We start from the raw sequence: 57,671 nt of genomic DNA on the forward strand, positions 1-57,671 counted from the left end.
ACCCCAGTTGGTAACATAAGCCTTGTTCTGTTTAAGAACTACTGAGTAAGGTGCAATCCCGACTGGAATTTTCCTTTCAAGTTTCCCCGTCTTTAAATTAACTATGCCTATTTCGTTATTTCGATTCAGGGCCACATAAATGATCTCATTCTTATTGTCAATCGCAAACCCTCCGGGATATGACCCTTTTTGTACCCGGTCAAAAAATGCCTCTTCCTTAAAGGCGATAGCGGGAAGTTCTATTGCATCATCCCAATTAAATGAACTTCCATTTTTTTGACTTGCAGAACGGAGAAAACCTTTGGAATCGGTAGTCCAGACTTTCTTATCGCCCGCCCCCCAGCCTATTCCATTATAAGAATTGCCTACACCTTTCGGTAGTTCAAGCGTCTGTATTATTGAACGCGTTTTTACGTTGAAGAATACTATACCTGACATGTTTTTCACGGCCATTATCGTTCCTTCAGAATTTAATGCAATATCCACAGGTCGTCCGGGGAAAGTCTGCGTATACCCAACCGGATCGATTATTTGTGATGTACCGACAATATAGCTGCCATCTTCCTGGGGCCCCACAACAGCCTGCCCGTGAAAAGAATCCCTGCTTTTTTCTGGCGGAGTTCCAAATTTCGGTTTCTCATTTCCGGTAGTTTGCCCCAGGCACAATAACGAGACCAGAACGGAGAGAATAGTTAAATATGAATATTTCATTTTGATTTTCAGTTTTTACTTGTAGCCCTGGTTCTGAATAATTTTGCCGGCGCTTGCATCAACTTGTTCCAACGGGATCGGGAACAATAAATGATGCGGCTTGATATCCAGGACAAATGCAGAGCCTCCTACGGCTGTGGACATTACTTCAAGAGCCCTTCCGGTCCTTAGCAGGTCGAACCACCTGTGATTTTCAAATGTTAGTTCCAGTCTTCTTTCAAGTTCAATTGCAGTGCGGAAACTTTTCTGATCGGGTAAAGTAGACTGATCATAAACGGATGCACCTGCCCTTTGCCTTACCTGATTCAGGTAATTAAATGCATTGCCATTGTTATAACCGATCTCATTAAGGGCTTCGGCTGCCATCAGCAAAACATCAGCATACCTGAGTACAACAACATTAGAACCGAAAGATCCATCAGCGCCCCTGACGGCTTTTTGTTTTGCAAACTTTGGAGAATTGAAAGTTGTATCTACTGATGCATCAAATCTTTTGTCACTATTGTTGACAAATAATTTCAGCATATTAGCTGATGGCCAGTTATTACCGTCCCCTGAAGAAAACAGACCACCATCTCCTCCTCCCTCTCCAAACGCATCACTTTTATACTGGATCTCGAAAATCGATTCAATATTATTTTCATTTTCCACACCAAACACCTTTGCAAAATCAGGCACCAGCTTATATGTTCCTGAACTGATGATATTTGCCAATTCTGCATTGGCTTTTACAAAATCTTTTCTTGTTAAATACACTTTTCCAAGAAGCGTTCTGGCGGAACCTTTGGTAGCACGTCCTATATCGTTTGCCCCGCTCCATTTAACAGGAAGCGCTGCAATCGCGTCTTCAAGATCAGTAATGATCTGGGTGTACACCTTATCAACGGGATCTCTCTGATGAACAAAGGCTTCGAACGGATCATCGATCTCATCAACGATCAATGGAACATCTCCCCATATTCTTACCATGTTGAAATACAATAACGCCCTGATGAATTTAACTTCACCCTTCCTGTTCTCTTTGATGCCATCGTTCATCGTAACTGCATCAATTCTGTTCAGAATAATATTGCATCGCTGGATATCCCTGTAGCAACCATTCCAGGTATCGTTCAAAATAAAATTACTGGAGGCGAGCGTAAAATTATCAAAATCAGCATTGGCTCCCCCGTTGCCGGTAGTGTTGCTATTATAAGAATTATCTGATGGAACTTCCATGAAATAAGCGAAGTTTCCCGAATACAAACCCTGAAGCCCATCGTAAGTGCCGATCACTGCCTGCGCAATGTCCGTTTCTGTTTTATAGAATGCTTCAATGCTTTGATCCGAAATTGGCACCAGGTTTATAAAGTCTTTACTGCAGCCTGTGCATGCTGCTATGATTATAAGAGTATATAGCTTTTTCATTATTTAATTCTTTGAATAAATCAAAATGATATATTAATCCCTGCTATGAAGGACCTGGCAACGGGGTAATTTCCGAACTCCTCTCCTGCTCTTATAGCATCACCGAAATTGCTTGATACTTCAGGGTTATATCCTGAATAACTGGTCCATGTAAATGGGTTTAGCGCTGATAAGTATATCCGGGCAGAGGCACCGTGCACGCTCTTTAATAACCTGGATGGGAAAGAATACCCAAGAGAAAGATTCCTTACCCTTACGAATGATCCGTCTTCTACATGCCAACTTGATGGTCTTGTATGGCTTTGTGAACCTACTCCCCAAACAGGGCGGGGTGCATCTTCGTTCAGATAGACGGCTAAATTGTTGCCCCATGTTTCAGCAAGATACCTGTGCATTGCATTGAACATTTCATTGCCCTGTTTAGCCTGGATATTGAAACCAAGATCAAAGCTCCTGAACCTGAGGGTACTATTGAACCCCCAGGTAAAATCGGGATTGTTGTCACCAAGAATCACCCTATCATCAGCATTCACCACTTTATCATTATTAACATCGGCATATATAAAATCGCCTACGTCCTGGTTCACTCCCTGCAGATGTGGTGTGTTATCAAATTGTTCACGTGTTTGAAATGTTCCCAATACCTTGTATCCAAAATACGAACCGATGGGTTCACCTACACGAACAATGAATGCAGGTTCCGTTAATCCACCGCTTGCAAGGAATTGTTCCTGGCCAGGGCCTAATGAGATAACCTTGTTCCTGTTCGTGGAAAAATTAAAATTGCCTGACCAGGTCAGGTTGGAGGTTATGCGCTGATCCGTCGAAATCATAAATTCAAATCCCTTATTTTCAATTTCTCCGATATTGCGTAAAGAATTGCTGAAACCGGAAGAGCCCGGCACTTTTACATCCAATAAAAGGTCGTTGGTGTTCGACTTATAATAATCAGCTGTAAAATTTACCTTGCCTCCAAAAAGTCCAATGTCGAGCCCTACATCTATTGTCCTGGTGGTTTCCCACGACAGGTCAGCATTGGGTGAGGTGACGGGCGACAGGCCGTTCTGGCCATTATTTCCTAAAGGATAATTGGTAGCTCCCAACAAAGCTGTGCCTCCGTAATAAGGAATATCAGTATTGCCTGTAAGGCCATAACTCGCTCTCAGCTTCAGATCGCTTACAGCAGAAAGCTTCGGAAAAAACGGTTCTGAAGAAATTCTCCAGCCGCCTGAGAATGACGGAAACCATCCCCACTTGCTGTTCTTGCCAAACCTTGATGAGCCGTCTCTTCTTACAGATGTTGTAAACAGGTATTTATCATCGAAGGAATAAGACAAGCGCCCGAAATAGGAAAGAAGCGACCATTCTCTTTTTTCCGAATACCCATTCGTGCTGCTTGCTCCGTTCAAAGTGGTCACATTATCATTAGGAAAATTGCGTCCTTCCAGGTACTGACGCGAGTTGACCTCTTTCTGACTGGTAAATCCCAATAAGCCATTGAATTTATGATCGTTGATGGACTTATCATAAACCAGCGTGTTTTCCGACAATATGTTAAATGTTGAAGAATTATTTGTGAACGCATAGTTCATTGTCGAAGTTGGTGCAGGCTCAGCGGCAGAGTTCAAAACCTTGGGCCGGTAAAAGAAGCGGTCCATATAATTGATATCTAATCCCAAAGAAGTTTTAAATGTGAGGTTCTTTAAAATGTCCACCTCGAGAAATGTATTTCCCAACAACCTTGAATGCGCAAGAGTGTTATCAATCATTTCGGCCAGCGCTACGGGATTTTCTATGGTTGCAACATTTGATTCTCCTGATCGTTGTGTGTTCAGCATTCCACCGAGCGCCAAACTGCCATCAGCATTTCTTACAGGAAGGTTTGGATGATACATAAGACCTATGATGATCACACCTTCCTTACCATGATTTTTTTCTGTTTGCACTATTTTATGCGATGAATAGGATGGATTCAAATTTGCGCCGATCCTTACGGAATTGGTCAGATTGGTTTCGAAATTTATTCTTCCGCTATATCGTTTCATCCCGGAATTCACAACTATTCCCTGCTGGTTCATGTAATTCCCCGAAACGTAATACCTGGTTTTGCCTGTTCCTCCGCCGGCTGATATTTCGTAATTCTGCGTAGGTGCATTCCTGAATATCTCATCCTGCCAGTCGGTATCCGTCAACCCTGTTTCACCGTTCAGATATGGAAGCAAATAACTTGGATATCTTTCCTGCGGCCCCCTGATATTTAATGGGTCGTCTGGTGAATTGTTTGCCGGATCCTTAAATACCCAGGCCAGATCTCTTGTACGTTTGGTATACTCGGCAAACTGCTGTGCGTTCATCACATCAATTTTTTTAGTGACCTGCTGAACCCCTGCGTAAGCACTGAAATTAATTTGCGCCTTCTCACCTTTTTTGCCTTTTTTGGTCGTGATAAGGACCACGCCATTCGATCCCCTTGAGCCATATATGGCTGCGGAAGCGGCGTCTTTAAGTACTTCTACCGACTCAATATCATCGGGATTGATCGTGCTTAACGGGTTAACAACATAAGGAGCGTCGAAGGTTGAGTTTGATGATTGTCCTTGTGAAAAGCGATCACCGAGGCTGGAGGAGATCGGTACGCCATCCACAACTATCAGCGGACCATTTCCGCCACTAATTGAAGATATTCCCCTGATGTTAATTGAAACTGCTCCTCCCGGTGCACCGTTGGATTGTGAGATATCCACCCCAGGTATCCGGCCCGCGAGACCCTGGTCAAAACTGGCTATTGGTTGGCCCCTCAATGCTTCCCCTTTAACCTGTCCTATGGAAGAGGTTAGGTCTCTCTTACTTCTTGTTCCGTAACCGACTACTACTACTTTGTCGAGATCTGAAGTAGCTTCCACTAATTGAACATTAATAATAGTACTGCCGTTGATTTGAATGTCCTGACTTGCAAAACCAACAGCAGAGACCTGCAAGATGCTATTGTCTTCAGCATTGATTAAAAAATTTCCGTTTGCGTCAGTTGAAGTTATTTTATTAGTTCCCTTAACTGCGACGGTAGCACCATCCAACGGCTCATTTTTGCTATTCATTACGCGTCCCCTGATACTGATGGGAAGTACTGCAGGAATAGATTTGACAAGTCTGCCGGTGTCCTGTTTCTGCCCGATGACGACGGTATTCTCTATGATTTTCCAGGCAAGCGGTTGATTAACAAAACACATATCCAGGACTGCTTCAATGGAGGCATTTTTCACGTCAACGGTTACGGGCAATGTATTTTTCATCAACTGCTTGTCATACAGGAATTGCAAATTTGATTGAACTTTGATTTGCTTTAAGACATTTTCAAGAGAAGCATTTTTTACTTTCATTGAAATTTGCTGCGCCAACGTTCCCGCACTGACATGTAGAAAGCCCACGATAAGCAATAACCCCGTCATTTTCATAATCAGCAATGTTTTTGTAGATAACCGGTACTTGAAAGTCGGAGGTTGGCGATTAATAGCCTTTAATTCCATAATTTTGAAGAGGTTTGGGTTAAACGATAATTGTACATTTCGCAAAAAATTACTGATTCGGTGATCCTAAACTCTTCCGCTGCGGGGCGCAATCCTGTAGCGGTTTTTTATTTAGACATCACTATGATCTTCTTGTTTTCAATCCGGAATCGAACGCCGGTAAAGGCCAGCATCTTTAACACCCCGGATGCATTTATATTTCTTGAAATATTTCCTACAAGCTCTATATCGGGCACATCGCCTTCGAAAATAACTTCGGTATCATACCACCTCGACAATTGTCTCATTACAACTTCCAGGCTTGTGCCTTCGAAGTGAAAAAAACCATTTTTCCAGGCCAGCACTTCTTCAATATTCGCGTCATTGATGATCTTAATCTTGCTGTTAGCACTGATGGAGGCCTGTTGGCCGGCAACCAAAATTTCAGATGACCTGGCATGAATTATCCGGATACTTCCTTCTATCAATGTGGTATTGATAAGGGGTTCATCCTTGTAGGAGCTGATATTGAAATGAGTTCCCAAAACCCTGACCTCGGTTTGATCATTAATGGCAACAATAAATGGTTTTGATATATCCCTTGCAACTTCAAAATAGGCTTCTCCTGTAATCGATACTCTTCGGGTATCGTTAGAAAAACTAACAGGGAATGTGATGGATGACGCGGCGTTCAGCCAAACCAGTGTACCATCGGGTAGCTGAAGACGATACTGGCCTCCTCTCGGAGTTGTCATAGTGTTGTATTCGTTCACATCGTCCCTGGCACCATGGTTGGTGTAACTGACCTGTCCCTCAGCAACCTTAATTATTTTTGAATTTCCCTGCGTGCCCAAGCTACCGTTCTTTGCATCGTCGAGATCTATCGTTAAGCCATTAGACAGGGTGAGTACCGCTTTATTACTACCGGGTGGCACGTCAGTCAGGCTGATCGCAGTCTTATCCGGAATTTTTTCCGAAGGCTTCTTGTTATTTATAAATATAAAAGCGCCGACGGTAAACAATATTAACAGTGTTGCGGCATATTCAAGCCAGCGCGTTTTGCGAACAGGTATTTGATGGACAGTTTCTTTTTGTTTGTTTCTCTCAATGATACGGTCCAGCAGCTTTTTACGCAATTCCGCCTCCGAAGTAGCTAACGCCTGGGGTATTTGTACAGGTAGTTCCGGAAGACTATTATACCAATCAGCATACTCCTGTGCTTCGTCTACATTTATCGTTCCGTTTAGCCACTTTTCAGCTAGTTCCTGGTGTCGCTTTGTATTTTCCTGGTCGTTGATAATTTATCCTTTGCTACTATAGTCAATCAAATAAACCAAATCCCCCTTTATTTTAAAAAAAAAATAAAGCGTCAAGAGCATAAGGGATATGAAGGGAAACCGTGAGTATGCCTATTAAACCTGTAGCCAACGTTTGAACGGCACGAGCTATATTGCGTTCTACTGCCTTGGAAGAAATATTCATTACTGAAGCTATTTCCTTATGAGAGCAACCCTCGTCTTTGTTTAGCCTGAATGCCAAACGTGCTTTTTCGGGAAGTTGTTCTATTAATATTGCAAGTCTGTCCTTCAATTCTTCGAAGCTTAACCACTCTTCAGTTGAATTTACTCCTTGGGGAAGCGTGGCAAGCATTTGCTTCTCATATTCTGTTGCACGCTTTCTCCTTGCCAGTATATTTATTACTTTATATTTGATGGCTACTGCTAAATAAGCGCTTATCTCGCCTTTCAGCTCCAGACTTAAGCGGCGCTCCCACAGATCGCAGAAAATATCCTGTACTGATTCTTCAACCGCGGTCAGGTCATTTAATTTATTTGCTCCTATGAAGTATATCTTCTTCCAATAACGGTCATACAATTCAGTAAACGCCGATTCATCACTATTTTTAAGCATTCTCACTAATTCCCGGTCACTGTATTGTGAATATCTGGTCAAAGTTTTGGTTTGTATTGTTATATAGGCAGGTGAGGCAACCCTTGATTTGATAAACTGGAACAGAAGTATTTGAAAAAGCAAAAGTAGGTGGTGAGCGATATTAAATGGCAAAGGCAATTATTACCAAATTGATAAGTCTTTAATTGGCTTGAAGAGACCTGAGCAATGGCCTTCTGTTGAAGCAATGAACATTATTACTATGTGATGCTTTTTCAAAATAATGCCTGGCGACAATGACAGTACTCCTCTTCGTAAAATAAAAATAAACAGTTGAACCTTTTTATTTCAATCAATGCTGGTTACCGACGATAAAGTAAATGACTGGATAGAATCCAGGCCCGAGTTACTTTCCGAAGCTACCAGGAAGGCATTTACCAATGATTTTCTGCTGAATGCGGGCTTGATAGATAAATTTGAATGCTGGAAATATTTGAAGAATAAACTTTATTTCAATAAAATTTGAAGTTTAAATCTTTTTAAACAATCCCACAAATTCTCCATTCCTTATTTCCAACTGCACATCTGTACCATCCCTGAATAAAGTACAATTGAACTGCATCCTGACCTTTACACAATAAGTACCAATCACATCATAGTTATCTTCAACACTTATGAACTTAAAACTGCTTGTTGCAGGTTGCCTGGCAGAATCGTGTGTACTGCGCCAACTACGGCCCATCTTATCTCTCCAGCCAATATCAATGCCATTTTTATTATCAGGCCTGGTATATGGATATGTTCCCGGGGTAAAAAATGCCTTGAATTGAGCATCAGTGGACTTCAGATATCCAGGCATCATTCCCTTTGTAACGCCGAAAGCGGTTACTCCTAAAGGCATCGGGTCCGCAGTATGATAGATTGCAGCGTTAATGGAGACCTCATCATCTCCGGCAAGTCCCGAACCAGCTTCGAAATCACCCGGATCAGTCACGGCTTCAAAATAATTCTCACCACCTATCGTTGCTTTATAATAGTATACACCCACAGCGCCTGGACCTGACTCATCCGCAGCTTTTACTGCGACTTTAAAAGTACAGTTTGCAGTACCGATCGACAATGGGAACTCAGCAATACCATTTGAATTTGGAGTTCCGGTTGCAATAAGAATAACCTGTTGCTTGCCGGTGGTGGTAAAATTACCTGAGTTACCAAATTTAAAACTTTTTACCGTGCTGGTATTGCAGGTCCAGGTCCCGGGCAGCGTAACTTCTACTGTTAATACCACAAAGCTCGTTAGCGCAAGGGCCTTTCGTGCTATATAACTGCCATGTGTAACCGCATCTGAACAATGTCCGCCGGCGGGTACAAGAATAATTTAGATGTTCCGGATACTGAACCGGTAGCGGTTACATTTACAATCCCGGCTCCGCTTTTATTTACGGATAGATTACTATTTCCTGCAGCAGTTGTTTCAAAAGATCTTTCTCTCTGGCATCCTGTAACCACTAATAGAATTAAGAAAAACAATATTGCAATCACGCGATTAAGAACACACCCAGGGTATAACATATAAACTTATTTGTTTTTTAAAACTCAGGTGTGCGACCAGGGCTTTCGGTTAGCTGTTTTAGTAAACGGCAGAACCCTGAATCAAAAATTCAATATTTCTTGCTTAACTCAAAAAATTCACGTGAAAGCAGCAACGATTTATATAATTTTTATGAAATGCGGATTGGCAAATTTTTTTGCTATGATGTTTATTTGCTTCTTTGAATCCAAAATAAAAGAGCAATCAGCATCAGCAATGGCTTCTGCTCTCCTGTTTTAATAGAGCACTCATTGATGCAGGAAACATTGTTGTAAACTCACTGATAATTCAATATCATTACACAATGCGGGAAATAATACTTGAACAATTATTAAAAATCGAAACCGACTGCCGGGTAAAGATTTTATATGCCTGCGAATCGGGCTCAAGAGCCTGGGGCTTCGCATCTCCTGACAGCGATTTTGATGTTCGGTTTATATACAGCAGAAACCCCAGGGAATACCTCAGGATAAATGATGCACATTCTGTGATCGATCTACCTATAAACGAATTGCTGGATATCGGAGGATGGGACCTTAGGAAAGCACTCAGACTTTATCTGAAATCAAATGGTCCATTTTACGAATGGCTACAATCACCTATCGTATATATGGACACCCATGGATTAAAACAGGAACTTTTAAGCCTGAAAAATAAATATTTTTCACCAAGAGCCGGGTCACATCACTATCTATCAATGGCAACCAATGTTATTGAAAATGACATGAATTCAGAACAGGTAAAATTAAAGAAATATTTTTATGCACTCAGATCGTTACTGGCGGCTCAATGGATTATACAAAATAAGGAAACGCCGCCAATGGAGTTTGGTCAATTGAGAACCTTAGTAACAGATAGTAAATTCCATACTGAGGTTGATAAACTGCTGGAACTTAAAAAAGCATCCACTGAAAAAGAAATGATAAATCATGTGAGTATCCTGCAAAATTGGATGACCGAAAAGCTGTCAGAATTGAAAGTGTTATCTGGCATTTTTTTACCACTCAGGAATGAAACCGAAGAGCTCGATGGCATCTTCACGAAACATATCGGATATGACTTATGAACGTCTTCAAAACGAGCCGCAACATCTGCTACTTAAATGTATCAGCGGAAGCAAAGCTTATAATTTAGATCAGCCGGGTTCGGACACTGATTATAAAGGGATATATGTGCTGCCACAACATGAGTTATATGGCTTAAGATATACGGAACAGGTGGCAAATGAAACAAACGATGAAGTCTTTTATGAAGTAGGCAGGTTTGTTGAACTTTTGTGTAAGAACAATCCAAATATTCTTGAGTTGTTAGCATCTCCTTCCGATACTATTGTATACAGGCATCCATTAATTAGTTTAATCCATCCCGATAGATTTCTTTCAAAGCTTTGTAAAGACAGTTTTGCCGGTTATGCACAAACGCAGATAAAAAAGGCGAAGGGCTTAAATAAGAAAATTAATCGCCCAATAGAACTGGAGCGGAAATCAGTGCTTGATTTCTGCTGGATCTATAATGATGCCAGATATGAGGATGCTGGATATAAAGATGCTAAAACGATGCCTTTAGCGGACTGGTTAAGGTTTCAGCAGATAAACCAGCAAGATTGCGGTCTTTCAAAACTTCCACATTTCAGGGACAGCTATTTGATTTTTATCAACGATCAGTTTCCCGAACCGGTTTTACTAAGAGGTATTATCTCCGGTCCCGAATCAAACGATGTTCAGTTAAGCAGTATTCCGGAAGATCTCATACCAACTGGTATTCTTCATTTCAATAAAGATGCATATTCTGTTCACTGCCGGGAATACCGGGAATACCAGGAATGGCTGGCAAACCGGAATGACACCAGGTTCGTGGAGACCCAAAAACATGGCCAGAACTATGATGCCAAACATATGATGCATACTTTTCGTTTATTAGCAATGGCAGGGGAAATTGCGCAGTTCAAGGAAATCAGGGTTCATCGGCACGACCGTGAATTTTTGTTGAAAATCAGGAGCGGAGCATTTCAATTTGAAGAATTAATGGAAATGGTAGAAGCAAAGATCAGGCACATTGAGCAACTTTATAATGAAAGTGACTTGCCCGAGCTACCTGATGAAAATGAAGGTGAGCGCGTTTTGATAGCGATCCGGGAAGCGTTTTACTCAAGCCCTGCCCTGCAACAATAAGCGCTATCCCTACCCTGTAACAATCACCGTAATCCCACCCTTAACAATACCTGTGCTGGTATTTGTATTCACAATATTAACTGCAATGGCTTCGCCGGGCTTAAGACCAAATTGCGGAACCTGGATACTCAATTTAGTTTGCTGCATAAACGCACTCATTTTTCGCTTCTGCGCAAACAATTCTTTGAATTTTGAGGGTCTTGCTTTACCGGCACCTATCTCAGCAATAGCATTTGTGTAAGCCCTTGTAATTTTTGCTTGTTCGTGAATGTCTGGCCCCTCTCCCTTCGAAATTACTGCAAAACCGACCCGCCCCCTTTTCATAGTAAGCTCGCGTTTTTCAGTCAATACTTTTATCTCGCCACGGGTAAATAATGCGGCTGAAGCATCTTCTTTGAAAGTGAATTTGCCCAATGCCTGTTCACCAAGCCCAATAATATCTTTCATGGCTACCGGTAAAAACTGAATTACCTCGTCGGTGTTTGGCATATGGACCAGGTTGAAATTATAGTTTGCGGCCTGGCCTACGATGTTCAGATTTTTCTGACCTGTATGCCGGTCAGTTACAGGATCAAGAGCAAAAATATCATGTGGTTTATCGAGCGGACTAAAAGAAAATGTCCTGGCGAAAAAGCATTTATGACCAGCTTCTTCCGGTGGCACGCGGTAGATGAAATCTGCTTCACCGATGCCATTAGCAAGTAGCAAACCATCCATCTGGGTAACCCCTATAGCAGTTGCAAACCGGGTGTCAAATCCAAGGCTTGGATCGGTGAGATAAAACTCAACCTTCGGATAAGGCACTGTTACATCACCGCGGTTATACAATTTACATCTCACCCGGTAGGTAGCACCGGCCTGGAGTTGGTTTGTTACTATTGGGGTTGTACCAGTAATCGGGGTAAAGCTGATATCAGGTGTGTTCCAGAAATTCATAGAGGGCAAAGGCCGGTTCCCCAGATCCCCGTCATAAGTCCGGATGAAAAGAAATGAGCTATCGTTAAATATTTGAGGACGACGCTGCTTACGGGAAACAGATTTGTACAATTCGCCTATGGCTGTTACTCCACCAGGAGTATAGGCGTCGCGACGTTTATTGAGTTCGGCTATGAGGGCCTGGAGCTTTTTACTATTTTCGGACATGATAATATTTGTATAGGTAATTATATCGGTGACTATATGGACGGTTTGTCCTGGAATTTATAATGATGATTTTCAGTTGTATACTATGGAGCTATAAACTGCAACTCCACCGGTGTGATGGGCTGGCCGCTTTCCTGTTGACGATGCTGTTCTAGTTCTTTCGGTTCTTCACGATCGTTAGAGCGTTGTGTCCAGCATGTATAGGCATAGCCGCGGTCGGCATCAAGGTTGAAGTCGGGAATTTTTGAGCCGTTTTTCCAGCGATCATAAATTTCTTCCGTAAGCATAAGGGCATTCCCAAGAGTAGGTGATTTTTTTGCAGCAATTTGTTTTCGAATAATCGCCCTGAATTCATCTTCATTGCCCGAAAGGGTAGCCAGCTCGTCTATAAATTGTTGGTTCAATGGTATGTCCCCGAACGCATACCATAAAGAAGTTTTATCAAAATACGAATCAGGGGCTCCCATCACGGAACCTGGTTCGCTTGGTGTTGCTCCGGGTGGATAAGCCAGGTGTTTCTCGCGATGGTAAAGGTCTGCAAGGAAGCCGCCGGATGGCAGAATCACATTCATTTTTGGCAACATATTTTTCAGATCACCTGCCACAACTCCATTTGGATCAGGGAATGATGTATTCTTAAACTGGCCGAATCTGGGTTCATCCAGGTGCTCCTGCATTGGGTACGCAAGACCGTTTAATGAAACAGCCAGCCGGAAGTTTTGGAAAGCATTATACAGCTGCTCATAAATCAGGCAGGCCGCAGCGCGTATACCCGCTACCGTGAGAGTTGTAATTGCGCCAAGTACTGCATCAATAAGCGCAGCAGCCGCGGCCACAGCGGCAGCCACGAGGGCGGCAAGTGCCAACAAAATATCCAGGAAACTAAAACTGCCGGCGTTATCAATAGCATCTTCGAGCCAGTCTCCTATGTCACCCAGGTTATCCATGGCAGTATCCCACACTTCTTCTAATTCAGCCGACAACGAATAGGGCACCGGCTTTGGCAGGGTACCTGTATCGGTGGAACTTCTAAACCATTTGTAATATAGCCGGTAAGCATTATTTACATCAGTGGTGGTGATGTTCTTTCCATATTCGTTGTCATCAGCATCCCCGTTTTTATAGATTTTATTGATAGTATCTACTATAAGTTGGGCCAGATCGGCCGGCATATGCGAATTGGCATTGGGTATTTCATCCTCATCGCCGGGATCAGATACAGTTCCGTCAAAATTAAAATTATAATTCACATGCGTCTTCGAACGGTTCCAGTCTTCTGTAGTATGATTCAGGTGATTAAAAACATCCTGGTAATTCTCTCCCGTTTTATGACGTGCAGACTGATTACGATAAGGGCCACCATCATTGATATTTACATAGGCATGACCAACAGTATCTGCCGTTACATGGGTAAGATAACCCGTGGCATATAAATGAAGCGGGGAATCAGCAGGCGCGGCATCAAGCAGGGCTTTTGCAAAACGGGCTGTTTTACGATAATGCATCACATCGAACCACCACCAGGCATTCTTCGCTTGTCCATCCCTGTAAGGATGTTCGAGTACACTGTAAACATCAAAGTCAGACACAAACTTCTTTATCCATTCAGTAACATTCGCCATCAATCCATCAACAACTGCCTGCATATCACCAAACAGTTGCTGTAACTCAGTGAGGGTTGACGAATTCTGAACTACTTCGTCGGCAGCAGCACCTACCGCCTCAAGGGCATCAAGAACAGGTTGCGGTACCAGGTCAAGTAATGCCTTTTTAAAATCTTCAAAGGCATCATATACTTCGTAATATAATTCCACAGCATCACCAATTCCGGCGGGCCAGTCCTTAGTATTAAAGAAAAGAAAATCCGGTCCCTGGCAACCCAGGAACAGGTAGGGATGATTCTTTTTGTCCTGGAGTAATTTTTGAAGATTAAGATAATCGGCCATGGGACCAAGTCCTGTGCCGTTATTGATGTTTTGTCTCAGCCTGTTGGCAATCATGTGATGTAATGCGGGTCCTGGCATAGCAACTACTTTTATAGATTTGATTGATTTAAGAAATGTGACGCTGGCCTCTGCAATCGCAGTGCCTCCTGCAATCACAGTGTATACGATGGTCGGTGGCTGGTTACTACGGATTTATTTATGGAAGAGGTTTCGTTTTGTAAGGGGCAGATAAAGCTAGAACTTATTAAAAGATCGCCAATACCCTTTAAGTTGTATTTATTAATCTTATAGAAAGTTTGCTATTAGTGTACAAACGCCGGCCTCCTTGTGATTATTATGAAAACAGTTTAACTCTACTTTGTCAAATTAGTTCTTTGATTTTTTTTAGGGACGAAACGCTTATCACAAAAGGAATTCGCGTAAATTAGCGGTAAGAAAAAAGCAACACCCCACGAGTAGAATCCCACGGGGTGTAAATAAAAAAAATTATGGGACGAAAATATATAATTTTCGGCTCGTAGAGAGCCGTTTATTGAGTTTTCTTTCCGGCTTTGAAAGTTTGTTTAAGACACTTACCCGCAACGTTTCCTTCAATGCGCTGATTTATCTCAAAGGATTATTACTCTGTCGTCGACGCAATTGTCAGATGATGGCCGAAGAACTGCAGCAATCGAACTCTCAAAATCTTCATCATTTCATCACAGCTTCCAGGTGGAACTGTGAGCGTGTAATGGACGTCGTAACCGTCAGTTTTGCGCAGCAGTTGAACACCCTTAATCTGGCTGACGATACTTGTCTGATTATTGATGAATCGGGTAATCCAAAAAAGGGCAAACATTCAGCGGCGGTAAAGCGTCAATACTGTGGCCAAAGCGGTAAAATCGATAATTGCCAGGTTGGCGTTTTTGGAGCTTTATGTGGAGGCTCGCTGGTAAATTTAGTACAGGCCAAATTATCGGGAACAAGTGATAGTGGCAGCAAAATTGACCAGGCAAAACAAATCATTACTCATGTCACTAAACAGTTAGATGTAAAAGTTAGGTGGGTATGTTTTGATGCTTTTTATGGAAGGGATGCAGCGCTGCTGGCCGACTTGATACAGGAGCTGGATTTTGTAGCCGATGTTCCGGATAATTTGAGTATTTGGTTAGAGGCATTTCAAATGAGAGTCCCAAAGAATGAACCAGGAAAGCGAGGTAGAAAACATGTGTTTGCAAAACCCAATAAAGCGTCGGTAAGCATAAAACAATATAGCAGTATGCTTAAAGACAACGATTGGAAATATCTGGTAATAAGACATCAGAGCGGATTAAGAAAATTGAAAGCATGGTTTCATGCCAGACCTGTTTATATATTAAATCCACTCACTGGCCGAAGACAACAACTTACTTTATTAATACGAGCCGATAAAGACGGCACCATTAAATATAGTTTATGTCACTGTTCGCATTGCGACATCCGGGAACTTGCTTATCGCCAAAGCAAAAGGTACTTTGTAGAGAAAGCGTTTCGTGAAGGAAAAAAAGAATTAGGACTGAACGAATACCAAACCCGCAGCGAAGAAAGCTGGCATAAACATATGGCAATGATCATGCTTGGACAGCTGTTCCTAAACCAGGAAAAACATATCATTACCAACAATCAAATCTGTGGCTGACATCACAAGATGTGCTCAAAAGTTTAAAAAATGTACTCGGTTTTGTGAAAACCACTCTGGAAGACTTTCTGAATGAAATCATTACCAAGCAACCGCCAGGTAAGGGTTTGCTAAAGAAGCAACTATATTTAAGAATTTGACAAAGTAGAATTAACTTAAAATCATAAAGTGATGAAAGAATTTGTTTTATTTTTCAGACAACCATATTATCATTAGAAAAAAACCACCCTTGCACTGTTATCTCTTTCAGGTATATATAAGAAGAAATAAAACTATTATTTCAACGCATTTATGCAGCCCACGCATTATGACCCAGCGATAATTAACGAGCTCATAAGCAATACGCGAAAAGCGACCGCGAAGACAGAAGCGTTTTATTGAAAATAAGGAGCGGAATTTTGCTTTTAGAAGGACTAATAGAAATGGTAAATTAAAAAAATTGAAAGGGAGCGGGTGTCGATAGCGATTCGGAAAAAGTTCAACCGCGGCAATCCGTTGAAGAAACCCACGGCCTTGAGGGAGTCAACGACCCGAGTGAATTTCCTGTTGGGCCAGCGTCTATGCGAGCCTGCTTGTGGATCCGCCGCAATCATTGTAATTAACCCTCCATTCAGACTATCCGCCGCTAATTGACCAAATGCATATTTAGTTATTGAGGCTTCTGGCTCTTTTGCTACAATCGAATTAATTCCATCTTGAGCATTGGTTAATATCTCCATAGGTACCGGTCTAAGCCATCGACCCTGCTCCCTTGCTTTATGCATTCATATTTAATAATTTTCATAACGGTTCTTCTCTGATAGGAATGATAACATCTGCTTCTACCTCAATACGATTAGAAATTTCAATCAACTCGTAAATCTCATTTTCTTTGCTGATTGCTTCTAAGCTGATAACGAGTGCGAATGGCAATTCCTGAACCGTATCTTTATCCCATCCTTTATGGCCCACCACAGCGAAGGATAATTCTTCAGGTAAAATGTTTGATTTTAAAATTGTCCAATCTTTTTGAGTTGCACTATCCTGTCGTTTAAAATTAGCAACTCGCCCGTAAGCTGGAGAAGTAGATATTGTCCACCGTATAGATTTTGGATCAATTGGTTCTTCGTCAGGGTCGTTCATGTTCTTAAGCACCCTGCTAGAAAAGATTTGAAAATTTTCTCCAAGCTTGGAAGTCTCCCAAGTTAACCAAGATCCAAAATAAGACTTTAGCCGTCTTCTTGTTCGACGGGGTGTAGCTGTATAAGATAATGTAACTTCAACCAGAATGTCGAAGTCTTTACCAGCACGTCTGAGCTCCTTCGGTATGTTTACCGAGTACAAATTGGCCTGTTGTGCTGATACAACACCCTCTGTAACAAAAGTTATCCTGTATGGGTTGCTTTCCAAAGCCCTGCCTATATCGGGTATGCCATATCCTAAAACACGCAATGCTGCATCGTTAGGATTATGAAATACGTGTTCCGGCAACCTTGCAGACTGAATGACAAGCGCCTTATATAAAAGTGTGCTGTCATTAGGAAATTTTTTGGCTAATTGAGCAATAATGTGTCCAACTTTTGGAGCCGCAAAGGATGTGCCTACCGCAAATCCAGTCCTGTTAGCCCCTGTTTTGACAACGTGTGCAGACGTCGTGTTGTGCTGGGTAATTAAAAATCCGTTTTTTTCCCGAAGAAAGTCTCCGCCGTATTCAACCACATCCGGTTTTATACAACCCCACATGCCGGGTCCGCTCCGGGAGAATGAAGAGACATAGCCGCGTTTTCCAAAAGATGCCCGGTCGACGTCTTCAAATTCATTAACGCAAACAGATCCCACCGTTAGCCCTAGAAAGCTTTGAGCAGGATTGGCAACCCTTGAAGACGGCTCCAATAAATAATCAGGATATTGTCTCCCTGCCAGCAAGTGATCAGCAACTCCAGGTCTTTGGTGCTGGCCAGTACTACTTCTTATATTTCCACACGCAAGTAAAAATAAAATCTTCCGCTCATGAATTAATTTATCAATCGTGGCGGCCCATGCAGACATATGAATTGTGCGGCAAGCCCCTCTTGATGCGATCGACATATTAAAAATCCGTACGCTGCTAAATTCATCAGCAATCTGTTCCATCAATTCAGGCGGATACAAGCTAGGGGGAAGAAAGTTTCCTGTATCAAGGATTCTTGCATTCACCAAAAAGCAGGGCGGCTGAAAGCTTCCACTTCCAGGAATATCATTGCCAAATAGAATAGCGCCTGCCACTTTTGTGCCATGCCCTCCATCAGTTACTTGGTCCGATGTCGTGTTTTCATATGGAACATAGTTCCTGGAATATGCGCTTAGCACCGCAGGCGCTAATAGGATATGTTGCTCCTGTAAACCACTATCAATGACACAAATAGTGGGAGAATTATCTTCCGGGCGGAGAATCTCTATATCCTCCGGATTATCAAATTCACTCACCGGTTCGCCTCCATCTACCTGGTCACTTTCACTGATTTCAAAAATATAAGCATATCCCCTAATCAGATCTTTTAAAGCCTGGCCAGACATGCGTGCTCGGAACCCGAAGCTGTCCCTTAGATCGATAAAGCTGCTAAGCAACAGACCACCATAAATATTGACAATGAAATTCGAAAGATAATCCTGCCTTGAACTAGCTATTTCATCCCTTTCCAATTCCGCACTTTGGAGATTGCTTCGCCAACGGTCAAGACGTACCTCGTACTGGCTATCTGTCTCGGCTACACGTTGATGCCGGAAAGGTTTTTGTTTAATTCCAGGGGGGGTCTTTTGTTGGTATTTGGATCGCGCTAGTTTGAAGTTTTCATCCGATTCAGCCTCAACTCTAACTGGACGCTCAGGTGCTTTTAAGTAACAGGCAATTGAAATGTCAACATCAAATTGATCATTGTCGCGAATTCCGGCAATATATTTTTCTCTTAAGCTTTCTGATAAAATATAGTCTACCCGCCATTGGATACCATGAACAATTTGCCAAAGTTTTGCGGCTTGGTCTTTAGACCTACCTTGTTCATTTATAAACTGTTCTATTTTTTCACCTAGTGAATGAAAGTTATCTGTATTTGCGCCAATAATAAATCCATTCTCCTCTTCTGAGATGATTTCAATACCAAAACCCTTTAATGCTTCAATATCAAAATCTTTGGGATCTACCTGCAGAAGCAATGACACGATATTAGCTTCAAAAACTGGTTGCAATCCCAACTGTTCCCTTTCTTTCAAAAAAACAGCATGATTTTGCAGTAGTGCTTTGGACTCAATAGCCAATTGGGTGCCATGATTCGTACGGTTATTTAGATTAGCTTCAGTTTGCGGCTCAATTGTATTTTCAAATGCCCGGCCAGCAAATTTATAACGGCCATCAAGTTTCTGTCTAAGATTTAAATGCGGAAAATCAGGCATTAATTATTTATTGTACAGCTGGTTTTCAGAAAACGATTGATCAAAGAATTCATTTCTGATTACTCCATCACCCTGGATTACAGAAAACTTTGCAGCGTCTGTTGCAACTTTAACAACCAATGCCGAAGAAAACCCTACCAACCGTTCTGCCACAATGCTCCAAGTCACATTTTTATCGCATTTCATTGATGCCAAAGTCGACTTTAAGAGACGTTGTATTTCTGGCTTTCCGGGTTTGGGTAGTTCAATAATATCATCAAACCTTCTGAAAATTGCTTTGTCGATGGTACCTTCGAGATTGGTCGTGGCGATAATCAATCCGGGTCCGGAAAAATCCTCCAAAACATTCAATAAAATATTAACAACACGGTGCATTTCACCAACATCGTGTTTACCATCCCTTGACTTTGCAATGAAATCGAATTCGTCCAGTAATAATACGCAGGCAAAAGTCTTAATAGACTCAAAAAGTTTTGACAAATTACTGGCGGATTCTCCCAAATAAGAAGATACAATCGCTTCAAACTTTACTTTCAAAAATGGTAAGCCAATATTCCAGGCTATGCGTTCTGCACTCATACTTTTGCCGCAGCCAGGATAACCATGAAACAGAATGCGCCTTCTAGGTTGAAGTCCAAAATGTGCCAATCTTTCCCGAGCCAAAAATTCCTTTTCAATCCGTGCTATCTTTTCCTCAGTATCTTTTGACAAGATCATTTCGTGACGCAAAGAATCCCTTTGCACCTGAATAGCCAAGGGAATATTACTTCTTTTGTCCGTAGGAATCAAAACCGAATTGCCGAAAATATTCCTTAATTCCCCTTTAATAGATTGATTTGCCTTAATGTTCTTTGATAGAATACCTTTTAAACGCTCAGCCAGCCGACCATGTCCCTTTCTTCGTTCATCCTCAATAATTGATTCTGCCACCAAAACGATGTCATCGTCAGGGTCTCCATCAATAGATCGAAAAAGACGTAACAGCAAATCCTGATTCATAGACTTTAGGTAATTCTGCGAAACAAATATATCAATATTAAAAGCTATTTCAGGCTAAAAAAAACCAATACTTGAAATCACAATTGCCTTACTTCCAAAAAGATAGAATATTCTCCTGCGAACTATATTTATTGAAAGGTTAAAAGTGTTATTCTCACGGATTAAATCTAAAGTCAGTCAAGGGAATAAATAGATCCCTTTCCCTGACAACCGGAAATGTATGGCAATCATAGAGAATAGGGATTTTGAATTTCTGTGCAAACTCTTTGATGCAATCGAAATCTGGTTTTGCAGTAAATTCAAATATCATGTTATAGCTTTCTCCATTATTAGGGCAGTTTTTGGCAGTCAACCTTTAGCGTTTCAAAAGCTGACCATTTAGCCATTGCTCAAAAAGGCATAGCCCAGATTATTCATATCGTTTTTCATGAAGCTAAAATAAAATTTAAATATTAACAGCCTAACGCCGTCGGGCCGGGTTTGAATAACGCCAGGTTTACCAAAGCTATCAAAATAAGGAATTGATCTGACTTGCAACTTTTCCGCAAATATTTCAATGCCATAATCACTTAACTCGTCCCGCAGGCCTTCGGTGAAGGCTTCAACACCAAATTTCGAAGCCAGGTAAGGAACCATGGCATTTTACAATCAATCAATAAACCGTTTTAACTGTTTTGGACGAGTTTTTTAGGTAGTGTATTAAGTCTACACATCTACCAATTTCCAGCTCATTAAAAATCTTGGTCATGCTTGAGTGGATTAGCCCTTGCCAGGCGCAGTAGAAGTACGATCTCGAGTAAAGTTTATGTTTATCATAGTTATTGCAGGCAATTATGAGACCCACAAGAACACCTTATGCAGAATTAATTTAACAGCAATTCAAAAGATATAGGCGCATGGTCTGAAATCATATGCGCTTCTTTCAATGTGGAAAATGACTGATAGAATGGGATCATCTTTGCATCCCTGGTTATAACCTTCGATTTATTAAAGAAAGCATTGTCGAATTCAGAAGCAAGACACTCGCCCTTGAAATATTCCCTTTTGATTGTGGTTTTCTGGTTTCGCAGAATAGGTGAATATCCCATTCCCTTCAAAGGATTGAACACGGTATGGCTTTGAGGGAGGTTGAAGTCACCGCAAAATATGAGGTTGAGATCAGGATACCTGGCAGGCAAAAACCTGAAATATCTTACCTCTGTTTCCGGTTGTTTTGATTTAGTGATAGCGTGAAAATTTACAAGGGTAAACTCCTTACCGCTTTTATTGAAGGTGGCATAATATGGCTCCCTGTCTATCTCCAACTTGTAATGTTGTTCCAGCCATGCGGATCCGACTTTCTTTATTTTAGAAGGTTTCCATAAATATGCATAGCGTTCTGTTTTATAAGAATCACCATAAGTAGGGTCGCTGACACTGTAATCCCATTTTGCTCCCTTCCGGTTTAGTTCATCATTTAAACGGGCGACTGCTTGTGCTCCTCCAAAACCAGCAACAACTTCCTGCAGCAAAATGATATCATAATCTCTAAGTGTATTGGCTATAAATGCAATCTCCTGGTCACTCTTAGTCTTGCCAAAATCACGGATGTTCCATGAACATACTTTTACCGGTTCTCCATTATCAAAAGAAACAAATGAAAATATAACTGAGGATATAAGGAAACCAGAAAGAAAGATTATAAATTTTTTCACATTAAAGCGCTTAGGCTTCAAACGCTTCAACCTTTGTTTGATTGTGATTACTAAATTATTTTAATATCCTGCGGGTTGTATTTTACCTTGAATTGACTATGTTAACGTGCTTATTTTCTTTTGCAGACTTATAGATAGCTTCGACTATTTCAATGGCTTTCCTGGCTTCTGTTCCATCAATTTCGAAAGTCCTGCCTTGTTCGATGGCCTCAATGAAGGCACCGATATTTCTTGCATGTGGTTCAAAGGGTATGGCTTTAGGATCTGAAGCGCCACCGCCGCCCTCAACGTTTGCAAATTGTTTTCGTATTGCGGCATCATCTTCCTGCTCCTCTGCAAATTGCCAGTTTTCAAAACTGTTGTCCAACATAGTTACAGTTCCCTTTGTGCCGGTAATAAATAACCGGCGGAACTGGCCTGGGAAAGAAGCAGTGGATCCATAGATATTACCTAAAGCATTATTTTTAAATCGCAAGGTAGCGGTGGCAGTATCTTCTACTTCTATATCATGTCCCAAAGTAGCTATATATGCATGCAAAGATTCAACAGGTCCCATAAGGTACTGAAGTAAATCAACCATATGAACGGCTTGGTTCATCAAAGCACCTCCACCGTCCAGTTTCCAGGTACCATGCCAACTTCCTTTGTAGTAGTCTTCGTTTCGCCACCAGGGAACCTGGATGGATGCATGCGTAATTGTGCCAAAGCGGCCTGAGTCTACGGCTCTCTTTAGATGACGTACGCTGTCATGGTACCGGTAATTAAAAATGCCACCAAGATAAGTGCCCGCTTCTGCATGAGCGGCAATCATTTTATCAATCCTTTCCAGTGTTATTTCTATTGGTTTCTCACATAATACATGTTTACCATTCCGGGCAGCTTCAATAGCGGGAGCCAAATGTGCGCCACTGGGCGTAGCAATGGTCACGATATCTATATCCGGGCTTGATAGCAGTTCCGCACTGGTTAAAAACTGCGGACACCTGTATTTATTCGCCAATGCCCGGGTCTTCTCAGCATTCGTACCATAAACCCCGGCAATTGTGGCATTTGCCAGGCTCGAGATTGCTTTCGCATGAAAATCAGCAATCATACCTGAGCCTATAATACCGAATTTCCATTTTGTCATAAAGCAAATCTACAAAAACGTACTGCTTTCCTTATCTAAAAATAATATCGCACCCATATGGTTCCGGATAATGGTCGAAGGATGTATTTCACTAATCTCTTTTCTTAAAGTATTGAAAACGGCATTTGCTTTCGCTTTCCCGGGAACGATACAGTAAACAAAACGGGCTTTCATTAAAGCAGGAATAGTTAAGGTAATTGCACTGGGTGGTACATGCGATAGAAATTCAAAACATTTATCATTCACCTGTTGCATTCTGCTGGCCATATCCAAATCAACAAGCTTAACCAATGCGTCGTCTTCAAAATCAGCTACATGTGGATCATTAAAAGCTATATGGCCATTTTCACCGATCCCCATACAAACTATATCAACCGGGTAGCGTTTAAGCAGCCCTGTGTAACGTGAAATTTCATCCTGTATGTCTTTTGCGTTACCATCTATATAATTCACTGAATGAAAAGGAAGTTTGGAAAAAAGGCTCAACTTAAGAAAATTACCAAAATTCTGCGGAGCATTCCCTGGCAATCCCAGGTATTCATCCATATGAAACGCATTCACCCTTTGCCATTCGATATCTCTTTTAGTTGCGAGTGTGGCGAGAAATTCATTTTGTGAAGGTGCAGATGCAAATATTATATTTACATAATCCTGCACTTCAAGTATTTCCCGTATTTTTTCGCTTACCAGCTCCGCTGCGGCCTCGCCCATAATCTGTCTATTATTATAGATCCTTACGTCAAGACCCGGTGCTTCTATAACTTCACTCATTTTTTTTGTTTTTATTATGCTCCTATTTTGCTTCTTATTCCAATTCCGACTTTACTCTAATTTTATTTTTGATTTAATCTTATTAACTAAGATAGAACCTCGAATTCTGTTTAGTAATTATATCTATTGGCATAAAATATATATTATCAACAACTGCATCAAACACTAAAGTCTGGTATAGTGCCATGATGCCCCTATAACCCTGTTCTTTCGGTTTGTCGCAAATAAGAAAGTCGATGCTCCCGTTCTCTAAATAATATATATTTTGCTTAATAAAATCATACCCGATTAAAAGAATATGCGGCAACTCCAGTTTTACTAAATAGCGTGCTACTGTAGAAACCCTGGAATTGGTGACAAACATTAATTTAATATCCGGATCAGTTTCCATTATTTTTGAAAGGGTTTTTGCTACGGAATCATAGTCCGTATTCTTGATATCCGTTTTTAATATTTTGATCTTTTTAGCGCTGTTTTCAAAATAATCATATACCCCTTTTTCCTTTCTAAGTAATTCATGATCCTTTTCAATTTCTTTGGAAATATTTACAATTAATATTTTATCGCCTTCCGCTAGTAAATAATTTGCCAGATGAGCAGCTACCGATCCACTCTGAAACAAATCCGGACCTATATAGCATAAGGAGTTTTGTTTTGGTAGGTCAGAGTTTATCAGGACATAAGGAATTTTTAATTCATCACAGGACTTTAAAAACGCTATTGATTCTTCAATAAATGAAGGAGCCAGTAATATTCCATCAGGATGGCTGTCAAGAACCAGACGGGTGGCTTCTAAAAAAGAATCTTTCTTATTGAGATTAAAGAAGTATTTGCTGATATTAATACCGTTTTGTTTTATTTCTAACTCAGCCTGCTCAACACCTCTAAGCGGTGCCTCCCAGAAATCTGTTTCTTCTGAAACTTCCGGGATCAACACAGCAAAATTTAATATTTTGCGGGAGGCAAGACGCCGCGCAAAAACGTTTGGTGTATAGCCAAGTTCATCGATAATACGATCAATATTTTCTTTTGTTTTTTTGGAAACACCCGGTCGATTATGAATAACCCGGTCAACCGTGGCAATAGAAACCTTCGCTAATCGCGCAATTTCTTTGATACCAAAATTGTCGGAATCATTATTTGTTTTCATTGGTACTTAAAATTGTTGCAAATATAAATTTTGATATTCATTGCCCATAATTAAGATATTCGTGACAAGGATGAAACTCAATTTTTCAGGGCCTTCTCAAGGGCCTGTGTTGTGGTGTAATATTTTGTTATCATACTGGATACCTCCCATTCAGGCATAGAGCCTTGCTGAAGATATTGCAGATACTTGTTGGTAACGAACTCATAGTTCATTTCACGAAGTTTAAGATACTTCTCAGGAACAATCACTTCCCATCCTTTATTTGTTTCTTTTAAGGTTATTCCAGGAAATTTTCTCTCTATTTTTAGTAATGTATTAGGAAGGGATTGTTGAATTTTTCTTTTTGCCTCGGGGCTAATTGCTTCAATAAATAAAGTAAGATTATACTGTTGCTCCTTTCCCTGCCTTGTAACTAAATTCGCCAAAGTACCGTGAAAAATGGAATTGTGAGTGTCACTATTTCCGTCAGTGGCCTTTACATCCCATTGCATTATAATTTTTGCATGAACTCCTTTTAAGGTATAGTTCATCTCACCATTTGCATACACATTTAAAATACTGTCTTCTATATCCTTTTCAAGAAAGCTGGGGTAGTGATCACTGTTAGTAATAGCCTTAAATTGGGTAGGGTTGATCCTGGTGGCCCATCTTTTTGCAGAAATCATTTTTACATCTTGCTTGTACTTGAAAATTGTCTCGGGAAAGCAGGCAGATTGAATCAGGTCCACCATATGAGTAGTTACATCGACGATGCCATTTCCTTCCTGTTCTATGTCAAAATACCATACGGGACGAATCAGCGGGGCACCCGCCACATATTTCAGAAAATAATGCACCCGTTTCATTTCCACAGCAGGTTGTTCCAGGGTACCTTGTTTTAACTTACCAAACAGTTCCGGCATTTGCATAAATTCCTTTTGCAGCATGTTGGTAATTTCATAACGGCTGGTCATGATATCATATAATAATACCTTTTTTTTCGCTGCCTCCGAAAAGGCATTTCTCAGCACTTCAAAATCGGTGGTTTTGATGGCCATTGGTTTATCGGCAAGTACGTTCAGTCCTGCATCAACTGACCTTTTTATGTACTCCGTTTTCTTCCTGTTGTTTCCAGCTATCACAACAACGCCTCCGGGTTTTTCTGCTTTAAGCATTTTGTCAAGGTAGTCCGGACCTGTATATAATTTTTCTTTCCAGGCTGTAGGATCCTGGGAACGCGTATTGAACTTGTTTATAACTTCCAAATGAGCTTTAACATCAGGTCCATCCGGCGCATATACATCCACGGTACTATCAATTTGTGGAAACATTGATTTCTGCAATAGGGCTGCATGGTAATGCCCGGGATCTAAAGTGATCAATCGTGTCAGACCAGCTTTCGTTGACGGTTTCTTAGAAGTCGGTTCTTTAAAACTGGTTTGCGCCTGCAGGCAGCCAGCTATGCAGAAAATTAAAAAAAATAAGCTTTTTATCCTAAGAACCGGCTCTCGCCACGCAACTGCCTGTGAAAAATTAAAATCATTCATGTAAATAAGTTTTCTATTCCTTTATCAATTCTAAATCGCCAAACCTATATGGGGAGCGGAACGGCGAGGCATTAACCCAGTCAAATAGTTTTCCGTTATCTCCATTTGCAAAATTGAATCCCAACTTTTTTCCCGATGCGGGTTCTACACCAAGTTCTTTCCATGAAATTGCTATTTCGACACTATACCCGGTATCCTTATCGGTATTATCATTTAATGATCCACGGATAGTAAGCGCATATACTGCATTCCCATTCCAGTTTGGATCCGTCCGGCAATCAATAGTCCCCCGGTCATCTTTTTTTTGTCCCAATAGATTGATATGATAAATGATGTCATCGGTATCCCAACATGAATCCTTGCGATTCCGGGTATCGATCAGGAACTCAACCATATCATCAAGATAAAGCTCCGGGTGATCAGGACTTGATTGCAACGCTGCTAAATTCACATCTTCCACGATAAAGGCCAGGTACAAAAAGTTTTTATTCCACATCGATTGAAACGACATCTTATTATTACTTTTTCTTCTGAAGCTATCAATAATTGTAGTTGATGCACATTTCGACCATTCTTTCAGATCCCCATCAATAGAAATTTTTGTTGGGGCATACTCACTGAATAGCGTCCTGGTGCCCCGTGCGTCCGGGATGCCCGGTGCATCCGGATTGTCCGGTTTATATAAGCCGGCGATAATACAAATCACCAGGTGCATCCAAATCATTCCAATCAATTTAAATTTACGTTTTCAAAGGGTACTTATCAGAGCTGGTTTTGCATAGGCTACTTTTCAGAGTTTGGGTCTATCGGTTTCAATTTCCAACTGGTACTTGTTAGAATTTGACCGATTTAATCTTTGGTTTTTCAAAGGCTACTTTTCAGAGCTTTAGGTGGAGGTCGATCGGTTTCATTTTTGGCGTAAGAAAATGAATTATCAACCAGGCAAGTAAAAATGAACTTCCACAAACAATAAAAATGATATTGTATCCAGCCACGATGTTGCCTATACTTTTATAATGATCCAGGATAAAGCCTATGAAAATGGGAAAGAGCACACTGCCTATGGCTCCTGCCATTCCGCCCAGCCCCACTACGGAGCTAATCGCTTTCTTTGGAAACATGTCCGGAACAATGGCAAAAATATTTGCACTCCAGGCCTGGTTGGCGGCAACAGAAAGGCTGATCAGGGTCACGACTACCCACATATCTGTTGTGTACCTGGTAACCAAAATTGGAAGCACACAAAATGCAGCTATTAATAAGGCAGTTTTACGGGCTTTATAAACCGGCCATCCTATTTTTATGAGCCAGGAAGACAGATAGCCACCACCAATACTTCCTATCATAGTACCTGCATACACGATGACAAGTGGAATACTAGGTTCTTTCAGATTAAGACTGAAGTAAGAATTAAAATAAGAGGGCAACCAGAATAAAAAGAAAAACCAGATTGGGTCCGTAAAAAATTTCCCGGCTATAAAGGCCCATGTCTGGCGATAAGTTAACAATTTCCCCCAGCTAACCGAGCCGGTGTTTTCTTCATCTTTATCATCTGCATCACTTACTATATATTCAGATTCGCTTTTACTTAAACGTGGTTGTTCAGAGGGTATTTTGTAAAAAAAGCGCCATAAGATTAACCAGATAAAACCAAAGGATCCTGTTATAATAAAGGCAGATTGCCAGCCATAAGAAGCTAACAGCCATGGAACCAGCATTGGGCCAACACAAGCGCCTATATTAGAACCTGAATCTAAAATTCCAATTGCCAGCGCCCTTTCCTTTTTAGGGAACCATTCTGCTGTTGTTTTCACTCCCGCAGGATAATTTCCTGATTCTCCTAAACCAAGGAAAGCCCTTGCCACACCAAAACCAAGAGTCGTCTTTACAGCGGCATGTAGCATGGCTGCAATGCTCCAAACCGTAACTGAAATAGTATAACCAAGCTTCGTACCAATCCGATCAATTATTTTCCCATATACAAGCTGCCCAATTGCATAACAGGCAGTAAAAGCCATTACAATCCTGCTGTAGTCAGTCTCTGTCCAATTAAAAACTTTTTCTAATTCAGGTTTCAATAAACCAAAGATCTGCCTGTCAATATAATTTATAGTAGTAGCCGTAAATAACAGAAAGGCAACAAACCATCGATAATTTCCCGTTTTCGTTTTTATCATTTTAGGATACTATTAATATGACACATGTTGTTTGGATTCATTAGCCTCATACACTACCGTTCCTCCGACTACCGTTTTTTTGATATTTATTTTTGAGTTCTCGATGGTGAATAGTACCAGGTCGGCCCTTAATCCTTCTCTAATAGCTCCCCTGTCTCTTAATGAATAAAGCGCAGCTGCATTCGTGCTTCCCATCTGAAACGCTTCTGCCATGGTGCATCCTGTTACTTTCATTACATTGGCCACTCCCCTGGTAACAGGTGAAGCAGATCCGCTTAATGAATTCCGGGCGAGGTAAATCACCGCGCCATCAGTAGTAAGCTGGATAGTATCTCCTTCTGAATTCAGGTATTTGCCAGGTTCCATTCCCGCATAACGATCTACGTCAGAAGTTATAATTGTTTTTAAAGGGCCTTTCACTTTATAAAACACCCGGATCTCTTCCGGAAGAAGATGGAAGCCATCACCAATAATACTGATCATCAGGCGGTCATCGGATAACTGGGACCATAGCGGGTTTTCATGACGGTTAATTGTATTTGCCAAAGCGTTTCCGAGGTGTGTGGCTATTCTTGCTCCCTTGTCTATAGCTTCTTTAACCAATGCCGCGGAAGCGTTATGGTGACCTAAACCAATAACAATATTTTTTTCCTTACATTTTGCGATAAAATCCATGGCACCTTCAGCTTCAGGTGCAAGGGTGACCTGCAGAATATTGTTATCAGATGCCTCGTAAAGTTTCATGAATGATGCCCAATCAGCTTTTCGCACATATTCTAATGCATGGGCGCCACGGTATCCGTTTTCTTTTGAAATATAGGGACCCTCGAGGTGATAACCGGCAATAGATCCTTTTGTGGCAGTGTCCGCTTTTGCTTTTGCCAGTATGGATAAGTTTTTTAAAAGATTTTCCTGGCTATTGGTCCGCAATGTCGGCAAATAAGTCGTTACTCCAGCCTTCCATAATTCCTTTGTTACCTTGATTGCATCTTCCTTTGTAAAAGGCAGATCACCCAATGAAAATGATACTCCAATATAACCATTAACCTGGTTATCGATAAGTCCCGGACCTATATAAAGATTTTTATTTTTTTCGGACAGGCTTTTTATTCGTGTAACACGGGTGATTTTTCCATTTACTACTTCCACACGCACCGGCGATTGATCAAGATAAAACAGGCCCTCAAATACTCCCGATTTTTCCGCTGTTTCCTTTAGCTCATGTTTCAAGGGCCTGCCAGAAGTTAATATCACTGTCATACAGCAAACAAAGATTATCCATCTAAAGACTATTGTTTGTTTTCTCCCGGCTGAAAAACTTTTGCCAAACTTATTATTCGATTTGCTGAACTTCATTTGATTACTATCGTATTTATATCCCCTACCAAACTTCAATTGATCACTATCCCATTATAATTGCGATCTGTTAGCTGGTTATGAGCCAAATTGATTCTATTAAACAGCTGCCAAAATTCCCCTGAAATGCCCCATACTTTCTGCCAACGCCATTGCTGGATCCTTTTGCCTGTTTTCCAATCCACACATGCCTGAATACTTCGTTTTCCGCAAGGCCTTTACAAAAGCGACGAAATCTATTTTCCCCCAACCATTATTCACGGCCTTTCCTTCACGGGTAGGTGCATCTACATCCTTGAAATGAACATCATAAATACGATCATGGTATTTGAGGAACATTGCAGCGGGATCATGTCCGCAGCGAAATGTATGACCAATATCCATGCAGATACCAAGTATCTTATCCATGTTTTTTATTTTGTCATAGGTACTGTCTATATCAGGAAACAGCAGATCTTCTGGTCCATGATTATGTATTGCGACAGGAATATTATATTGTTTTGCTTTCTTCTCCACGTAAGGAAGCAATTCATATTTTGGTACACCAACAATCATTTTTACTCCTGTTTTTTTGGTGTATTCAAATGCATCATCAATTTCTTTTTCTGTTCTCATATAAATTACACCCAATGCTGTAACAGAAATTCCGGCTGCTTTGAATTTTCCCATAACCTGGTCAATTTGTTCCTGCGAACTATTATAAGGCAGCTGAAAATCTTTGAGTGCAACATTTGTAACCCTTATGCCTTTTACTACTTCTATTGTTTTATCAATATCATTTTTATAGTCGGTAAAACTGAAGCCTACCACACCCAGGCCAAAAAGCTCGGGAGTTTTTGCGGATGAGTTTGAGGTCCCGGTTGCATTGGAAGAAAAAGGCATTCCTGTGGCTAAAGCACCAACTCCGGCTAGTTTAATAAAATTTCTCCTGGAAGACATGTTGAAGCGTTTAATGTTTTAATAAATTGGATACTTATATTTTGGGTTCCCAGCCTGGTTCATAACTGCGGGTCCATAATTTCATCGCCTCTTTATCGTTCAGAATATGCCCGTTGGCAGGATCGATATTAAGAGTGCGGCCAGTACGTTGAGCTATATTACCCAGTTGTACCAGCAAAGTACTTTTATGTCCACTTAGTATTGGTTGATTAAGCTGATCCGCGCCTTTACGAATGCCTTCAAAAAAGTTTTTTACATGCATGACATCCAATAGCTGGGACGGGCTTGAAAGACTTTTCGGATCACCCACTAATACATCGTTTTTTACTTCTTTCGTCAGCTTCCCGCTAATATCAAATATTTTATAGGAGTTACGATCACCCAGGTACATGGATCCTGTATCGCCATAAAATATGAGCCCCGAGCCGCTACCTTCTACCGGCCCGTCATTGCAACTGCGGCCTTCCCAACTGATCATGGAATTGTTGTTGAATTCAATATTGATCATTTGAGTATCGAAAGTTTGCCAATCATCTTTATAACGGTACCGGCCACCTGCAGAGCTAACGCTAACAGGAAAATCAACCCCTAAACCCCAGCGGGCTAAATCCACTACATGTATGGCATTGTTGCCCGCTTCACCTGTACCCCAGTTCCAGAACCAATGCCAGTTGTAATGAATAATATTATCCTTGAATGCCTGGCGGGGAGCAGGTCCCTGCCATAAGTCATAGTTCAGCCAGGAAGGAACGCTTACCGGTTTACCAATTCCAATCGAGGCCCGGTTATTGGTATACCAGGTTTTAGCGAAATAGGGCCTGCCGATTACACCGCCATGTAGTTCTTTAATAGCAGCCTGGAAATTTGGTAAGGATCTACGCTGGGATCCCATTTGTACCACGCGGTTATACTTGCGGGCCGCGGCAACCAGTAATTCTCCTTCATTTGGATTATGACTACATGGTTTTTCCACATAAACATTTTTACCCGCTTTGCAGGCGAGAATTGCTGCTGGTGCATGCCAATGGTCAGGCGCAGTTACCACTAAAGCATCAAGCTGTTTATCTTCCAGTGCTTTTCTGAAATCGGGTTCTGATTTAGGGCGCCGGCCGGTTATCTTTTCAACCCCTCCTATAAATTTTTCTGCGGCACGGCTATCTACATCACAAGCATATATTACTTCACAATCTGCCTGTTGAGTTGCGAAGTTTGTACCAACAGCAAAGCCACGGCTGTTGACACCCATGCAGGCTACTCTAATTTTTTCGTTGGCACCAATGATACTCGCATAACTTTTAGCGCTGAACCCGGGAAGAATACCTCCGAGAGAAACAGCAACTGCACCTTTGGCAGTATTTTTTACAAAATCGCGGCGGGAATTATTCATTATTCGTTTTATTTAATTGGTTAGGAACACCTGGTTTGCCAGAGATAATCAGTATCCTGGATTTTGAGCGACTTTAAAACCGACGTTTGCATCAATAAATTTTTGCGGTATGGGAAACACAGCATTTCTAGCTTGTATGGATGCAACTGTAGTGGCAAACCCATTGTATTTTTTTGTTCTCTCCACCAACTTTCCCATCCTGTTTAATGTAAGCCGGCGAGGTTCTTCAATCATGAGTTCGCGGAGGCGTTCATCCAGGAGATAATCCAAAGTAACGGCGCCGGCTGTTACGGGTTTGGCATTGGCTCTTGATCTCACTACATTAATATCATCTGCCGCTTTTTGAAGATCACCCTTCATCAGGTAAGCCTCGGCTCTTAAGAGATAAGTTTCAGCCAAACGCATAATAGGCCAGTCACTAAACGTAACTCCGTTGGTAAGTCCACTACGGGATGGCCCTTCCATTTTTCGGAAACTGGGATAGAGATGATAGAGCGTATCCAGGTTCGCATGTTGGGTAACAGGTTGTTTATAATACTTTGAAGAAGGATTATTATAATACCAGGTTCTCCTGATATTGTATATTGAGTTACGCATATCATTAGGGTCATCTTTCCAGATATCATAAATCACATGATTGTTCGGGCGCATCCACGCTACCCCTCTTCCCAAACTGTCCGAGACTACCATTCCCGCAGCATTGTCGGGATCCCTGACATCATAATAGCGGGGTCCCCAGGCACGAAGCCAGTTCTTACCGCCACTTCCTGCCGGTACACCTCCCGGTGTCTGGAACTCAAATTGTCCAACCCAAATGTTTTCAAGGTTGCCACCGGAACGATTTTGATTTCCTTCTAAAAACATGTCTGAATAAACATCACCTGGTGCAGTTTTGGCGCTTCCAAAGCGAGTGGTCATCATTTGATTACGGCCCGAACTTATTACAGCAGTTGCGGCTTGTATGGCAGCGTCATAATCACCAAGACTCAGGTTCACCTCAGTGAGCAAATGATCTGCAGCATTCTTTACGATTCTTCCGGGCTGCGATTCTGTTAACGGCAGCCACTGCGAAGCGAACTGGAGGTCGGCTTTAATAAATTCCAGCACTTCTTTACGTGGAGCACGTGTAAAATCAACCTTCACATCTGTTGCCAATTTATCAACCAATGGAACATCACCATAAAGATTGGTAAGCAGGTTATAAGTGTAGGCACGGAAAAAACGGGCTTCGGCGATAACTCTATTTTTCTGTATTTCATCTGTCCATTCTGCTGTTGGTTTTTCTGCGTACTCGATGATCTGGTTCACCTTCGGTAACATTTGTATATAGCCCCATTCCCAAAACCAATCAACTGCTTCGTTGGTGGGTGTAAGCTGGCTGGCATAATCACGCAGATAAGTATCTCTTACACCTATGGAGCCAATATCGGTAGCAAAAAAGAGGGTCCAGTAGGTTCGAAAACTATTGTTACCATAAAGATCCCTGGCACTTGAATGCACCGCTGTAATAGCACTCTGGAAACCCATGTTGTTAACCAGGGTAATGTCGGGGGATAAAAATGCCAGCGGGCTCTCATCAAGTATGGATTTTTTACAACCCGCGCTGGAAATAAGACAAAGTCCAAGTATCAAGCTTTTGCTTAGCTGATTAAGTATTCTCATTTTGCAATTATTTAAAGAGAATTAAAAACTTACATTAATGCCGAGGGAGACGGTTCTTGAAGAAGGATATAAACCGCTTCGGTTAGCGTACCCTGTTTCGGGGTCCATAGACTGCCAGTTTGTAAATGTGTATAAATTCCGTCCGCTCAAATAAGCTCTGAATGAATTCATTTTTAAGCGCTGAACCAGGGCAACGGGAAATTCATAAGCCAGTGAAGCTTCCTGTATCCGCAGGAAGTTGCGACTCTCATAATATCCATGGTTATAAGGATTGGTATAAGCCAGTGAAGGGCGGGTATTCGACTTGTTTTCCGGTGTCCACCAGCCTGCATCCAGGATATTATCTCTTCCCGGATAATTTCCATTAGAGCCCGACGCATTATCCAACGACAGTCTTGAATTGTTAGCAATCCAACCGGTCATTGCGCTGAGCATTACCATGAGATTGAAATTTCCATATCGAAAATTATTACTGAGCCCGAAGCGATATTTCGGTTGCAACGTTCCCAGTATAACACGGTCATTAGGGTCAATCACCTTATCGCCGTTTGTGTCTTCCATCTTCATAAATCCCGGCTTTTGCCCTACCGGAATGGTTTCGCCTTCCTGGTAAACACCAATCACCCGGTAATCGTAAGCCACCGATATAGGTTGTCCTATAAACCAACCGTTACCTATATCATTGTCTTCTTTCCCATCGCCATTAACATCACTGCGGTACAGATGCTCTATTTTATTTTTGTTGGTAGAGAAAGCCAGGTTACTAGACCATTCGAATTTTTTTGATCTGATGTTAACCGTATTCAGGCTCAGCTCCAGGCCTTTGTTATTAGTGGCACCCACATTTGTAAAGATGCTGGGAAAACCTGTTGGGGTCGGCAATTGGCGGGTCAGTAAAAGATCCCTGGTATCCATATTATAGAACTCTACCGTACCGCCTATCCTTCCATCAAACAATTCAAAATCGGCGGCGATGTTGGCGGTAGTAGTAGTTTCCCATCCAAGATTTGAATTAGCGAGGTTTGTTGGGAATATCCCTGTAGAAGTAGAGCCTCCATCACCAAAAACATATTGGTTCTGTCCCTGTCTCGTAAGCGACTGGTAAGCAGAAATGGCCTGGTTACCCACTGATCCGTAGGAAGCCCTGATCTTAAGCGTTCTTATCGCTTCTATATTTTTCAGAAAGGATTCATCTGAAGCGATCCATGCAAGTCCTACAGATGGGAAAACACCATACTTGTTTTTTTCGCCAAACACTGAGTTTCCATCGCGACGGGCGGTAAGCGTTACGATATAGCGGCTTTTTAAACGATAGTTAACGCGCGCCATAGAAGAAATAGCATCGACCTGGTCAGCAGAACTTGTATTGGTCTGAATTTTTGCAAGTGAAAGATTATTCCAGCCATTGGCACCGCTTGAGCCGGTGAAATCCGCGCCCGTAGCGATCACCGATTCATTATAAGATTGGTTTCTGCCATAGAGTAAGGTGACGTCAAAAGCATGATTATTATTTATCTTTTTATTGTAGGTTACGATATTCTCCAACACATAGCTCCGGTTAAAGTCGACCCTGCGACTGGCATTACCGAGGTTATTGAGCGTATTGCGCTGATAAATGGGTACAAAAGTGTTCAGGTTATACCAACGCTTATTAGGGGAATAATTGATCCGGTAAGACAACCCTTTAACGAAAGGGATATCAACCACACCATATATATTGGCAAAGAGATTTTTATAAAGCTCCTGGTTTTGGTTGGTCAGTGCGTTAAAGATGATACTACGATTTAGAGTTTCTTCAGTGGGGAAAGGGTTAGGATCTGTTCCTGCGTCATCCAGCCATACGGAACCATAAGGAGATGCCCGGAAAGCAAAGTCAACATCTCCCTCTTCACCCGACAGATCCCGTTCTGTATATTGTGCATTGATGCCTATTTTTAACCAGCTCGTAATTTGATTATCGAGGTTAATCCTTGTGCTGATTCTTTTGGCGTTGTCATTGAAGACAATTCCTTTTTCGTTATTATAACTCCCGGATATAAAATAATTGGTTTTATTCGATCTTCCGGAAACTGAAACATCCAGGTTCTGAACTCCTCCATCCTGTGAAAGCACGTCCCAGGGTTTGATGCTTTTACCGGCGAGATAATTTTTTGCTTCGGTTGGCTGTAAGTAACCAGCGATTTTTTGTGGATCATCGATTGCTTCCAACCCGTTTTGTCTTCTGAATTCCAACAATTTTTGGATATATCCATCGGCATCCATGACCTTCGGTTTATAACTCCAGCCCGATATACCATAGTAACTGTTAACACGAATGACCGGCTTTTCAGAAATACCTTTTTTGGAAGAAATCAGGATAACACCATTTGCAGCCCTGGCTCCGTAAATAGCCGTTGCTGCTGCGTCCTTTAGTATTTCCATAGATTCAATGTCACTGGGGGTGATGTCACTAAGACTTCCTTCGAAGATGATACCATCCAGTACTACCAGTGGATTGTTATTGGCAGAGATGGAGCGTTGCCCCCTGATTAAAATGGTACCTCCCTGGCCCGGTCGCCCATTCTCTGTAAACTGCACTCCGGCCACCCTGCCTCTTAAGGCTTGCCCGGGGTTATTGGTTGGCAGGTTTTCCGTTTGTTTGAGATCCACTTTGACGATGGAGCCGGTGACGTTTCTTTTAGTTTGAGTACCATAACCCACAACTACTACCGCATCCATTGATTTGGTTTCTTTTTTAAGCTGAACACTGATAACCTCCTTGTCGGCGGTAGTTTCAAGAGGTTCATAGCCTATCATGGAAAATAACAGGACTGAATTAAGCGCAGCATTGATGGAAAATTTTCCATCTGCATCTGTGGAAACACCACCACTTCCATTTTTGATGGTAACGCTAACACCGGTCAGGGGCGCCTGGGTACTATCGTCAGTTACCCTACCCGTTATGGGATTAGATGTTTGGGCAGAGAGGCGCCACGGAATAGAAAATACCAGGAGAACCAGCAGGAGTTTCTCAACATTAAAATAGTTGTTTTGGCCACTAACCTTCATATTACAGTTTTTGGTAATGAATGATATATACCTTGATTTAGAAAAAAATCAGGCAGCTGCGTTGAGGTTGATTTCAGAGTTGTGTACGTACCCGTAAGCTCCGTGTACGTACCCGAATGTAGGAGTAATTAATTGAAAGAGAGAAATATTTTATCAATTATTAAAATATTTTAATCCGGCACCTTTTAAAATATGCACTCAAAATCGAAAAATACACACAAATGCATATTTTTATTAATATATATAATTCTGATGAATCGGCGCCTGATGCTTAGCATTCCATAACCATTTTTACACGGACTGAGGAAAGGAGAACCTGGGATAAAAGTTGAAGGGAGATTATTTCATTCAGGAGATAAGATGTGGGTATAAAAAGATAAAAGCCAATAAAAGGATAATAGCCATTAAGCTTTATTCTAAAATGGAATTGACGAAGTATTTATCCTGCCATTGAATAATAAAAAAATATTTTAGTTGGTGCATGGCAGTTAGTAGTCCTGGTTCTGATTCATTTCATTTACCGTGTTATTAATTATACCCCATGCGGTTGAAGCAGTTGGGTATCCAGGACGATTGATTCAAATTTGGCGACACGTCTTTTGCTTTCAATAAGCTGTATAAGCATCCTCATTGCTACTTCGCCCATTTCAAAGGCAGGTTGACGAATACACATGAACTCCGGTTGAAAGGCGTTTAATATTTCAGAATTTGAAAATCCGCATACCGCTGGTTGTTTCTCGCGGGGTGAAAGCTTTTTAAGGGCGATCAAACATCCACTACTTAAACGATCACTGGCTACAAAAATAGCATCAGGTTTATCATCCATGCTGAGAAGGGAATGCACTGCATCTTCTACTTCCTGTTGAACGCGCCCGCCATGATGGCAATACCGTATCATTGTTTCCTTTACTTCAAGGTTGTTTCTAAGAAAAGCCTCCTCATATCCTTCCAATCTCTCTTTTGTAATTGATAAATGGCAGGCATTTGCCAGGTGTGCTATTTTATTATAACCCTTGTCGATAAGAGCCTGAATTGCATTTCTTGTTCCCTCTTTATTATTAGAAGTTACCTTATGGGTATCAAAAATATCAAGAACCCTGTCAAAAAATACGATGGGTAATCCTTGTTCATGGAGTTTTAAGATATGTGCAAAATCTTTTGTTTCCGCCGACATCGACACAAGTAAGCCATCAACCGAACGGTTTGCCAGGTGCTGAAGGTTTATCGCTTCACGTTCATAAGAATCATGACTTTGTGAAATAACAACGTTATAACCTTTACTATAAGCCACAGATTCAATGCCGTCAATTGCCTGCGAGAAAAAACTATTGGCAACTTCACAAACTGTTACCCCTATCGAATAACTCCTTCGCTGTTTTAAACTTAAGGCTATGGGGTTTTTTGTATAATTATGCTCCCTGGCATATTCAAGTACCCGTGTTTTGGTTGCCGCATTTATTTCATAACTATCGCTCAAAGAGCGAGACACGGTAGAAGTTGAAACCTTGAGAGCCTGGGCGATATCTTTTATTGTTATAGGCTTGAACACAATTCTTCATTTTTTACAGTAACCATATATAGAAAAACGCATACGTGTGGTATCGATTGCGTAGTTTTTTTTTAATATAAACGTGCATTTGGAATTATTAGTAGTTACATTTATCAAACAAAGAATCCTTAAACAAATCCTTCCTGTTCTCAGGTAAATTTCATAGCTAAAGGCTAATGCGAATTTAACCAAAATCCGGTCACCCACTGAATGAGAAGGTAAACATATTCCAACACTCAGATAGTTAAAAGTTTTATCGTGCAAAAACACGATATGCATCCTTGTGGAACAAAGCCGGGGAAGCTAAGCAGATTGTACTTTACTTAATTAAATTCAGATTAATATTTTGTTCTAAGTCTCTTAAAGTTTAATGCTAAGGAGCATAAGTTTTATCGATCTACCCAAATAAACGTTTGCATAACGATTGTTAATAAATTAAAACTACATTAAAATAAGCCAATGAAAAAAGCCTCACAAAATTCAAGAAGAGATTTTATCAGGAACGCATCTCTTGCAACAGGCGCAATAAGTCTTTCTGCTATGGGACTGAATGCCCGGAGTTACAATCGTATTATGGGAGCGAATGACCGTGTGCAGGTAGGCATTATCGGTTTTTCCAATCGTTTTAAAAGTTCGTTGGTTCCTTCTTTCATGAATCATGCAAAGGAACTGAATTTTGAGTTCGTTGCTGTTTCAGATATCTGGAACCGCCGTCGTGATGAAGCTGAAGCCTTTATCAAAGACAAAACGGGCAATACGATCAAGAAATACCGCAACAATGATGAACTGCATGCTGCAAAAGGAATTGATGCTGTAATTATCAGTACAGCAGATTTCCAACATGCTTTGATGGCTGCAGAAGCGGTTCGTAGCGGCAAAGATGTGTATGTTGAAAAACCAATGGCCGAAACATTGGAAGATGCCAAGGTTTTACTAAAAGCTGTTCAGGAAACTAAAAAGATACTCCAGGTTGGATCTCAACGCCGGAGCGCTCCTAACTATATTGCTGCAAACGAATATATCAGATCAGGTAAGTTCGGCGATATCAATATGGTTGAGATGACCTGGAACGTCAATCAACCAGGTCGCTGGCGTTTGCCAAAACTAGTTAGCGAAATCCGCCAGGAAGATACCGACTGGGATCGCTTTCTGATGAATCGCCCGAAAGTAGCCTGGGATCCACGCAAATACCTTGAGTTTCGTTTGTTCTGGCCATATTCTTCCGGTATATGGGGACAATGGATGGCTCACCAGATAGATACCGTGCATTGGTTCTCAGGTTTAAAACATCCAAGAAGTGTTGCTGCAAACGGTGGAATTTATACCTGGAATGATGGTCGCCAAAATCCTGATACAGTAACTGCAGTAATGGACTACGGACCGGCAGATGATATGAAAAAAGGTTTCCAGGTTCTCTACTCTTCCCGTTTTACAAATTCTGCCGGAGGCATCAAAGAATTTTATTATTCCAACGCAGGCATGCTGAATTTAGATACGAACCAGGTAACAGCCGAAGGCGGATTAACGGAGAGACAGGCAGCACAAATGGGTCTGAAAGCAAATATTTTAACTCCATTTACATTACCAAATGCCGCAAAAATGGAAACTGCAGCGGATACCGGCGGCGATCCAATGACTTCTCTTCATATGCGTAACTGGATGGAATGTGTACTTAGCCGGAAAACACCAAATGCTTCTGTGGAAGCGGGCTATAACCATTCTGTTGCAAACATCATGGCCAGGACAGCCATGGAAACCGGCAAGAAGGTTACGTTCGATGATAAAAAACAACTGGTTGTTGCCGGCTAAGACGAAAGCTATGCAGAGCAACCAGCATTGTATTACAAGCTAAGCAAGATACTTAGGCAGAGTCTTCATGTTTGTTACAAACAAAGTAAGATGTTGTTACTGTAATAAAAAATGCTTTTGCAGTTTAACCTTCACAACTTAACTCTTAACTCATTTTAATAAAAAACAAAAATGATTCAATATTATAAAAGAGCAGGCACGGTGGTTGTCTGTTCTTTAATACTGCTTACCGCCGGAATGACGCTTATCAGTTTTAATAAAGCGAAACGTTTTGCTATTACAGAAAACAAAGCCGGGAAAAGAGTAGATATCACCATAGATGGTAAGCCTTTTACGTCCTATATATACCCGGATGCATTAATGAAGCCGGTGTTATATCCATTACGTACTTCAAAGGGAACTTTAATTACCCGTGGCTGGCCCATGGATCCCCGTCCCGGAGAACGTGTTGATCACCCGCATCATGTTGGCATGTGGTTCAATTATGGCAATGTAAACGGTCTCGATTTCTGGAATAATTCAACAGCGATACCTGCGGATAAAAAAAACAGTTTCGGCACCATTAAGCATGTCGCCGTAAACAAAATGATTGCTACCGATGATAAAGCGGAACTGGACGTAACCACATCCTGGCAGAAACCGGATGGCACCAACCTGATAAAAGATGAAACCAAATATATTTTTACGGGAACAGGAGAACAGCGCGAGATTGAATTAATAACCAAACTGACCGCATTAAAAGAGGATATTTCTTTTATGGATAACAAGGAAGGCCTGCTGGGTATTCGCCTGGCCCGGGAACTGGAGCATCCATCAAACAAACCAGAAAAGTTTACCGATGCAAACGGAATAGCTACCGAAGTAGCAAAACTGAATAATGATGGGGTAACGGGCAAATACCGCAGCAGCGAAGGAATTGAAGGAGATGATGTTTGGGCAACTCGTGGAAAATGGGTTAACCTGAACGGAAAAATCGGAAGCGAAGCAGTTTCACTGGTGGTTCTTGATAATCCAAAAAATGTTGGCTACCCTACTTATTGGCATGCACGTGGTTACGGATTATTCGCCGCAAATCCACTGGGACAAAAAGAATTCAGTAAAGGCAAGGAGACCCTGAATTATAAACTCAAAGCCGGACAATCAGTAGTATTCAGATATAAAGTGCTTATTAACTCTGGCAGCAATCTCTCCGACGAACAAGTCAATGCGGCATTTAATAAGTTCTCGGCTAGCCGATAGTGTTATACTATCACTGGTCAGCAATGTTATACTATCACTAGTCACTAATGTTATATTATAAGAGAGAAGCAATTTGCAAAGCACCACTAATTGAATTAACCCGCTAAAAAAAGAACAACTTACGATGGTCGTGCTGCAGAACAACACCCACGTTGATCAGTGTTTCCTGTTGCAATAACCCGTTCATGATCTGGCATAAAAGCAAATTCATAACTCACAACTCATAAACCACTCATAACTCATCACTCATAACTCATAATTCTCTTTAGCTAACGATTAACATCACCATTATGAAAAGACTCCTGCTTATTTTTTTCCTATTCACTGTGCTTGGAAGTGTTACGGCTCAGGATAGTACACTGAGAGGAAAAGTCATTGACAATACCAATACTCCGCTCAGTGGTGTGAGCATTGTTGTAAAGGGAACAGCAATCAGTGCTGTTACCGATGATGATGGACAGTTTAACCTGAAGGTTCCATCAAACAAATCTTCAACCTTACTGGTTTCTTATGTTGGATTTCAAAGCAAGGAGATTGCCATTAATGGCAATCAACGGCAGGTATCCATTTCATTAGCGCCTGATTCAAAAGATATGAATGAGGTAGTGGTAATTGGTTATGGAACCATGAAAAAAAGTGATGTAACTGGTGCAGTAGCCTCAGTAAATTCCAAATCCCTGAACACCTTGCCTACCGGCAACCCGATTGAAGCATTGCAGGGAAAAATTTCAGGCGTTAATATTGGAGCAGTTACCTCTCCCGGCGAAACACCTCAAATCAGGATTAGAGGAAATCGTTCACTCAATGCGAGTAATGAACCACTTTATGTAGTGGATGGTATTCCACGAAATACTATTGAAGATATCCCTGTATCTGATATTGAATCGATCGAAGTATTAAAAGATGCCGCATCAGCCGCCGTTTATGGTAGCAGGGGTGCAAACGGGGTAATATTAATTACGACCAAAAGAGCAAAGACAAATTCAAAAACCCAGATTTCATACAATTCTTATTTTGGAGTGAACCAGGCGAAGTTCCCCAAGCTCATGAATGGCGAAGAGTATGTGAAGTTCAGGCAGGATGTTTTCCGGGCAAACCAAAACACCGGCTGGGCATCAGGAGTTCCTGCAAATGAAAGGGTATTTGGCCCTAAAGAACTGGCTATTGTGAACAGTGGTCAGTTTGTAGACTGGCAGGATATGATGTACAACAAAAACAGTTTGACCCAGGAGCACAACTTAAGCATTTCACACGGATCAGATAAAACACAGATGGTACTTTCACTTGGATACCGCAATGAAGAAGGTTATTACAAAACCAACGACATCCAGCGGATAAACATGGGTATTAACCTGGACCATAAAATCAGTAAAGCCATTAAAATCGGTCTCTCCTCCCGACTTACGAATACCAGTCGCAATCTTTTTACTACGCCAGATGTCAATATGCTTTATATGAACCCGACATCGAAGCCTTACGATGAAGATGGGAATATGATCTGGAACCCTTCCACACAACAGACAGCAGCCTGGAATATTCTTGCCAACTACCAGGAGCCATATATCAATAAGACGGATTATCTAAGAAGCTTCAATGTGTTGTATGGGGAAGTTACAATCGCCGATGGACTCAAGCTTCGTACGAATTTAGGTATCGATCTTGACCAGGGAAAAATCAGGCAGTATTACGGTTCAAACACCACGCTGAGATATGGACGGCCAGACTATGCCCGCAAAGAGGACGTAAATAAGACCGGGATTCTCTGGGACAATATCCTGAGCTATAATAAAACCTTCAATGAAAAACATACCTTGAATGGAACATTGGTTACAAGCTTTCAGCGACAGAATACCAATCGTTTTTCTGCCTCCGGCGAAGGTATGCCGGGAGAGGATCTTGAAGATTGGAACTTAGGGTCAGCAGTTCAAAATATCATCATCGGCAGTAGCCGCGAAGAATGGACGCTGGGATCTTTTTTAGGCCGGTTTCAATACGGATATGATGATCGGTTTATAATAAATTTCTCCGTCAGGGCAGATGGCTCATCAGTACTGGCCGAGGACAAAAAATGGGGCTATTTTCCTGCAGTATCTGCCGCATGGACCATCAGCAACGAGAAGTTCTTCAACGTCGCGGCGATCAATACATTAAAGCTCAGAGGAAGTTATGGAGTAGTTGGCAATTCAGCAATCAGTCCATATGAAACTATTGCCGGAACAACGCAAACGACATACAATTTTGGTGAAGCAACCTATTTTGGTTATAGGCTTGCCGGCCTTGTCAATAAAAACTTAGGTTGGGAATATTCCAGGACACTCAACTTTGGTCTGGATTTCGGATTGATGGGAAACAGGATAAGTGGTACAATTGAAGCTTACAACACAGTGACTTCGGATCTGTTGATGCAAAGAAGCATTCCCGATTTCACAGGTTCATCCACAGTTTTCCAAAACATAGGAAGTACAAGTAATTCGGGTTTTGAGTTGATGCTTAATTCGACAAATGTTAAAGGCAAGAATTTTTCCTGGACAACGGATTTCAACTTCTATACCAATAAAGAGAAAATAGTTTCGCTTCTTACCGACGATGATATGGTAGGTGACAAATGGTTTATCGGAAAACCGGTAGGTGTGTTTTACGATTATGAAAAGTTAGGTATCTGGCAAACAGATAAAGCGGCTGATGCACTTAAGTATAATCAAAAACCCGGGGATGTCAGGCTGATGGATCAAAATGGAGATGGCAGGATTGATGCAGATAACGACAGGATTGTACTTGGACAAACCTCTCCAAAGTTTGGCGTATTCCTAAGAAACAGCTTTATGTATAGCGGATTTACATTCTCGATTGCGCTCGAAGGTAAGGTTGGCCATTTGGTAAATAGCCCAACGCTTGGAGGTGATCTGTTTTTTGATGGAACAAGATGGGGACCTGCAGCTCTTGCAGGAAATTACTGGACGCCCGACAATCCAGGTGGCGAATATCCTTATGTAAACAGGGCAGTAGAAGCAAGGGTTAATTTATATGGAATCAGGGACGCCAGCTATTTAAATGTACAGGAATTATCTCTTGGTTATAATTTTTCAAAAATCAAAAATATTAAGGGATTAAATGTCTATGCGAGAATAAAAAATCCATTTTATATCTACAGGGCGGACACAGATTTAGATCCCCAGGCACCAAACTTTAACTACGCCGCCTTTAGAACAAACGTGATTGGCTTAAGTGTTAATTTATAAACCGACATCATTATGAAACTACATAGAATTTTATACCTGTCAATGTTTTTAGTGCTGGCTGTCTCTTGCAAAAAACAGCTTACAGAAGATCCAAAAGGGATAATAAACGAAAGTTTTCTTGCAACTGAAGATGGTTTAAGAAACCTGGTACTATCACAGTATTATCAAAGCAGGCTGATAGTCGAAGATCTTAGGCATCTTGGTGAGTTACCTTCAGATCTTACAACTCATTCGGTTAATTCAGTAGATATTACAGAGATGACCACCATGAATGTGAATACCATGCCGACACTGGGTGCAATGTCAACAAGCTGGAGACATTTATATACAGGCGTAAACAATATCAACTTCGGGCTCAAGGCAATAAAAGACAAACAATTTGATCTGCCAACAATAGAAGGTGAATTGTCATTTCTGCGGGCCTGGTTTTATCTTTTGATAGTTGAAACCTGGGGAGCGGGTGCGCATTTCGCTACTGAACCAACATCCGGGATTCTGACAGATGGCAATCAGACTACTATTGATGTGTTTTATTCATTGATCATTGCTGATATCAATAAGGCAATAGCCAAATTACCTGCAAGCTCATCCGAATCCGGAAGAATTACGATCGGCGCTGCAAAAGCATTGAAGGCAAGAATTTTACTGGCACTTGCCGGATATAACGATAACATTATTGGTAAATCGGGCATGGAAAGCAAGGCCAAAGTTTATGCTGAAACCAGGAAGCTTTGTGACGAGGTAATAAATAATTATGGCTATAAATTATTGCCAGATTACAAGCGCATTTTTGATACTTATAACCAGGGCAATGAAGAAGTAATCTGGGCCGTACAGTTTACTGGCGTCGAAAAATTCAACACCAGTGAACTATCAACAGGCGGGCATGGCTTACATAGGTATTGGGTTAGTAATTATAATAAGTCTGCACGCACGCAGGAAATAGTGCCACGTATGTATGGTCACTCTATATACTATGGCAGGGAATACCGGCATATCATGATGACCAGGTATTTTTTAACGATGTTCAACCAGGCTGAAGATTCCCGGGCTGATGCAACGATTCAGACTGTATGGCTTGCATTGTGGGACGAAACCTTAAAGCAGGAAAATGCATTTGGCGTACCGGTTAAGAATGGCCAGCCTACTGATACTGTTTTATTCAAACCGCTCTATAATGTTGACGATGCCACTGCTGCTAAATACAAGGCAAGAGGTATAGCGATTGATGGATTAAATCATATTTATCAGCCTGATGGCACACCGATAAGCGCAGCAAGAAGCTGGTATCATACGATGAAAAAGTACCTTGACCCTTCCAGGACAGTCCCGAAAGATGAGGCTTCGCATAAAGAGGTCATCGTTCTTCGTTTAGGTGATATATACCTGATGGCAGCAGAAAGTGCTTTAATGATGGGCGATCAGGGTGCGGCGGCTGGCTATATCGATAAACTAAGAGCAAGAGCCAGGCTGTTTCCGGGAGCCCTGCCCGTAACCACCAGCCAGGTGGATATGAATTTTATTTTAGACGAAAGAGGTCGTGAACTAGGTGGAGAATTGTTGCGCTGGTTTGATTTAAAAAGAACGCATACCCTTGTTGATCGTGTAAAAAAATACAACCCTGATACGAAAGTGATCAATACCGATCACGAGCTTCGTCCGATTCCCCAAAGTGAACTGGATAAGGTAACGAACAGGGATAAGTTTAAACAAAATCCGGGTTATCCTTCGAAATAGTTTGCCAGGAGAATTGACATAATTCAAAAAACATTTTCATCAAACGTTCAAGGCATACCAATAATTGGTGTGCCTTTTTTTTTACGATTCGCTTATCATTTTGTGCATGAAGCGGAGTATAACAAATTCAGCCGGTCGTACTACAGCCATACCAAACTCAACTATCATTCGGCCCTCCAGTATATCAAGTGCGGTCATAGTCTCTCCCATCCCCACATGTACAAAAAACGCTTCACGTGGAGTATTGCCCATCAATGCACCTGTCCTCCAAAGGATGGTGAGATAATTTTCAATCATCGCCTTCACCTTTACCCAGGTATTCTTATCATTGATTTCGAAAACAAACGGTTCTGTTGCTTTACGCGTAGATTCTCCAACCATGTTTACAAAGCGACGTACCGGTACATAGCGCCATTCATTATCATTGCCTGCAAGCGTTCTCGCGCCCCAGATGATAGCAGGTCCACGGCCAGGCAAGAAACGGACGGCATTGACAGATATCCCGGAGATGGAGTCTGTATTTAGTGCTGCCTGTTCATTATCGGTAATGATTTTTTCGGGCCGGACACAGGCGTTAATCCCAACATTAGCCGGTGCTTTCCAAACACCTTTGATATTATCTACCGTAACATACTGGCCAATAACACCACTTGATGCCGGCAGCAACATGTCAATATTTGTAATAGCATTTTTCGCAAGAAAATACCAGGTACGATTGAGGTTTTTCAATTCCGCCAGCGTACCGGCACCACTAATCCCGTTAATCCTGACAAGACTCTCATCAGAATAATTGTAATCAATGCTTGTAAAAACACGGGGATAATATGTTGCACCATGTTTCAATTCCTGGTGGTTCTCAAAATAAAAATCACGAAGAACTCTAATATTATCTATTGTTGAGTTTGGATCAATCCAGACATCCATCACTGCAAAACGATCCTGCAGTTCACCGCATTGTTTCAAGGCTTGCCTGTACAGATTATAGTAGTCTGAAGCCGTTGGAAGATTCAGCCCATCGGGAAATGAGATAAGTGTTACTTCATCAATTTTCGCTACTTCTTCGAGGCCGCTTTTCAGATCAGTAGCCATGATTTGTCCGGCAGTGCCTGAATAACTTCCAACTGAGGTGATGAAACAGGCTCCACCCCCATTGGCGTAGAAAAGCTGGATTGAGTAATACATCAGGAATTTTGAAGTAGCCTGGCGTTTTACTTTACCCGTAACATTTACTCTCCTGGGATTGCCGAGGTCAAAATTAACTTCAAGACTGGCCTCAGGTACTGCAAATCCAAAATAGCGTTCAAATTCAAGCATGGAAGAAATGCAATAAGGCTTAAGAAGCAGGTCATCTTTTTCGATCAAACTTGCCTTTTCCGTATAGCCTATGAAAGCCGGGATTGCCGTTTCAACAGAGTTGATTACAGGGGGGAGTTTAGGAATCTCGTCAATATACACTCCGGGGGTTTGGTATTCAGGCATACAGAAAGATTAGGGGTTGATTGAAAAATTCGGGTCATCTGAAGATACAAAAACTAATTATGCATTAACGCAGAATTCAGCAGGCAACTATAGAAAATGACCTTTACATATAAGCAACGCCATTTCAGTAGCTGAGGATAAACGAAAAAAGCTGACTGAGGCATTCGATATTGCTCAGCCTTCCGGTGATGTTCCAATGACGATACACTTAAAAAAAGATATTGTATTTTCACTATCAAAATAAGGATACCAAACTCCGCATATTTACATTGTAATTTCCTCCGTCCCACGTTCTAATCCGCCCCCTGGTTGCGATTTAGGTTTTGGTTTGACCGGCACAGTTTGCTGCCAATAATCAAAAACAATGGCCGACATATTCATTTCGTATTCTTCGATGGATCGGACTGCGATAAAACGTATAAGCGAATTTTTCGAATCTCAGGGTTGGACCACCTGGTGGGATCGACAGATTCCTGTGGCTGAATCATTCGAATCTGTATTGATGGCAGAATTGGAGAAGTCCAAATGTGTAGTTGTTGTCTGGTCGAAAAATTCTGTAAAATCACCCTGGGTAAAACGCGAAGCGGAGCAAGCATTACAATCTCATAAATTGGTACCGGTGATCCTGGGGCCGGTAAAGATTCCGGCCTCCTTTAGCCATATCGAGGCTGCATTTCCTGATAGCTGGATAAACACAGCAGAAAATGATGAAATGCAGAATCTGCTTAACTCGGTATCGAAACTTGTTTTACCTGAAAGTAAGAAGCTCAAAGAAAACCGTGCTGGTTGGCGTTCCTGGTCGATAAGGCATACCTATCTTTTCATCGGTATTTTTATAACATTGATTTTTTATGTTCTTTACCTGCTTATTTTAAAAGGCTGGGGACTGGAATATTTTCAAATCCTTCGTTTTGCAATTTTTCTTGGCATTTCAGCAGCAGTTTTATTTTGTCTTTTTAATAATTACTGTATTAATAAAAATATCATTGCCCCGGGAGTATCTCAAGCAAAAAAAACAAGCATATGGCTTATACCCGTTATTGCCTTCTTGCTGAATTTTTCACTTTTACCTGTTGCAAACACTTTCAGGATTTATGGAAACATCCAATCGAAAGACGGACATCCGGTTAACGGGGCGCAGATTTCTGTGGATGGCACACCAAATTACACGCACTCTCTGACTAATGGAGATTTCATCCTGGAAATGGCAAACTACAAGCTGGGCGATAAAGTTGTGCTCCATATAAATCATGATGATTTTGAAGATATTGAAAGAGGCATCAACTTATCAGCATTTGTGATAAAGGATTCTACTATTACTCTTCGCCCGATTGACACATCGACCTTAACCTTGAACCATGAAAAATACAAAGCCAATCCTTAAACTTGTAATTTTCCTTAGCTTCAACCTGCTAATATTCATTACCCTCTGTAGCCAGGGCTTCGCACAGCCGCTAACTATAAGCGGAACGATCAGGTGTATCAATAAAAGCGATAACTCAACCAGGGGTCTTGAAAATGTCCTGGTACGCACAGATGTTTCTAAAACTTCTACTCCGACACATACGAATCCGGCTGGATATTTTCAGCTACAGCTTCCTGAAGTGCAGTTCCGTGATCTGAAAAATCAAACAATCGAAGTGAAAGTTTATTCCCGTTGTGGAGATTGTAAGGAATCCGTTTACCGTCCATTTGTTGACAGAGCGAATATTAAAATTGACAGATGGAGGATGCCGGCAAACTGTTCATCTTACGAATTCACGCCTACCAGTCTTGATAGTATGAAAGACATAGTGGCGAAATATGAACCAAGAAACTATAAAAAGAATATTGCTGCAGGCTCTGCCATAGCTAGTCCCGCTTTATTAAATGTTTTCACATCCCTTTACAAAGCAGTTAATTTAATATCGAATATAGGCGGGCAGTTTCCTGCCAGCACAATATTTCCCGGTAAGATAACTTATGGTGAATTCCTTTTAGGATCACATCTGTATAAATCCGCCAATACTGGTTTCAATTTTTCACCGGACAGGGATTTTTCTGATGTTATGTTTTCCAATCCTGCAGCAGCTGTTCAAAGCAGTAAAGACAATAATATCAGCCTGATGACTAATTTCAGAAACTATGGAAAAACCGGTGGGTTTGCAAAGGTGTCAAAAGCTATAACAATTGGTGCAGGATTCATCTTTGCAAACCAGGATGAGTTCCGGCAAGTGGATTTTTCAAGGCCTAGTGCGCCGGGACTAGTGGATTCATTCCCCATGAAACTAAAGGAGTATGGCATAACCGTAGGACCATCAATCGCCCTCACTAATAAACTAAGCGTTGGTGTTAATTTAAAATTGATTCACCAGAATATGAATTTACCGGAAACGCTTTATGTAGATGTTACAAAACCGGTTATCAGCTATACCACGGATAGCACCATCAAAAGAAACACTGTTGATGTTGATCTTTCTGCTTATTACCAGGTTTCCGAATCTTTGGTAATGGGCATTAATTTTATGAACCTGGCCGGGACTAAATTATATGGAGATGCTTTTGTGCCAGGCGCGGATACCATCAATGAAATTCAACAACGCGCTGTCGGCATTGGTGCAACCTATAAAATAAAACGGGTTAACATCGGTGCCGATCTTGTTTTTGGAGATGGGGGCTTATATGATGTTTCGTTCGGTGTGAATGTAGTGCCTTTTAACTACGCGTTGATATCGGCTGGATATACGTTTAAGCAACACAGCTTTAGCATTTCATTCAGGCTGAAACATTTCAGGCTGGCTTATATCTATGATAATGATTTCATGATTTCCGAGAAGAAAAAGCCGAAGATCAATATAGGTAATGGGAAACTTTTTGGAGGGTTTGTGTTTGATTTTTGAAACAGAAATAATTATTCATGATTTTGTTTCCCTTTTCCTTTCCCGTCCGACTAATGTGCGGGCTTTGTCACTGTTTGATATTTTGACAATAAAACACTCAAAAACACTTTCAAGCGGAAATATTATTATTTTTTTGGATTCGATAATTCAATAGTTTATTTTAGGAATAAAGATAAGATGGACGATTTGGAGATAATAAGTGGCCTGGTTGATGACCCGCAGCGAAGGCAAATCGTCGAAAAGGAGCTCTATTCCAAATTTGTCTATTTCATTAACGAAGGCATAAATCATTATAATCTGAATTATGAGGATAGCTTCAGTGCGTACAGCGACGCCATTCTCACTCTAATTCATAATGTGAAGAACAGGATCTTTTCACAAAAATCATCCATAAAAACCTACCTCCATAAAATATATTCCAACAAATGCATTGACCTTATCAGAAAGAACAGTACAGTGAAAGATAAGGTTAATCAATCCGTATCCAAACCAGAACTACTGGATCAAATACCGGACAAAGTAAGATCGGTAATTGAAAACCTGATCCAGGATCAAAGAATAACCGCAATCAGGAAAAACATCCAGGAAATCGGGGACAAATGCAAACAGATATTGATGCTTTTCCAGGATGATTACAGCGACAAGGAAATTGCAGACTTACTAGGATATAATAGCGCATCAGTGGCGAAAGTCACCAGGTTAAGATGCATGCAGAAGATAAAAGAAAAAATGAAAAATTTCATTAGTCACGAATGAGGCCGGAAGAATTCCAGTATTAAATGAATGATAACTTAGAATATATTGATGATTATTTTCAGAAAGTATTAGACGATGTACAGCGGCAGGAATTTGAAACACGTTGTGTCTCAGACGAAGCTTTTGCGAAGGAGGTAGCTACTTATATAGCGATGAGGGAAGCATTGAGACAAAACCTACTGGAAGAAAAAAAGAAACATTGGTCGAAGCTTGTACATTCCGAGATTAAATCAAAAGAACCTGGTCCTGGGAATGAAAATGAACAAGGCAGGAAATCCGACACTTTTAAGAAAACACGACTGGTCAGAGAAACAGCGCAATTGAGTGAAGAAATGCCTGTTAGAGAATCAGCATTTCCGGGTGAGAGCTCAAAAGTCAGAACATTAGACTTAAAAAAATGGCTAAGCCTGGCTGCCGCTGCCTGCGTTATCACCTTCTTTCTGCTTTATCCTAAGTTGACCAGCAATTCGGCCCGTGACCTGGTTCATGAATACATTCAAAACGAGATGACTATCTCCAGTTCGATGGATGCTTCACGCGATTCGTTACAGACAGGAATTGTCGCTTATAATAAAAAAGATTACAAGGAAGCGATAAAGACATTCGGCTCAATCTACGCTTCGAACCCCAGTGATCAGCAGATTCTGAAATATCTCGGACAGGCTTACCTGATGGATGGCGACTATGAAAACGCCTTAAAGAATTTTGAATTGCTTAGTCAACTTGAAGGATTAAGAAGTAATCCTGGCTTGTTTTTAAAAGCGATAACGCTAATGGAAAGAAATGAAGCAGGCGATGAGCAACAGGCAAAGACCCTGTTTCAAAAAGTGGTTTCAGATAAATTGGAAGGCGAAAAGCAAGCGCAGGTTTGGCTGGAAAAATTGGATTGAGTAATAATTAATAACGTCCCCGTATTCCCCTGAATTTTTGAGCAAACCCTTTTAAATAACCTCATAACTTTTTAAAATGACTAACAACCTGCCACCATCATCCACTCAAAATGGGAAAGATCCTTATTGGTATAAATATATCAACACGAACGTGAAACAAAGGAAGAAAATGCGAAGGGATGAATCACCAGAGGCTCAAATGATCGTCTACAGGGGCAACAAAGATGATATAACCTTTGATCAATGGATTGTTTGGCTGGAAGGCGAAATATCTAAGACCGGCAAGCCGAAGGACTCCATTAGTATTGTAAGTATTTGTGGCACTTGTAATAATTCCCTGATGCTGTTATCCGGACAGGGAGTTAATGCTTTTGTCACAACTGAAGCTGCTGTAAAAGGCATTGGTGGTTCGCCACAACCTGGATCTACTGGCGATGAATTGGGCATTTATCGTAGCGCAAACTTTCCGATCGAGATCCCAAAGAAATTACCTGATCTAAAAAAAGGTGCTGGTAAAAAAATTAAGCTTAAACCTTCACAAAGTACCCGTAAGCCGGTGGTTGTAGCAGTACTTGACACGGGTATGGGACCAAAAGAAACAGAACTGGATCAGTTCCTGATTGAACCAAATAATCAACCTTGCATAACCGATGCAAAACAAGGCTGGAACTTTATTTCAGACAGTAAAAAATATGACGATGATCATGGTATCAAACATGGCACTACTGTTACGCGGATGTTAGTGGAGCAATGTCTGGCAACAACAGATGGTAACCCGGTAAAAATCATCCCGATAAAAGTACAGGATGGCAAAGGCAGTAGCGATTTGTATGATGTAATGTGTGCGATGGCATATGCTAAATCCATGGGTGCCCAAATTATTAACGCCAGCTTTGGATATTATGCACCCCTCAATTATAAGGACAATGACTCTTATTGTGTAAAAGTTTTTCGGGAGTTTATCAAAGAGGTTCTAACCGACAATGGTGTTCTCCTGGTAGCTGCAGCAGGTAATCTGACGGAGAAGGAAGAAATTAGAAAACGATTTAAGTTGAATAGCAGTTCATCACAGGCGCAACTGGATCAGACACCGGCTGAGCCAAGAAATCTTGACCAGGTGCATTTTTTCCCTGCATCATTTGCTTCAGATCCGGAATTGTGGAACGTGATCTCGGTAACGACAGTTACACCGGGAATCACCGAGGTCAGCAATAGTCAGAACTTCTCCAAAAAAGTGGTGGACATTGGGGTCCCGGCTGACGAAGATCAAAATAATGGATTTTCTAATCCAAGAACAGCAGGCACTTTTGTTGCCGGCTCCTCCTTTGCCACTCCTAAAGTAACCGGAATGATTACCGGGAATTACGATCTGATTGCCGGCAGACGTAATAAGAAGGAAATCATCGATATTCTCATGAAGAAAAATTTACTCAGCAAAGTACCAGGTAAGGTGGCTGTTGGGCGCGCAATACTTAACCGGCAAAATGGTAAAACAAAGCTCGCGTGATTTTAGGCGCATTTTATCGCAAATAACAGGATGCCTCATCCTGTTATTTGTGCTTTCCATGCCTGTGACTGGCCAATGTCCACACCATGCGCAGTTAAACGAACAGGTGGAAACAAGTGAAAGGAACAATAAAGACACGAAAACAAGGCTAAAGAACCTTTATGAATTCAAGAGAAGAATTGAGGATTGTAAGCTTCTTAAAGATTCAATCTATGCGAAGATCCTGCACAAAATTGGGATACTTGAATACCAGGACAATCACTTTATTCCCACTGAAAATTCTTTTGCATTCACAGCTGAAGCAGTTCGGATTAATACTTCCGGCATAAAAACAGCATACCCTGCATATGCCACAAAAAGTTTTTCAAATCTTGCTGTTCTGTACTCGGCGGCCGGTCTTAACAGGGAAGCTGTCCGCTTCTGCGACAGCACCCTGGAATACGGGAAACGTTATCCGGAGTTTAGTTCCTTTCTGCGTGGCGCCCTTGAGCTAAAGGCATTTGCGCTTTTTAAGACCGGGGACTACCAGGGTTCAATCGATCAGTTGTTATTGGGGATAAAGACTGCACTGGAATCCGGCGACTCACTTCAGGCTGCAAAACTCTACAACAAGAGGGCCGAAGCATATAAACTACAGGGCGATAACAAAAGGGCAATGAAAGATGCCTTATGGACTATGATCTGGATTGAAACGTTACTAAAGACGCATAGAAAGGAAGTGCTTTCAAATCCAAATGATTTCAATGACTATTACAGGGAGCTGGCAAATGCATATAAGGTTAAAGCACTTGCGACTGAGACTGATCAACCGAAATCCGATGAGCCGAAGGCTGAACTTAAGCGATTGATCCGGCTTTCGAATCATTACCAGGCAAAAACAGGCGACAGCAGTGAGCTATCAAATAACTTCAACGATTTCGGAGCTTATTATTTCAGTACTTACCACGACTATAAAAGTGCCAAGGAAAACTATATCCAGTCTATGCGGTATGGGAAAAATTCAAAATGGAACCTGGCCTTTGGTTACCTGAACCTGGGCGCTGCAGATTTTCCGGCCGGCGATTATGCCGCTGCCGGGAAAAATTATTTAAAGATGCTTTCGCTTATAGGTTTCGAAGCAAGCAACATACTTGAAAATCAGCCTGTGGCCCGGTGGATGGCCGTTCCTTATAAACAATTGGTGCATGTATTCCTGAATAACAAAACAGAATTGCTCCTTGGTCTTTACAAAAAAACCAACAACAAAAAGTACCTGGAGGCATGTTTATCAACAGCCCTTGTAACCGATTCAGTTATCCAGCTAATGCGACGCGAGCAAACAGCAGAACAAAGCAAACTACTATGGCGAAATAAAACCCGGAACTTTTTTACAAATGCATTGGAGGCATGTTTACTTGCAAAAAATTATCCGCTTGCATTTTATTTCATGGAGAAAAGTCGCTCCGTTATCCTGGCTGATAAATTAAATGAACTCGGTGCTGCTTCTTTATTGCCAGTTGAGGAAACCGTGCGTGAGCAATTGTTCAGACAGGCAATTGCGAATGAGGAAGAACATCTCAGAGCCCTCTCTCCAAACGATCATGAATATGATTCAGTAAGCGCAAGACTGATAGAAGCCAGGCATCAATTGAATAATCATATCACTTCCTTAGAGAAAAAATATCCTGAATATTACAAATATAAATTTTCAGGTGATGTTTTGTCTTATGATCAATTCAAAGTTTACCTGAAAAATAAAAAAACTGGTTTTGTATCCTATTTCCTGGGCGACACAACAAGTTATATATTATCTATATCGGGCGGGGGCATTACAGCGGAAGATGTCAAAATGATTAAAGTACCCGCATCAGCTTATAATAAAAAGCAGCTTGATGCATTGCTTGGCATATTTGCCGATGCTTCGTTTCAGAACCGTCGCTATGATTCCCTGGTACTGCAATCACATGAGTTTTACAAAAAAATGTTTGCTCCTCTTGGTATAGCAAAAGGAAATCTGATTATTTGTCCGGATGGTTTCATGCTCCCATTTGATGCATTGCATTCCGATGCATCGGGAAACAAAACACTATTGGAGGAATACTCGATCAGCTATGCATATTCGGCTAATTCACTGATTACAAAGTTCATCCCGGTAAGCGCAAGCCAGAACTTTGTGGGCTTTGCGCCGGTATCATTCAAACCATATCTGAATCTTGCAGCGCTTAACCCATCTGCAGATTTTCTTGACGAAGCAGCATCCAATTATTCTTCAACAAAATTGTTTATCAGGCAGGAATCAAGCAGAAAGAACTTTTTATCAAACCTGGGATCTTACCGGATAGTAAACGTTTTTTCACATGCAAGTACTGGTAACAACGATGAAGAACCGATTCTCTATATGGAAGACTCAGTAATCCGCCTCTCCGAATTACAGGATATTGACCAGGTGCGGACTCAACTCGTTGTGCTGAGCGCTTGCCAGACCTCTTCTGGTAAAAATGCAATCGGTGAAGGAATTTATAGCTTGTCACGCGGATTTGCAGCTGCGGGCATACCTTCTGTTATGGCAACAATATGGCGTGCAGACGAACATCCTGTCTATAGAATCTCAATACTCTTCCATAAAAATATCGCAGCTGGTATGCGCAAGGACGATGCGCTTAGATTGGCAAAGATTGATTATCTCAAAACTGCGAACAAGGAAAGAAGTCTGCCATATTATTGGGCAAACATGGTTATTATGGGAAATACCGACCCTATTGAACTTGTTCATCGAAATTATCTGCCCTGGATTTTAGCATTTTTTAGTTTGTTAGGGTTAATTATCGGACTTAGCCTATGGAGAAAAAGAGTGGCAGGCAAAAAATGATAAATCAATTTTCACCGAATCATTTCTTCAATCGAATGTCTATATTACCAGAGCCTGCGAAATAATCCAGTTTTTGCGACTGAAATTTTTCTTTATTAACAAATAGGATATATTGTTCTTTTTGCATACGGTAAGGCAAAGTAATTGTAAAATCTCCCGATGCATTAGTTATCACGCTGGTGTCCGTATCAATCTTTATCACGCAATCGGCAATAGCATTTCCATTTACATCTTTCACATTTCCATAAACTGATCCCAGCTTCCCGTCAGGGATAATCGAAAATTGGGTTTCAGCTTTTTCAATCACTATGCTATCATCCAAAAGCTTCCAATTCTTAGCATTAAGTTCTGCACGAACTTTTTTCTTTTCGTATAAAACAGGAAGTTGCCGATAATTTATTGCCTGATTAGGTATTACTTTTTGTCTTTCAACCTTTCCACCGATGTATAGGCTCAGTTCGCCTCCGTCAAATG

At 41.3% G+C, this 57,671-nt stretch carries 41 protein-coding genes (1 of these 41 running past the window's edge); 14 read left to right on the top strand and 27 right to left on the bottom strand.

Going from position 1 to position 57,671, the window contains the following annotated elements; genetic code table 11:
- The 5 genes from VK664_RS06230 to VK664_RS06250 all read right to left on the bottom strand — a co-directional run.
- Positions 1-711 (bottom strand): hypothetical protein (locus VK664_RS06230; protein WP_461397763.1); only part of this gene is annotated, 711 nt, incomplete at its 3' end.
- Positions 712-726: 15 nt separating this feature from the next.
- Positions 727-2,118 carry a RagB/SusD family nutrient uptake outer membrane protein gene (locus VK664_RS06235; RefSeq protein WP_461397764.1) on the bottom strand — a complete coding sequence of 464 codons (1,392 nt, stop codon included), beginning with the start codon at positions 2,116-2,118 and terminating at the stop codon, positions 727-729.
- Positions 2,119-2,138: 20 nt separating this feature from the next.
- Complete coding sequence (locus VK664_RS06240) at positions 2,139-5,570, bottom strand: TonB-dependent receptor (protein WP_461397765.1); 3,432 nt, start codon at positions 5,568-5,570, stop codon at positions 2,139-2,141.
- A gap of 179 nt (positions 5,571-5,749) precedes the next feature.
- Positions 5,750-6,757 carry a FecR family protein gene (locus VK664_RS06245; protein ID WP_461397766.1) on the bottom strand — a complete coding sequence of 336 codons (1,008 nt, stop codon included), beginning with the start codon at positions 6,755-6,757 and terminating at the stop codon, positions 5,750-5,752.
- A 214-nt stretch (positions 6,758-6,971) separates the two neighbouring features.
- Complete coding sequence (locus VK664_RS06250; protein WP_461397767.1) at positions 6,972-7,574, bottom strand: RNA polymerase sigma factor; 603 nt, start codon at positions 7,572-7,574, stop codon at positions 6,972-6,974.
- A 292-nt stretch (positions 7,575-7,866) separates the two neighbouring features.
- On the opposite strand from VK664_RS06250, the gene VK664_RS06255 reads away from it, so the two are divergent.
- Positions 7,867-8,037, top strand: a complete 171-nt coding sequence (locus VK664_RS06255) for a hypothetical protein (RefSeq protein ID WP_461397768.1) — start codon at positions 7,867-7,869, stop codon at positions 8,035-8,037.
- A gap of 3 nt (positions 8,038-8,040) precedes the next feature.
- On the opposite strand, the gene VK664_RS06260 is transcribed toward VK664_RS06255, so the two are convergent.
- The gene (locus tag VK664_RS06260) at positions 8,041-8,799 is read right to left on the bottom strand and encodes a hypothetical protein (RefSeq protein WP_461397769.1); all 759 of its coding nucleotides are present in this window, start codon (positions 8,797-8,799) and stop codon (positions 8,041-8,043) included.
- A 607-nt stretch (positions 8,800-9,406) separates the two neighbouring features.
- Between VK664_RS06260 and VK664_RS06265 the strand changes: the two genes are divergently transcribed.
- Both VK664_RS06265 and VK664_RS06270 read left to right on the top strand, forming a co-directional pair.
- Positions 9,407-10,168 carry a nucleotidyltransferase domain-containing protein gene (locus VK664_RS06265; protein ID WP_461397770.1) on the top strand — a complete coding sequence of 254 codons (762 nt, stop codon included), beginning with the start codon at positions 9,407-9,409 and terminating at the stop codon, positions 10,166-10,168.
- Positions 10,113-11,273 (top strand): DNA polymerase beta superfamily protein, encoded by a 1,161-nt coding sequence (locus tag VK664_RS06270; protein WP_461397771.1) that lies wholly within the window; start codon positions 10,113-10,115, stop codon positions 11,271-11,273. Before VK664_RS06265 ends, VK664_RS06270 begins: the two co-directional genes overlap by 56 nt.
- Positions 11,274-11,282: 9 nt before the next feature.
- On the opposite strand, the gene VK664_RS06275 is transcribed toward VK664_RS06270, so the two are convergent.
- Both VK664_RS06275 and VK664_RS06280 read right to left on the bottom strand, forming a co-directional pair.
- Positions 11,283-12,416, bottom strand: coding sequence for a hypothetical protein (locus VK664_RS06275; protein WP_461397772.1), 1,134 nt, complete (start codon positions 12,414-12,416; stop codon positions 11,283-11,285).
- An 83-nt stretch (positions 12,417-12,499) separates the two neighbouring features.
- On the bottom strand, positions 12,500-14,440 hold the full coding sequence (locus tag VK664_RS06280) for a hypothetical protein (protein ID WP_461397773.1): 1,941 nt from the start codon (positions 14,438-14,440) through the stop codon (positions 12,500-12,502).
- 481 nt (positions 14,441-14,921) lie between these two features.
- On the opposite strand from VK664_RS06280, the gene VK664_RS06285 reads away from it, so the two are divergent.
- Positions 14,922-16,019: an IS701 family transposase gene (locus VK664_RS06285; RefSeq protein WP_461397774.1), complete on the top strand. Its 1,098-nt coding sequence runs from the start codon at positions 14,922-14,924 to the stop codon at positions 16,017-16,019.
- A gap of 413 nt (positions 16,020-16,432) precedes the next feature.
- On the opposite strand, the gene VK664_RS06290 is transcribed toward VK664_RS06285, so the two are convergent.
- From VK664_RS06290 to VK664_RS06370, 17 genes are all read right to left on the bottom strand, one after another.
- Complete coding sequence (locus tag VK664_RS06290) at positions 16,433-16,738, bottom strand: hypothetical protein (RefSeq protein ID WP_461397775.1); 306 nt, start codon at positions 16,736-16,738, stop codon at positions 16,433-16,435.
- A gap of 61 nt (positions 16,739-16,799) precedes the next feature.
- Positions 16,800-19,427: a S8 family peptidase gene (locus VK664_RS06295; RefSeq protein WP_461397776.1), complete on the bottom strand. Its 2,628-nt coding sequence runs from the start codon at positions 19,425-19,427 to the stop codon at positions 16,800-16,802.
- A 3-nt stretch (positions 19,428-19,430) separates the two neighbouring features.
- Positions 19,431-20,426 (bottom strand): AAA family ATPase, encoded by a 996-nt coding sequence (locus VK664_RS06300; RefSeq protein ID WP_461397777.1) that lies wholly within the window; start codon positions 20,424-20,426, stop codon positions 19,431-19,433.
- Positions 20,427-20,804: 378 nt separating this feature from the next.
- The gene (locus VK664_RS06305; RefSeq protein ID WP_461397778.1) at positions 20,805-21,062 is read right to left on the bottom strand and encodes a hypothetical protein; all 258 of its coding nucleotides are present in this window, start codon (positions 21,060-21,062) and stop codon (positions 20,805-20,807) included.
- A 227-nt stretch (positions 21,063-21,289) separates the two neighbouring features.
- Entirely contained in the window at positions 21,290-22,120 is an 831-nt protein-coding gene (locus tag VK664_RS06310) for an endonuclease/exonuclease/phosphatase family protein (RefSeq protein ID WP_461397779.1), read from the bottom strand.
- 82 nt (positions 22,121-22,202) lie between these two features.
- Positions 22,203-23,249 carry a Gfo/Idh/MocA family protein gene (locus tag VK664_RS06315; protein ID WP_461397780.1) on the bottom strand — a complete coding sequence of 349 codons (1,047 nt, stop codon included), beginning with the start codon at positions 23,247-23,249 and terminating at the stop codon, positions 22,203-22,205.
- A 9-nt stretch (positions 23,250-23,258) separates the two neighbouring features.
- On the bottom strand, positions 23,259-24,020 hold the full coding sequence (locus VK664_RS06320; RefSeq protein ID WP_461397781.1) for a 6-phosphogluconolactonase: 762 nt from the start codon (positions 24,018-24,020) through the stop codon (positions 23,259-23,261).
- 82 nt (positions 24,021-24,102) lie between these two features.
- The gene (locus VK664_RS06325) at positions 24,103-25,170 is read right to left on the bottom strand and encodes a LacI family DNA-binding transcriptional regulator (protein ID WP_461397782.1); all 1,068 of its coding nucleotides are present in this window, start codon (positions 25,168-25,170) and stop codon (positions 24,103-24,105) included.
- Positions 25,171-25,247: 77 nt separating this feature from the next.
- Positions 25,248-26,696, bottom strand: a complete 1,449-nt coding sequence (locus VK664_RS06330) for a putative oxidoreductase C-terminal domain-containing protein (protein ID WP_461397783.1) — start codon at positions 26,694-26,696, stop codon at positions 25,248-25,250.
- Between the two features lie 13 nt (positions 26,697-26,709).
- Positions 26,710-27,420 carry a sugar-binding protein gene (locus VK664_RS06335; protein ID WP_461397784.1) on the bottom strand — a complete coding sequence of 237 codons (711 nt, stop codon included), beginning with the start codon at positions 27,418-27,420 and terminating at the stop codon, positions 26,710-26,712.
- 154 nt (positions 27,421-27,574) lie between these two features.
- The gene (locus VK664_RS06340; RefSeq protein ID WP_461397785.1) at positions 27,575-28,873 is read right to left on the bottom strand and encodes an MFS transporter; all 1,299 of its coding nucleotides are present in this window, start codon (positions 28,871-28,873) and stop codon (positions 27,575-27,577) included.
- A 12-nt stretch (positions 28,874-28,885) separates the two neighbouring features.
- Complete coding sequence (locus tag VK664_RS06345; protein WP_461397786.1) at positions 28,886-30,133, bottom strand: N-acetylglucosamine-6-phosphate deacetylase; 1,248 nt, start codon at positions 30,131-30,133, stop codon at positions 28,886-28,888.
- Positions 30,134-30,328: 195 nt separating this feature from the next.
- Entirely contained in the window at positions 30,329-31,168 is an 840-nt protein-coding gene (locus VK664_RS06350; RefSeq protein ID WP_461397787.1) for a sugar phosphate isomerase/epimerase family protein, read from the bottom strand.
- 34 nt (positions 31,169-31,202) lie between these two features.
- Complete coding sequence (locus VK664_RS06355) at positions 31,203-32,555, bottom strand: Gfo/Idh/MocA family protein (RefSeq protein ID WP_461397788.1); 1,353 nt, start codon at positions 32,553-32,555, stop codon at positions 31,203-31,205.
- 48 nt (positions 32,556-32,603) lie between these two features.
- Complete coding sequence (locus VK664_RS06360; protein WP_461397789.1) at positions 32,604-34,217, bottom strand: RagB/SusD family nutrient uptake outer membrane protein; 1,614 nt, start codon at positions 34,215-34,217, stop codon at positions 32,604-32,606.
- 21 nt (positions 34,218-34,238) lie between these two features.
- The gene (locus tag VK664_RS06365; RefSeq protein ID WP_461397790.1) at positions 34,239-37,265 is read right to left on the bottom strand and encodes a SusC/RagA family TonB-linked outer membrane protein; all 3,027 of its coding nucleotides are present in this window, start codon (positions 37,263-37,265) and stop codon (positions 34,239-34,241) included.
- A 532-nt stretch (positions 37,266-37,797) separates the two neighbouring features.
- Positions 37,798-38,814: a LacI family DNA-binding transcriptional regulator gene (locus tag VK664_RS06370; RefSeq protein WP_461397791.1), complete on the bottom strand. Its 1,017-nt coding sequence runs from the start codon at positions 38,812-38,814 to the stop codon at positions 37,798-37,800.
- A gap of 459 nt (positions 38,815-39,273) precedes the next feature.
- Here VK664_RS06370 and VK664_RS06375 point away from each other — a divergent pair, with 459 nt between their 5' ends.
- The 4 genes from VK664_RS06375 to VK664_RS06390 all read left to right on the top strand — a co-directional run bounded on the left by VK664_RS06375 (position 39,274) and on the right by VK664_RS06390 (position 46,838).
- Entirely contained in the window at positions 39,274-40,623 is a 1,350-nt protein-coding gene (locus tag VK664_RS06375; protein WP_461397792.1) for a Gfo/Idh/MocA family protein, read from the top strand.
- A 171-nt stretch (positions 40,624-40,794) separates the two neighbouring features.
- Complete coding sequence (locus VK664_RS06380) at positions 40,795-41,862, top strand: DUF6807 domain-containing protein (RefSeq protein WP_461397793.1); 1,068 nt, start codon at positions 40,795-40,797, stop codon at positions 41,860-41,862.
- 290 nt (positions 41,863-42,152) lie between these two features.
- Positions 42,153-45,101, top strand: coding sequence for a SusC/RagA family TonB-linked outer membrane protein (locus tag VK664_RS06385; protein ID WP_461397794.1), 2,949 nt, complete (start codon positions 42,153-42,155; stop codon positions 45,099-45,101).
- 12 nt (positions 45,102-45,113) lie between these two features.
- On the top strand, positions 45,114-46,838 hold the full coding sequence (locus VK664_RS06390) for a RagB/SusD family nutrient uptake outer membrane protein (RefSeq protein WP_461397795.1): 1,725 nt from the start codon (positions 45,114-45,116) through the stop codon (positions 46,836-46,838).
- A gap of 81 nt (positions 46,839-46,919) precedes the next feature.
- Here the strand turns inward: VK664_RS06390 and VK664_RS06395 are convergent, their stop codons facing one another.
- Positions 46,920-48,317 (bottom strand): phage tail sheath family protein, encoded by a 1,398-nt coding sequence (locus tag VK664_RS06395; protein WP_461397796.1) that lies wholly within the window; start codon positions 48,315-48,317, stop codon positions 46,920-46,922.
- A 364-nt stretch (positions 48,318-48,681) separates the two neighbouring features.
- Between VK664_RS06395 and VK664_RS06400 the strand changes: the two genes are divergently transcribed.
- The 6 genes from VK664_RS06400 (at position 48,682) to VK664_RS06425 (ending at position 57,197) form a co-directional block, all read left to right on the top strand.
- Entirely contained in the window at positions 48,682-49,701 is a 1,020-nt protein-coding gene (locus VK664_RS06400) for a toll/interleukin-1 receptor domain-containing protein (protein ID WP_461397797.1), read from the top strand.
- Positions 49,676-51,196: a PorV/PorQ family protein gene (locus VK664_RS06405; RefSeq protein WP_461397798.1), complete on the top strand. Its 1,521-nt coding sequence runs from the start codon at positions 49,676-49,678 to the stop codon at positions 51,194-51,196. Before VK664_RS06400 ends, VK664_RS06405 begins: the two co-directional genes overlap by 26 nt.
- A 177-nt stretch (positions 51,197-51,373) precedes the next feature.
- Positions 51,374-51,952, top strand: coding sequence for an RNA polymerase sigma factor (locus VK664_RS06410; RefSeq protein ID WP_461397799.1), 579 nt, complete (start codon positions 51,374-51,376; stop codon positions 51,950-51,952).
- Positions 51,953-51,975: 23 nt separating this feature from the next.
- Positions 51,976-52,842: a tetratricopeptide repeat protein gene (locus tag VK664_RS06415; RefSeq protein WP_461397800.1), complete on the top strand. Its 867-nt coding sequence runs from the start codon at positions 51,976-51,978 to the stop codon at positions 52,840-52,842.
- Between the two features lie 76 nt (positions 52,843-52,918).
- Positions 52,919-54,349, top strand: a complete 1,431-nt coding sequence (locus VK664_RS06420) for a S8 family serine peptidase (protein ID WP_461397801.1) — start codon at positions 52,919-52,921, stop codon at positions 54,347-54,349.
- The gene (locus VK664_RS06425; protein ID WP_461397802.1) at positions 54,327-57,197 is read left to right on the top strand and encodes a CHAT domain-containing protein; all 2,871 of its coding nucleotides are present in this window, start codon (positions 54,327-54,329) and stop codon (positions 57,195-57,197) included. Before VK664_RS06420 ends, VK664_RS06425 begins: the two co-directional genes overlap by 23 nt.
- 19 nt (positions 57,198-57,216) lie before the next feature.
- Here the strand turns inward: VK664_RS06425 and VK664_RS06430 are convergent, their stop codons facing one another.
- Positions 57,217-57,671 carry the 3' portion of a TIR domain-containing protein gene (locus VK664_RS06430; protein ID WP_461397803.1) on the bottom strand. It continues 607 nt past the right edge of the window, so the window shows 455 of its 1,062 coding nt (coding positions 608-1,062); its start codon lies beyond the right edge, outside the window; it ends in the stop codon at positions 57,217-57,219.

The organism is Flavitalea sp., assembly GCF_035489435.1.
GTDB lineage: Bacteria > Bacteroidota > Bacteroidia > Chitinophagales > Chitinophagaceae > DATHKG01.

Excerpts from the sequence above, each read along its gene's own strand:
- VK664_RS06235 (WP_461397764.1), bottom strand. The coding sequence starts at position 2,118 with ATGAAAAAGCTATATACTCTTATAATCATAGCAGCATGCACAGGCTGC.
- VK664_RS06240 (WP_461397765.1), bottom strand. The coding sequence starts at position 5,570 with ATGAAAATGACGGGGTTATTGCTTATCGTGGGCTTTCTACATGTCAGT.
- VK664_RS06255 (WP_461397768.1), top strand. The coding sequence starts at position 7,867 with ATGCTGGTTACCGACGATAAAGTAAATGACTGGATAGAATCCAGGCCC.
- VK664_RS06265 (WP_461397770.1), top strand. The coding sequence starts at position 9,407 with ATGCGGGAAATAATACTTGAACAATTATTAAAAATCGAAACCGACTGC.
- VK664_RS06270 (WP_461397771.1), top strand. The coding sequence starts at position 10,113 with ATGAAACCGAAGAGCTCGATGGCATCTTCACGAAACATATCGGATATG.
- VK664_RS06275 (WP_461397772.1), bottom strand. The coding sequence starts at position 12,416 with ATGTCCGAAAATAGTAAAAAGCTCCAGGCCCTCATAGCCGAACTCAAT.
- VK664_RS06280 (WP_461397773.1), bottom strand. The coding sequence starts at position 14,440 with ATGCCAGGACCCGCATTACATCACATGATTGCCAACAGGCTGAGACAA.
- VK664_RS06290 (WP_461397775.1), bottom strand. The coding sequence starts at position 16,738 with ATGGAGATATTAACCAATGCTCAAGATGGAATTAATTCGATTGTAGCA.
- VK664_RS06295 (WP_461397776.1), bottom strand. The coding sequence starts at position 19,427 with ATGCCTGATTTTCCGCATTTAAATCTTAGACAGAAACTTGATGGCCGT.
- VK664_RS06300 (WP_461397777.1), bottom strand. The coding sequence starts at position 20,426 with ATGAATCAGGATTTGCTGTTACGTCTTTTTCGATCTATTGATGGAGAC.
- VK664_RS06305 (WP_461397778.1), bottom strand. The coding sequence starts at position 21,062 with ATGGTTCCTTACCTGGCTTCGAAATTTGGTGTTGAAGCCTTCACCGAA.
- VK664_RS06315 (WP_461397780.1), bottom strand. The coding sequence starts at position 23,249 with ATGACAAAATGGAAATTCGGTATTATAGGCTCAGGTATGATTGCTGAT.
- VK664_RS06320 (WP_461397781.1), bottom strand. The coding sequence starts at position 24,020 with ATGAGTGAAGTTATAGAAGCACCGGGTCTTGACGTAAGGATCTATAAT.
- VK664_RS06325 (WP_461397782.1), bottom strand. The coding sequence starts at position 25,170 with ATGAAAACAAATAATGATTCCGACAATTTTGGTATCAAAGAAATTGCG.
- VK664_RS06330 (WP_461397783.1), bottom strand. The coding sequence starts at position 26,696 with ATGAATGATTTTAATTTTTCACAGGCAGTTGCGTGGCGAGAGCCGGTT.
- VK664_RS06335 (WP_461397784.1), bottom strand. The coding sequence starts at position 27,420 with ATGATTTGGATGCACCTGGTGATTTGTATTATCGCCGGCTTATATAAA.
- VK664_RS06340 (WP_461397785.1), bottom strand. The coding sequence starts at position 28,873 with ATGATAAAAACGAAAACGGGAAATTATCGATGGTTTGTTGCCTTTCTG.
- VK664_RS06345 (WP_461397786.1), bottom strand. The coding sequence starts at position 30,133 with ATGACAGTGATATTAACTTCTGGCAGGCCCTTGAAACATGAGCTAAAG.
- VK664_RS06350 (WP_461397787.1), bottom strand. The coding sequence starts at position 31,168 with ATGTCTTCCAGGAGAAATTTTATTAAACTAGCCGGAGTTGGTGCTTTA.
- VK664_RS06355 (WP_461397788.1), bottom strand. The coding sequence starts at position 32,555 with ATGAATAATTCCCGCCGCGATTTTGTAAAAAATACTGCCAAAGGTGCA.
- VK664_RS06360 (WP_461397789.1), bottom strand. The coding sequence starts at position 34,217 with ATGAGAATACTTAATCAGCTAAGCAAAAGCTTGATACTTGGACTTTGT.
- VK664_RS06365 (WP_461397790.1), bottom strand. The coding sequence starts at position 37,265 with ATGAAGGTTAGTGGCCAAAACAACTATTTTAATGTTGAGAAACTCCTG.
- VK664_RS06375 (WP_461397792.1), top strand. The coding sequence starts at position 39,274 with ATGAAAAAAGCCTCACAAAATTCAAGAAGAGATTTTATCAGGAACGCA.
- VK664_RS06380 (WP_461397793.1), top strand. The coding sequence starts at position 40,795 with ATGATTCAATATTATAAAAGAGCAGGCACGGTGGTTGTCTGTTCTTTA.
- VK664_RS06385 (WP_461397794.1), top strand. The coding sequence starts at position 42,153 with ATGAAAAGACTCCTGCTTATTTTTTTCCTATTCACTGTGCTTGGAAGT.
- VK664_RS06390 (WP_461397795.1), top strand. The coding sequence starts at position 45,114 with ATGAAACTACATAGAATTTTATACCTGTCAATGTTTTTAGTGCTGGCT.
- VK664_RS06395 (WP_461397796.1), bottom strand. The coding sequence starts at position 48,317 with ATGCCTGAATACCAAACCCCCGGAGTGTATATTGACGAGATTCCTAAA.
- VK664_RS06400 (WP_461397797.1), top strand. The coding sequence starts at position 48,682 with ATGGCCGACATATTCATTTCGTATTCTTCGATGGATCGGACTGCGATA.
- VK664_RS06405 (WP_461397798.1), top strand. The coding sequence starts at position 49,676 with ATGAAAAATACAAAGCCAATCCTTAAACTTGTAATTTTCCTTAGCTTC.
- VK664_RS06410 (WP_461397799.1), top strand. The coding sequence starts at position 51,374 with ATGGACGATTTGGAGATAATAAGTGGCCTGGTTGATGACCCGCAGCGA.
- VK664_RS06415 (WP_461397800.1), top strand. The coding sequence starts at position 51,976 with ATGAATGATAACTTAGAATATATTGATGATTATTTTCAGAAAGTATTA.
- VK664_RS06420 (WP_461397801.1), top strand. The coding sequence starts at position 52,919 with ATGACTAACAACCTGCCACCATCATCCACTCAAAATGGGAAAGATCCT.
- VK664_RS06425 (WP_461397802.1), top strand. The coding sequence starts at position 54,327 with ATGGTAAAACAAAGCTCGCGTGATTTTAGGCGCATTTTATCGCAAATA.